Genomic DNA, 57,671 nt, shown 5'->3' with positions numbered 1-57,671 from the left:
TAAACAGCATGGTGAGATTTAACTCATCTTGTAAATCTTTGAGTAGGTTTAGGATCTGCGCTTGTACCGACACATCCAAAGCAGACGTCGGTTCATCACAAATCAACAAGCGTGGTCGCGTCGCTAAAGCGCGAGCAATCGAGATACGTTGACGCTGACCACCAGAAAACTCGTGCGGGTATTTAACGCCTGCCATATGTCCCAAACCCACGTGCTCAAGCAAGTCGTTGACGATTTGGCGCGTTTCCGTCTCGCTATTGGTCAACTTATGAAAACGAATCGGTTCGGCAATAATGTCAAACACCTTCATGCGTGGGTTCATGGATGTATATGGGTTTTGAAACACCATCTGCATTTGACGGCGCATTGGGCGACGTTCTTTCTCTGACTTCAAACCAGTCAGGTCAATACCTTCGAATGTCACGCGACCTTCGTCTGGCGCGTATAAACCGGCAATCACACGCGCAATGGTTGATTTACCTGAGCCAGACTCTCCTACCAAACCAAATGTCTCACCTTCGAACACTTCGAAACTGACATTGTTAGATGCTTGGACATACTCGCGGCGACTTTCAAACAGCGAATCTTTGGTCACGAAGCGTAAGTTAACATTCTCAACATTGAGTAGTGGACCTGTGTATTCACGCTCATCTTGGCTTTGACCTAACCAGTGATTCTTAATGTCTAGCGGCTTCATTTCCGCCGCTTCTTCGATATAACTTACTAAGGGGAAACGATCGAGTTTCATATCCGATCGCGGTACCGCCGAGATAAGGCTGCGTGTGTAGGTGTGGTCAGGGTCGCCAAGTACTTTGGCCGTTGGTCCAAACTCAACGAGGTCGCCGCGGTACATCACCGCCACGCGGTCAGTCACGTTTGAGACCACTCCCATATCGTGAGTCACCAACATACAGCCGACGTTATTCTTAATACACAAATCACGAATCAAAGTTAGGATTTGATCTTGGATCGAAACATCCAATGCGGTTGTTGGTTCATCAGCAATGATCAGGTCGGGTTCGCCCGCAAGCGCAATGGCAATAACCACACGCTGACGCATGCCGCCAGAGAACTGGTGAGGATACTGTTTAAGACGGTTTTCCGGCTGAGGAATCCCTACCTGCTGCATCAGTGATAGAGCGCGCTGATAGGCCTCTTCATCCGACACCTTCATGTTTGCGTGGATCGTCTCTTTTAACTGATGCTCGACCGTAAACAGTGGATTAAGCGATGTCATTGGATCTTGGAAGATAAATCCAATTTTGGATCCGCGCACTTTGCGCATCTGCTCTGGTTTGAGACCGGAAATCAGTTCACCATCGAGATACACATCACCGCTGGCGATACGTCCCGGAGGGCTAAGTAAATCGATAACCGCATTACCCACGGTCGATTTACCTGCTCCCGACTCGCCAACCACACCGACAATTTCGCCACGCTCAATATTAAAAGAGAGCGCTTTGACAGCGGCATGCACCCCATGACGCGAAGGGTATTCAATACGAAGGTTTTTTACTTCTAAGAGTGACATTAACCAGACCTCTACTGCTTTGGCAGCTTTCTGCCCTGTCTGAAAAGTGAATCCATTCATGCCGACATAGTGTTACGGCAATTTATAAGGTCATCAATTTGGCAAATAATTCACAGAAAAGCAACAAACATAGGATAAAAAGTCGAAATCGAACAAAAACCAAGCACTAAAGCAAAATAAATATGCAAAACAGCTAGATGATCAATTGGTCAAACCAGAATCAATCATCAATGCGGCATCCTAAAATAAAAGGCTTCAAGTTATTTGTTACTACTTTTGGTTATAAACAAACGAAACCAAGGATGAATATAAATTCACTCCAATGCGACATTGGGTGTTTAACAAATAAAAAACATAAACCTATTAAAGTATGAATTTTGAGATAATGATCTGAGGTTTATCACAATTTAACCAAACTATATGCTAGATAAAGACCGCATTATTAGCGATATTGACCACTGTAATTTTGTGGAATGTAGATAAGAAAAGTGCGGTTGATGCGTAAAGAGTAAATAAAGACGATATGAGTATGAGAAATGTCACAAGCAAAAAAGCCCCGTAATTTGTGACGCAGACGGCCAGTTGAGGCTTTTTAATAGTGGTCGGTGAAGAGCCATTCCTTGAACGTCAGGCGAACCCCACTCAGGATTCGAATCAGACCCTAAATACCAGAAAGTAAAAAGCCTCATCATTTCTGACGAAGCTTTTTAATAGTGCTGGGTGAAGAGACATACTTTGAACATCAGACGAACCCCGCTTTGAGTTCGAATTAACTATATTACAGATAGTAAAAAGCCCTAGTCTTTCGTCGCGGACGGCTAGTCTAGGGCTTCAATTGTGGTCGGTGAAGAGCCATTCCTTGAACATCAGGCGAACCCCACTCAGGATTCGAATCAGATCCTAAATACCAGAAAGTAAAAAGCCCTAGTCTTTCGACTAGGGCTTCAATAGTGGTCGGTGAAGAGGGATTCGAACCCCCGACCCTCTGGTCCCAAACCAGATGCGCTACCAAGCTGCGCTATTCACCGACTTATGTTTTACTGCGCTTAAATCGCAATAGGAAACCGAAGCTACCTTGATTAATGGGGTGGCTAACGGGATTTGAACCCGCGACAACTGGAATCACAATCCAGGGCTCTACCAACTGAGCTATAGCCACCATCAAATTATAGTGTTCATCGCTATAGCGAAAAACGAAATAGTGGTCGGTGAAGAGGGATTCGAACCCCCGACCCTCTGGTCCCAAACCAGATGCGCTACCAAGCTGCGCTATTCACCGACTTAATGTTTTGCCCTGATTTTAATCAAAGCAGGAAACTTACGTTACCTAAATAAATGGGGTGGCTAACGGGACTTGAACCCGCGACAACTGGAATCACAATCCAGGGCTCTACCAACTGAGCTATAGCCACCACTATATTTTTCACCGATATACCTTTGAGCGAATGGTACGCCCGAAAGGATTCGAACCTTCGACCTTTGGCTCCGGAGGCCAACGCTCTATCCAACTGAGCTACGGGCGCATGCCCTATCGGCGGAGTGGAATAATACGGATATCACACAATGTCGTCTAGTACTTTTTAAACTTTTTTTATCGGTTGGCGCCTTTTTGGGCAATTAAAGTGTGATAAACCCCTATTTCCCATTAGATACTAGTCTACAAGCGGTTAACTTGTTGTTTATTGCAACAAGTTAACAGGATATAATCACCCATTATTTACATTGATTTAACAGCAACTCAGGGTTTTACGCGCTTTTGGTCGCTGTTGATCAAATCCCACTCTAATAACAGGTAAGCACGCACTTACCTTCAGGAATGTAAAGTGAGTTTAATGGATATGTCTCGAAAAATGTTAACCGCTTTGGTCGCTGCAATCACTTTTTCTAGCGCCTCTTTTGCAGCCAGTGTAAGCCAAGAAGAATATGATGCTATTGCTGAACGTATTAAACCTGTTGGTGATGTGTATCTAGCAGGGGCAGAACCGGTTAAAGCAGAACCAACCGGTCCTCGTGATGGTGCAACTGTGTACGGGACTTTCTGTATTGCTTGTCACGCATCAGGCGTGAGTGGCGCACCGAAAACGGGTGATGCTGGCGATTGGGCTCCGCGTATCGCACAAGGCCGTGATGTACTCAACAACCACGCAATCAATGGTTTCAATGCGATGCCTGCCCGAGGCACCTGTATGGACTGTTCGGATGACGAAATTGTTGCCGCTATCGATCATATGATTGAAGGTCTGTAATTCCCTTCTCTAATACATCACTAAAAAGGCTTGGTAATCACCGAGCCTTTTTAGTACTTATATGCCATCACTTCTTATTGAACATCGCTTTCAAGTTGGCAATGTGTGCCTGTCCCTTGGCCATTCGTTCCTCTTGGGTTACCGGCTTTTTCGTCTGCTCCCACTCGACATCATCAAACGGTAGCTCATCAAGAAAACGGCTTTGTGTCGGTTTAATCAACTCGCCAAACTGACGGCGCTCTTTACACATAGTGAAGCTCAATTCACGCTGAGCACGAGTGATGCCCACGTACATCAAACGGCGCTCTTCTTCGACATTCTCTTCATCGATACTGGTTTGGTGCGGCAAAATCCCCTCTTCGGCACCAATCAAGTAAACATATGGAAACTCTAGACCTTTCGACGCATGCAGTGTCATTAATTGTACCGCATCGCTATCTTCGTCTTCTTCACCGCGCTCCATCATGTCACGCAACGTTAGGCGTTGGACCACTTCTTTAAGAGTTTTCTCTTCTTGGTCATAATTATCGCCCTCTAGGTCAGCGACGATCCACGAATAGAGATCCGATACGTTCTTCATGCGCATTTCCGCCGCTTTAGGGCTCGCCGAGGTTTCATACAACCAATCTTCATAGTTGATATCACGCACCAAAGAGCGAACCGCTTCAACCGTATCGCCGCGCTCGGCTTGATCAGCAATTTTCACTAGCCAAGCGGTAAACCGGCGTAAGTTCTCCAACCCGCGACCGCTTAGCGATTGCTCAAGTCCAAGCTCAAAACTCACTTCAAACAGACTTTTGCCGCGCATATTGGCGTAACTACCCAGCTTCTCAAGCGTAACCGGGCCGATTTCACGGCGCGGCGTGTTCACGATACGTAAAAACGCGTTGTCATCGTCTGGGTTCACCAATACTCGCAGGTAAGCCATGATGTCTTTAATCTCTGAGCGAGCGAAAAATGAGGTTCCGCCTGACAATTTATAAGGCACCCGGTTTTGCATCAGAGACTTTTCAATCAAACGCGACTGATGGTTGCCCCGATACAGCACCGCATAATCTTTATACTCGGTTCGGTTGAGGAACTTATGAGCAATCAGCTCACCGGTCACTCGCTCAGCTTCATGCTCTTCGTTTTTTGCCAACAATACTTTGAGCTTCTCGCCATCTGGAATTTCGGAAAATAGCGATTTTTCATACACGTGCGGATTATTAGCAATCAAAATATTGGCGGCTCGAAGAATGCGGCTGGTCGAGCGGTAGTTTTGCTCCAGCTTAATCAAACGTAAGTTGGGGTAATCTTCGCCCAATAGCACTAAATTTTGCGGCTTTGCCCCGCGCCAAGAGTAGATAGACTGGTCGTCATCGCCAACCACGGTCAAGCGCCCGCGCTCTCCCACTATCAGCTTGACCAATTCATACTGACTGGTGTTGGTATCTTGGTACTCATCGACCAACAAGTAACGAATACGATTTTGCCAGCGCTGACGCACCTCTTGATTGGTACGCAGTAGCAGTACTGGCAATAAAATTAGGTCGTCAAAATCCAGTGCGTTGTACGCTTTCATCTGCTTTTGGTACATCTCAAAACAGAACGCAAATAACTGTTGCTGCTCACCTTGCGCTTGCGCCTTGGCTTGATCGGGCGTGAGCATGTCATTTTTCCAGTTGGAGATGGTGCTCAACAGTTGACGTAAGAGATCCTTATCGCCATCTAGTTGCTGCTCAGTCAACTCTTTGAGTAGCGCCATTTGGTCTTGGTCATCAAACAGTGAAAAGCCCGCCTTTAAACCGAGCGCTTTATACTCGCGCTTAATGATGTTCAAACCCAAGGTGTGAAACGTCGACACCATCAATCCTTTAGACTCATTTTTGCCAAGCGTTTGACCAACACGCTCCTTCATCTCGCGCGCCGCTTTATTGGTGAAGGTCACCGCCGCAATATTACGCGCCTTATAACCACACTGCTGAACCAGGTAGGCGATCTTGTTAGTGATCACGCGTGTTTTACCCGAGCCCGCACCGGCGAGAACTAAACAAGGTCCAGATACGTACTTAACTGCTTGATCTTGATTGGGGTTCAGCTTCATAGCTATCTCAGAAGTGGGAAAAGGTGGCGCATATGATAATGGCGCCGCTATGAGATTGCTATGTTTATACCTGATACACGTAGAACTCACCTCAGCCATCTGCGTAATTGAGAATTATTTATCTCTATTACGCGATTTTTTGTTGCATATGTGAGGTGAGTATGGGCTATAATGAATGAACGTTCATTCACTAATGTGCTATTCCATTCTACCAATCGGAAAAATCGGCGTTTAGAGATTTATTCTGGTTGGTGTTAAGTCTGGGTGTCATCCAATGGAAGATAAAAGACAAAAGATTATTGATGCGGCAGAAAAACTGATCGCGGAATCAGGCTTTCATGGCCTATCAATGCATAAGCTAGCCAAAACAGCAGGCGTTGCGGCGGGCACTATTTATCGTTACTTCTCAGATAAAGAAGACCTGTTACAACAAGTTCGTTTAGCCGTTTGTCAACGTAATGCTGAAATCATTCAGTGTGGCGTCGACGAAAATATGCCTTTGAAACAAAGATTTCGAAAAATGTGGTTAAACATTTTTGACCATTCAAGGTCGAACATTGAGTTGCTAAAGAATCGAGCTCAATACGATTCACTACCTTGTGTACGTAGCCACGAGACCAAAGAGGTCGAGCGAAAAATGTATCACAAGGTCGACAAGATGTTTACTCAAGGCCGTGAACAGGGGGTTTTTAAGCCGTTAGATAACCCCGTTTTGGCAGCGTTGAGTTTAGAAGTCAGTGTCACTTTGGCACGTAAGCAATCTCTCGGATATTACCAACTGGATCAAGACGCGATTGAAGCCGCCATTGAAGCCAGTTGGGATGCGATTATAAAACACTAATTTGGAGTTCTCGTCAGAATGAAAAAGTGGACCTTTTTTATGCTACTTATCGCGGTACTGCTGTTTGGCAGCGTGATAGGTTTCAACTTATTTAAGCAGCAGAAAATCGCTGAGTACATGGCTAACCGACCAGAGCCAGAGTTTCCGGTAACGGTCACCACTGTTGATGCAGTAGATTGGGTACCTGTGATTGAGGCGATTGGCTTTATCGAACCGAATCAAGGCGTCACGGTGGCCAATGAAACCAGCGGCGTGATTGATAAGATCGCTTTTGATTCAGGCACTGCGGTGGAAGAGGGCCAACCTTTGGTATTGCTCGACTCTGAAGTTGAGAAAGCCAACCTTAAGAGTGCACAGGCTAAGCTACCGGCGGCTGAAGCTAAATACAAACGCTACCAAGGTTTGTACAAAAAAGGCTCTATCTCTAAAGAGGCATACGACGAAGCAGAAGCAAACTACTTCTCGCTCAAAGCCGATATCGAGAGCTTAAAAGCTGCGATTGACCGCCGCGAGATAAAAGCGCCATTCGCGGGTGTAGTGGGTATTCGTAACGTGTATCTCGGCCAATACCTACAAGCCGGTACGGATATTGTCCGCTTAGAAGATACTAGCGTCATGCGTCTGCGCTTTACGGTGCCACAAACCGACATCTCTCGTATTTCTATGGGTCAAGAGGTGGATATTTTCGTCGATGCTTACCCTGAAAAACCATTTAAAGGCTCTATCTCAGCAATCGAGCCTGCGGTTAATGTTCAAAGTGGCCTGATTCAAGTTCAGGCTGATATTCCAAACAGCGATGGTCAGTTGCGTAGTGGTATGTTTGCGCGTGCCAACATCATTCTGCCTAAGCTTGAAAACCAAGTCACACTGCCACAAACCGCGATCACCTTTACTCTATATGGCGACAATGTCTACATTGTCACAGAGGAGAATGGTGAAAAGCGTGTAACCCAGCAAGTGGTGAAAGTGGGTGAACGCACGCAGGACATTGCGCACATCCTTGAAGGTGTTAATCCCGGTGATGTGGTAGTGACGTCGGGTCAAGTACGTCTAAGTAACCACGCTAAAGTTCGTGTAGTAGAAAGCGATGCAACTACTCCACCAGCTGAAACACCTATGCTGTAACTGGAGGCCTCATGCGCTTTACTGATGTTTTTATTAAACGTCCGGTTTTAGCGGTATCGATCAGCTTTTTGATAGCTCTGCTTGGTTTACAAGCCATCTTCAAGATGCAGGTCCGTGAATACCCTGAAATGACGAATACGGTAGTAACGGTCTCCACCAGTTACTACGGTGCCAGTGCTGATTTGATCCAAGGCTTTATTACCCAGCCTCTGGAGCAGGCCGTCGCACAGGCAGACAATATTGATTACATGACTTCCTCTTCGGTATTGGGTAAATCCACCATTACCGTCAACATGAAGCTCAATACTGATCCCAATGCGGCACTGTCTGATGTGTTGGCAAAAACCAACTCGGTGCGCTCTCAGCTACCTAAAGAAGCGGAAGATCCGACGGTAACCATGTCGACCGGCTCAACCACTGCGGTACTTTACATCGGCTTTACCAGTGATGAACTCTCTTCTAGCCAAATCACTGACTACCTCGAACGTGTGATCAACCCGCAGTTGTTCACTGTGAACGGTGTGTCTAAGGTCGACCTCTATGGTGGTATGAAATACGCCCTGCGTATCTGGCTCGATCCGGCGAAAATGGCGGCGCTCAACTTAACCGCTACCGATGTAATGGGCGTGTTGAACGCCAATAACTATCAATCGGCCACAGGTCAGGCCATTGGTGAGTTCGTACTTTACAATGGTAGTGCGGATACTCAGGTATCCAACGTTGACGAGCTATCAAACCTAGTTGTCAGCACTGACGATGGCGACGTCACTCGCTTGAGCGACATTGCGAAAGTGTCGCTAGAGAAGAGCCACGATGTTTACCGTGCTAGTGCCAACGGCCAAGAAGCTGTTGTAGCCGCCATCAACGCGGCGCCAAGTGCTAACCCGATTAACATTGCGGCAGATGTACTGGAACTGTTACCTCAATTGGAGCGTAACCTGCCAAGCAACATCAAGATGAACGTGATGTACGACTCGACGATCGCAATCAATGAGTCTATCAACGAGGTAATCAAAACCATTGTTGAAGCGGCATTGATCGTACTGGTGGTCATCACGTTATTCCTAGGTTCCTTCCGCGCGGTCATCATCCCTATCGTGACTATCCCACTCTCTTTGATTGGTGTGGCAATGGTGATGCAAGCGATGGGCTTTTCATGGAACTTGATGACGCTACTGGCCATGGTACTTGCCATCGGTCTGGTGGTCGATGATGCGATCGTGGTACTTGAAAACGTTGACCGTCACATCAAGCTCGGTGAATCCCCATTCCGAGCCGCAATTATTGGTACCCGTGAAATCGCGGTTCCGGTTATCGCCATGACCCTGACGTTAGGTGCAGTATATGCGCCGATCGCCCTAATGGGAGGCATTACGGGCTCGCTATTCAAGGAGTTTGCCTTGACCCTAGCAGGTTCAGTGTTTGTATCCGGTATTGTCGCACTGACCCTCTCTCCGATGATGTGTTCGAAAATGCTAAAGGCGAACGAAGCGCCAAGCAAGTTTGAGCAGAAGGTTCACCATATCCTTGATGGCATGACCAATCGCTACGCTAAGATGCTTGAAGCGGTGATGCAGCGTCGTCCTGTGGTTATTGGTTTCGCCATTATTGTATTTGCCAGCCTACCTATGCTGTTTAAGTTCATTCCAAGTGAACTGGCGCCGTCAGAAGATAAAGGCGTTGTGATGCTGATGGGTACGGCTCCGTCTAACGCGAACTTAGACTTTATGCAAAACACCATGAACGACGTCAACCAAATCTTATCTGACCAGCCTGAAGTGGCTTTTGCTCAGGTATTTACTGGGGTGCCTAACTCGAACCAAGCGTTTGGTATCGCGTCTATGGTGCCTTGGAGTGAGCGCGAAGCGAGTCAGTCTGAGGTGGCCAACCGCGTGGGTGGTTTAGTCAGTAATGTTCCGGGTATGGCGGTCACGGCTTTCCAGATGCCAGAACTACCAGGTGCTGGCTCGGGTCTGCCGATTCAGTTCGTGATCACCACGCCAAACGCATTTGAGAGCCTATTCTCAATTGCGACCGATGTGCTAACGGAAGTGAAATCGAGCCCAATGTTCGTCTATTCAGATTTGGATCTGAACTACGACTCGGCAACGATGAAAATCAACATCGACAAAGACAAAGCCGGTGCATATGGCGTGACCATGCAAGACATCGGTATTACGCTCAGCACTATGATGGCGGACGGTTACGTTAACCGTATCGACCTTAACGGCCGCTCTTACGAGGTGATTCCTCAAGTTGAGCGTAAGTGGCGTCTAAACCCAGAATCGATGAATAACTACTATGTACGCAGTGCAAATGGTAAAGCAGTGCCTCTTGGTAGTTTGATTACAATTGATGTCGTAGCAGAGCCTCGCTCTCTTCCTCACTTCAACCAGCTCAACTCAGCGACGGTTGGTGCGGTGCCAGCACCGGGCACGGCTATGGGCGATGCCATCAACTGGTTCGAAGGGATTGCAGCAGAGAAGCTACCAAGCGGTTACAACCACGACTACATGGGCGAAGCGCGCCAGTACGTAACGGAAGGCAGTGCCCTCTATGCGACCTTTGGTTTAGCACTGGCGATCATCTTCCTCGTGTTGGCCATCCAGTTCGAATCAGTGAAAGATCCGCTGGTTATCATGGTCTCAGTACCATTGGCGATTTGTGGTGCTCTGATTGCCCTTGCTTGGGGTGCGGCAACGATGAATATCTACTCTCAAGTTGGTCTGATTACCTTAGTGGGTCTTATCACTAAGCACGGTATCTTGATCTGTGAAGTGGCGAAAGAAGAGCAACTTCACAACAAACTGAGTAAAACGGAAGCCGTCATGGAAGCAGCAAAAGTGCGTCTGCGCCCTATCCTAATGACGACAGCCGCGATGATTGCTGGTCTTATCCCGCTAATGTACGCCACCGGTGCAGGTGCGGCTCAGCGCTTTAGTATCGGTATTGTTATCGTTGCAGGCCTAGCAATCGGTACTATCTTTACCCTGTTTGTATTGCCGGTTATCTACAGCTACTTGGCTGAAAAACACAAACCACTGCCTGTGTTTGTTGAAGACAAAGACTTGGAAAAACTGGCTCGAGCCGATGAGGCGAAAGCCGCCTGCCGAGAAATTGCCGACAATCGCTAAGCGAAACGAATAAAAGGTCACTTCGGTGACCTTTTTTATTTGCTGAGTTTGCTGGTAGTCGCTTCGAATTTTTGTTACCCAACTAGCGACTTTCCCGTATCAATTACATAGAATGAGGGCAAATTGAAAGGAGTTTTAGTCACATGTTTGACCCAAAGAAACTAGAGCAAATCGCTAAACAAATTCATGACTCTATGCCAGCCCCAGTGAAAGAACTCGGTGCCGACGTAGACCAAAAAGTTCGTCAGGTAATTCAAGGCCAGCTTAACAAGCTCGACGTCGTCAGCCGCGAAGAGTTTGATGTACAAACGCAAGTTCTACTGCGTACGCGTCAGAAACTGACCGAAATGGAAGCCAAACTGGCAGAGCTAGAAGAGAAGCTAGCGGACAAGTAAGCTGAAAAGCTAGAGAACCTTGAGGGCCGATGTAATGCATCGGCCCTTTTTGTTTTTGAGGAGATGTAACAGACCAACCAATCTTCATGCTTCAGTCATCCACGAGAGGGAGAGACGATCGAGTTGGGGGCTCTACTATAACCAATGAACAAGCGATTAGAGATTCCTTACTCTCAACTTCGTTGCTCTAAGGAATGACCGTTTGTCTTGAATAACTCAGACCGTTGTCGATGTGAAATGATCTAGCATCTCGCAGGGCGAAGCTCGTTCCAGTCCCTAAATAAAAAAGGCTTGGTCAACGGAGACCAAGCCTTTTAGTTAGATGTTGTGTTTTGTATTTATTGACTCCAGTCTGTCTGGAGTTCTTACTGCCTTGCTGTAGCGCAATGACGCAGAATATTAACCACCAACGGCGATTCTTTTCATGTCACTCATGTACGAGCGCAACTCTTCACCAATGTACTCTACAGGGTGGTTGCGGATTGTTTCGTTCACCGCGATAAGTGTTGCATTATCCACTTGGTTAGACGTTTCGCCTAAACCTTTACCAATCACCTCTGTACCCACTTTCGGCATAAACTTCTCACGTAGCAGCGGCGTTGCCACGTTAGCGAACAAATAGTTACCGTATTCAGCGGTATCTGAGATAACTACGTTCATTTCGTATAGACGTTTACGAGCAACTGTGTTGGCGATAAGCGGAAGCTCGTGCAGTGACTCGTAGTATGCCGACTCATCGATGATGCCTGACGCAGTCATTGCTTCGAATGCTAGCTCAACACCAGCGCGAACCATAGCCACCATTAGAATGCCGTTATCGAAATACTCTTGCTCAGAGATTTCAACATTGCCTTCTGGGTAATTTTCAAACGCCGTTTGACCCGTTTCTTCGCGCCAGCCAAGTAGGTTTGCATCGTCGTTCGCCCAGTCAGCCATCATAGTACTAGAGAACTCACCGGTAATAACATCATCCATATGCTTGTTGTACAGTGGACGCATCAGCTCTTTTAGCTCTTCAGAAAGTTCAAACGCTTTCACTTTGGCTGGGTTTGATAGGCGATCCATCATGTGCGTGATGCCACCGAATTTCAGTGCTTCAGTAATGGTTTCCCAGCCGTACTGTAGAAGTTTACCTGCGTAGCTTGGGTCGATACCTTCCGCCACCATCTTTTCATAACAAACGATAGAACCCGCTTGAAGCATGCCACATAGAATAGTTTGCTCACCCACTAGGTCAGATTTCACTTCTGCTACGAATGAAGACTCTAAACAACCTGCGCGGTGGCCGCCCGTACCTGCTGCCCATGCTTTGGCGATATCCCAGCCCTCTCCTTTTGGATCGTTCTCCGGGTGAACCGCGATAAGCGTTGGTACACCAAAACCGCGCTTGTACTCTTCGCGTACCTCGGTACCTGGACACTTAGGCGCAACCATGACAACCGTTAGGTCTTTACGGATTTGCATGCCTTCTTCAACAATGTTGAAGCCGTGTGAATAACCGAGTGCAGCGCCTTCTTTCATTAGCGGCATAACGGTTTCAACTACGTTAGTGTGCTGCTTGTCAGGTGTTAGGTTGATAACAAGATCAGCTTCAGGAATAAGCTTTTCGTAGCTGTCTACTTCAAAACCGTTCTCTTTAGCGTTTTTGTAAGATTGACGTTGCTCGTCAATCGCGGCCTGACGCAGTGCGTACGCAACGTTCAAACCAGAATCGCGCATATTTAGGCCCTGGTTTAGGCCTTGAGCACCACAACCAACGATAACCACCTTCTTACCTTTTAGGTAATCAGCTTCCGTTGCAAACTCGCTGCGGTCCATAAAACGACAACGACCTAATTGGTCTAGCTGCTCGCGTAGGTTCAAAGTGTTGAAATAGTTAGCCATCGGGGCGCTCCTTTATAGAATTTTTCCATTGAGGTCGGTCGCTTATGGACCGAATGAGTTCATACTAAAACAGGTAATTAGTTGCTTAAAGTGATATATTCACAATTAGTAATTGCAATTAATGCAACAAGGATGTGACCATTTCATGAACGTTAAAAGTCTGCAGTTGTTCATTCATCTGTGTGATAGTAAAAGCTTTGCCAAGACGGCCTCTGCCATGCATATCAGCCCCTCAGCGCTCAGTCGTCAAATACAAAAACTAGAAAGCGATACCAGCCAAGTACTGTTTGTGCGCGACAACCGCAGCGTTGAGCTGACCCCTGCCGCGAAAAAGCTCTTACCTGTCGCACTTAAAATTGTTGGGGAGTGGCAAAACTATCATGCTCAGCTTAAAGGCCACGATCAGGAGCTCAAAGGAGAAATACGTCTATTCTGTTCCGTGACAGCGAGTTACAGTCATTTGCCAGAGCTACTGTCTGAGTTCCGTCTTCAACATCCGTTTATCGAGTTTAAGCTCTCTACCGGCGACCCGGCGCAAGCGATTGAAAAGGTGTTGGCGGATGAAGTGGACATCGCTATCTCCGCACAGCCGGAACAGTTGCCAGCGCGGATCGAGTTCGAGACGATCAGCGAGATCCCTCTGTCTGTTATCGCTCCCGTGGGCGTGAGTAACTTTGCAGAGGAGCTACAGAAAGAGAAACCGGATTGGTCGACGATCCCGTTTATCGTCCCCGAGTCAGGTACTGCGCGAGAGCGCGCCAATGCGTGGTTTAAAGCGATGAAAATCAAACCCACTATTTACGCCCAAGTGTCTGGTCATGAAGCGATTGCCAGTATGGTGGCCCTAGGGTGCGGAGTGGGTATCGCCCCGGATGTGGTCATCAATAACAGCCCGGTGAAAGAGAAGATTCAGCGCCTTAAAGTCGCTTCGATTAAACCCTTTAAACTCGGCGTGTGCTGCAAACGCTCACAGCTAGATAACCCGCTGGTCAAAGCGTTGTGGGACACCGCTCACGATACCTATATCACTCCCTAAGCTCTAGATAGCAAAAAGCCACCGCTTTGCACAAATAAAGGAAAGAGGTGGCTTCAAATACGAAGAATACTTAGATAACGCGAGAAAACTGCTGCTGCCTAGCCTTAGCCCTTAAATACTTATCAAAACACATACAGATATTGCGAATCAGCAGGCGGCCACGCAGTGTGACGCGAATTTCTTGCTCATCGACCTCAACCAGTTGATCGTTAATAAAAGTCTGCAGCAGTTCTAAGTCTTGTTTAAAGTAGTCGTTAAACTGAACGTTAAACTCAGACTCAATCGCCATTTTGTCGAGCTTGAAATTACAGATAAGCTGCTTGATCACTTCTCGTCGTAGTAAGTCATCACTATCTAGCGCAACCCCTTTCCATAATGCATGACGCTGGTCGTTGACTTGAGCATAGTACTTTTTCAGCTCTTTCTGATTCTGAGCGTAAGCATCGCCAATCATAGAAATCGCCGACACACCAAACCCGACTAAGTCTGCTTCGCCTTGAGTAGTATAACCTTGGAAGTTTCGATGCAGCACACCATTGCGCTGCGCGACGGCGAGTTCGTCGTCAGGGAGGGCAAAGTGGTCCATGCCGATAAACTGATACCCTGCCTCTGTCAGAGTGGCGATCGTATCTTGCAGAATCGCCATTTTCTCTTCGGCTGCGGGCAGATCGTCATCTTTGATTTTACGCTGCGCGGCGAACAATTGTGGCATGTGAGCGTAATTAAATACCGACAATCGACCCGGTGTCATTTCCAGCACTTGCTTAAGTGTCTCTGCAAATGACTGCTTGGTTTGCTTTGGCAGACCGTAAATCAGGTCTAAGTTTGTCGAGCGGAATCCCAGCTGCTTGGCTCGTTCAACCATCGCAAAGATAAAGGCTTCATCCTGCTCACGGTTGACCAGCTTCTGTACTTCTTTGTTGAAGTCCTGCACCCCGATACTCAAACGGTTAAAGCCTTCACCACGCAAATGGTCCAGCATATCCAGCTCGATTTCACGTGGGTCAACTTCAATACTGATTTCCGCGTTGGCTTCAAAGTAGAACTCGCCGCGCAAGATCGCCATCAAACGGCTGATCTGTGCCTTAGTCAAGAAAGTGGGCGTCCCACCACCAAAGTGCAACTGCGTGACTTTACGTTGTTGTAGCAACGCCGCGCGAGTACGAATTTCTAACTCGAGTACGTCAAGGTATTCATCAGCCTTGTGCGAGTGACGAGTAATGACCTTGTTGCAGCCACAGTAGTAACAAAGCTTGTGGCAAAACGGGATATGAATATAGAGCGACAACGGCCTATCGGGATACTGAGTGCACGCCATATCAAAGTCTGCGACGGTAAATGCCTCATGAAACTCAAGAGCCGTTGGGTATGAGGTATAACGTGGACCTGAATAGTTGTATTTATCTAGAATGGCTTGATCCCAGACGATTTGCTGGCTTGCGACGACAGGCTGCGACATGTTGGTATTTCCGTTTGAGCTATGGTGCTATTCAGGCGTTAGGTGCCATTGTAATTAGCGGGCTATTTTGCCACACCTGGCTAGCGCTGGCGGTGAGACAAGTAACTTTTTGAGCAGCAAATAGTCAGATTTGCTAGCTCGATCACCCCTGATTAATCTAGGGTGACCGAATGACAGTTAGACCATCTGAATCGTGATCTGATTATTGAGGGGCTGAACTTTTTTCTGCAAACACTTGAGCTCTTCGATGATGGCATCTTGAAGTCGCGACTCCGCTTTATGGCGTTCAAGATTCTGCTTCATCCGTTCTTGCTTGGCGAGTTTCTGACGCTCTTCACCACGAGCCATATCTTTCACGATATGGAATAGCTCAGAAGTGGCGGGAAACTCTTGTTCGAAATCGACCCGCTGCTCACCTTGAACGTAATCCATGATGTTGTAGAGACGAATACTGATTTCCGACAAGTCACACTGCTCTTGGATACCCGCTAAGCACAACACATGGACACTCTCAAAAATGTTGGCGTTGCGTTTTTCAATCGCCAGCTTTTGGTGTTGCTGTTGCAATTCCTTTTGCTTCTTCAGTTGGAGCAGAAGGTAACCTGCATAAGAAGCTAAGCCCAAAATAATGACGCCGCCTGCAATGACTAATAAGGTTACATTCATACTGTCTCATTACCCTTTAAATTGGTTCAGATCCAACGATTCAAACTGAGAAAGAAGCTCGTCGTCAGAGTCCACTTTCTTGGTAGACTTCTTCGGTGAAGCAGGTGCAACCACCTCTTGCTCCTCGTCTTGTTCTGGCTCTTCTTCATAAAGACCAAGTTGTTTCATCAAGACTTCAATGCGCGCTAACTTCTCATCAACATACTTTTGTAGGCCAGAGCCTAAGTGATCACCGTTGTCTAAGCGATCAAGCAGAACATTGAGCTGAGCATCGTTCTCTAGCATCTCTAGTTCTTTCTCTGCATTGATACGACGTTCCGCCTTGGTGGGTTTCTTCGCCGACTCGACAACGAGAGGAATTTTCTTTTTACTGCCTAAACGAGGGTCACGTTGCTGACCCGATGTTTGCTGTTTGGCAGTTTTTGCGTCTGAGTTGCGGTTACCCGTTTTTAACCCTTTGCGCTTTTTGTCTTTTTTACGCAAACGACCTTCAACGTCAGATTGCGTGCGGTTACGTACTACGACAATGTCGCCATTACCGCCTGATCTCGATTTTTTACTACGGCTCATTACTGGGCTTTCCTCAGTAAAATTACATCATTACCAATAAATTCAAGCTCGAGCTGATCCCGCTCTGCCAAGTATTGAAACGTCGCGCGACTAAAAAAGATCACATGGGTCTGATCATTTTTATAGTGCCAGTGCGCGAACGCATCTACATCGATAACCATCTTAGTCATAAGACCAATCCAGCCACCTGGCTTAACTAAATTTAACCATTGTTGCCACACTCGGTTCGGCGCATATAAGTGCTCGATTACTTCGGTAGCAGTGATGAAGTCGTACTGCCTCTCTAACACCTGGGTATCTGGGTGATAGTAAATATCGTACAAGTTCATCGTGTGCCCCTGCTCTTGCAACATTAACGATAATGTCGGCCCAGGACCACAACCAAAATCTAACCCATGAGAATGTGCGGCGATACGCTCCAACAATGGCTTGCTCAACCGAGATAAAAACCGTCGGTAACCCGCATCGCTGGGGTCGTTGTCATGCAAATCGTAGTGGGCTTTCTCTTGCTCAGCGTCGAGACGTTGAGCTGGATTGACGAACACCAACTCACACTGCTGACACTGGAGATACTCGCGACGCTTGTCTGCAAAATAGTGCTCTGTGTCGATGCTTTGACATAGTGGGCAATTGTGCATGTTTACATCCTCAAACAGGGATGCGAAACATACCAGAAAGTCAGCTCAGAGTGGAGCACTATTGTACAAATAATCACCAACTTTGGAAAATTAACTATAAAAAAAGCGATAGAGTGTCTCTATCGCTTTCTAAATGCCATCAGGCAAAACTGTGTTGCACAGATAAATGTGCCCCAATAATCCTTTTGTTTTTTGCGCTTTCCTTGCAAAAGGTGTTGTTTGTCACCGTCCTGGTGAATTTTGGCTTTCCGTTTACTTCCTGTTGTCTGGGCTAGTCCTTAGCCTGATCCTTTGCGCTGTCTTAAACCATTAGACAAGGTGACCATCCGTATCGAATCAGCATCCTGCTCATTCTTTTCCATTTTTCGACCGAGTATCCTTTACTCGCATCCTTGGAGACATCCTAGTCTGAAATCCTTGATCAGCGCCCTGCCGATGTATTCACTTTATCTCGCTGGTGATGGGATGCAATCCATGCCAGATAAAAAGCCGACATTTATTTTACCTCGCTGATCACATCATTATTTTTCAGATAGTTAGAGAGATAAATGTGCCAAATTGCGGGATAAGTATGGGCGATCTCTTACACGTCAATGAGCAAGATGACTAACCCAGCGTTAGGAGCAAGTGTGAGTCAACGCACATGAAAAAGCCCAAACGCAAGTTTGGGCTTTTTCATTACAACTTATGCTCGAACGAATAGGTAGGGCTTAGTGCAGGCCACCAACGTATTTAGATAGAGTATCGATATCTTCATCAGTCAGCTTTTTCGCGACATCACGCATCATCGCATTCATATCGTTTTCACGCGTACTCGAACGGAACTTTTCTAGCTGAGCTTTGATGTAGTCTGCGTGCTGACCCGAGATTTTAGGGAACCCTGAAAGCTCGGTGCCGTTACCACGAGGACCGTGACAAGCGATACACGCCGCTAAACCACGCTCTGCATCACCGGCGGTATAGAGTGCTTTCCCCTGTTCCACCACGTTCTCAGGTGTTGAGTTACCAGAGATAGGTAAAGAGGCATAATAAGCAGCCAGATCTTTCATATCTTGCTCTGACAGCGGCATAGCCATGCCACTCATCACTGGGTCATAACGACCTTGCTTACCATTACTAGCCATCCCTAGTTTAAAGTCGTTAAGCTGCTTTTCGATATACTTAGCATGCTGACCTGCAATTTTAGGGTACATAGCGAGTTGACTGTTGCCATCAGCACCGTGGCAGGCAACACAAGTTTGGGATTTTGCTTTACCAGCTTCAATGCTGCCTTGGGCCCACACAGAGCAGCTGGCTAAAAGACTCAAGATTAGCGCTAATTTCTTCATGACATTCCATTATAATTATCAAGCTTCCGGTACCACTCTGCGTTAACACTCATGGTACAATAGGCGACCTTATGCCGAGCACGGTTATTTTACACAATTTCACAAAAAAGTAATCAATCGACTACACAAAGTCGAGATGGAGTTAACAGTGAGCGTAAAAATTCATTATCAAAACACCCATTTCATCACCAGCGCACCTGACATTCGTCACATGCCTGAAGATGAAGGTATCGAAGTTGCGTTCGCAGGACGTTCCAACGCCGGTAAGTCTAGCTCTCTTAACCGCTTGACGAACCAGAAGAGTTTAGCCAAAACCAGTAAGACCCCCGGACGCACTCAGCTCATCAACTTGTTTAAGGTAACCGATGGTTGTCACATCGTCGATTTGCCGGGTTACGGCTTCGCTCAAGTACCGATGGAAATGAAGAAAAAGTGGCAAAAGTCTCTCGGTGAGTATTTGCAAAAACGTCAGTGTTTAAAAGGTCTGGTGGTATTGATGGATATTCGTCACCCGATGAAAGACCTCGACCAGCAACTGATATTTTGGGCTGTCGACAGTGGTATCCCCGTGCAAGTACTGCTGACTAAAGCTGACAAGCTGAAAAGTGGCGCGCGCAAAGCTCAAGTTCTTAAAATCAAAAAGGATGCCATCGGCTTTGGCGGTGATGTCAGCGTGGCGGCTTTTTCTTCATTGAAAGGAATTGGCGTAGACGTACTGCGCAATAAGCTTGACGAATGGTTTGCCCCTGCTGTTGCCGCGCACATAACCGAAGAGATTGGCGAAGAAGAGCAGCTCGATAACGACGCCGAGTAAACGCATAGACTTTCGAACTAGCCCTGGTCATCCGGGGCTTTTTATTGCCTGCAGAAAATAAGAGCCCCACCATCCTGGCGGGGCAACGGGAGAGAAATAGTCGTTATTAGTTATTATGTTTCAAGGATCATCCATTCTTCTCGCGAAATCAATCACTTCACACTAGCGCAACTAATGCATCGCGTAACGAGTAATGTTCTTTAACTCTCTGATATATATCACTTAATATAACAAACTGTCGATTACAGGCTGATTTTTTGGCGTTTGATTAACCATCCAAAATAACCAAAATGTGATTGGTGTAAAGTTACAAATTTTTGCAAAGTTACAGTTTGCACTGGTGAGTCACCAATAGAGAAGTGAGCGAAACGGACAGCAAAGGAAGGGGAAATTTATTTTGCTTCGCCCAATAAAAAACGCCCCAGTCAAAAGCTGACTGGGGCGGCTGAATCAGCCTAATCCAATAACGTGAAACAAAAGGTCTGAAAGATAGAACATCTTACCTCTGTACCCTACGCCGATTAATGTACAACAATTGGTCAGAAATGAAAACCATTTTTGTAAGTTTTTTTCATTAAAATTTTATTAAACTACATTGAGTGCTTACGGACGCTAACTTTTTTCACATACAAAAAAAGTTAGTGTTTGTGCACTGGCTCATGTTATTGTTCTATTTTAGATGCTTTTTTGACTAGTGAGCCTGATCCCAGTTATCACCATGCCCTGCTTCAGCGACCAAAGGTACATCGAGGTCGGCGGCTGACTCCATCAATTGTTGTACTTTACTTTCAATTTCGGCTAAAGCTGACTCTTGAACTTCGAAGACCAATTCATCGTGTACTTGCATCAGTAACTTAACGCGACCATCACCCTCTTGTTCGATCCAATCATCCACCAGCAACATCGCCTTTTTGATGATATCAGCCGCAGTGCCCTGCATTGGCGCATTGATCGCTGCACGCTCGGCGGCCTTGCGACGCATGCCATTGCGCGACTTGATTTCAGGCAAATGCAAACGACGACCAAAGATAGTTTCGACGTATCCTTGTTCTGCCGCGGCGCTGCGTGTGTCTTCCATGTATTGCATCACGCCCGGGTAACGCTCAAAGTAAGTATCCATATACTGCTGAGCTTCCCCACGAGGAATACCGAGCTGTTTAGCCAAGCCAAAAGCGCTCATCCCGTAGATAAGACCAAAGTTCACCGCTTTCGCTCGGCGGCGTTGTTCACTGGTCACTTGGTCAATATCAACACCGATAATTTCTGCGGCGGTGGCTGCGTGAATGTCTTTACCTTGCTGGAAGGCTTCGAGTAACGCTTTGTCTCCCGACAAGTGCGCCATAATGCGCAACTCAATTTGCGAGTAGTCGACGGCCATGATTTTAAACCCATGGGGCGCGACAAACGCCTGACGAATACGGCGGCCTTCTTCATTTCGAATAGGGATATTCTGCAAGTTTGGATCGGTTGATGATAAACGGCCGGTGGCGGTCACCGCTTGATGATAAGAGGTGTGCACTCGGCCCGTTTCAGGGTTAATCATCTTCGGCAACTTATCGGTGTATGTCGATTTCAACTTGGCCAAGCCGCGATATTCGAGGATCAGTTTCGGTAGTGGATAGTCGAGCGCCAACTCCTGAAGCACTTCCTCGTTGGTAGAAGGAGTACCTGATGGCGTTTTCTTCACCACCGGCAGGCCCATTTTTTCGAACAAGATCGCTTGTAGCTGCTTAGGTGAGTTCATGTTGAACTCTTGCTCGGCCACTTGATAGGCTTTTTGCTCAAGTTCATCAAGACGTTGAGCAATCTCTTGAGACTGGGTTGCTAACTTCATGTCATCAATCAGCACGCCAGTGCGTTCAATACGCGACAGCACAGGCACCAAAGGCATCTCAATGTGCTCGTACACCGCTTTGAGCTTCTCATCTTGCTCAATGTTTTCCATTAATCGGTTATGCAAGCGCAATGTCACATCGGCATCTTCCGCCGCATATGGAGCCGCTTCATCAAGCTCAATTTGATTAAAGGTCAGTTGTTTTTTGCCTTTACCTGCGATCTGCTCGAAGGAGATACAGCTGTGTTGAAGGAAACGCAGCGCCAAGCTATCCATATCGTGCTTACCACCCACGCTGTTATACACATATGAAGCGAGCATGGTGTCATGCTTGATGCCTTTCATCTCGATACCATAACGCGCAAGCACACTGGCATCGTATTTAAGGTTTTGTCCGACTTTCGCTTGGTTGTTATCTTCCAAGATAGGCGTGAGTTGCTCCAGAACCCAGTCACGGTCAAGTTGCTGCGGCGCATCTAGATAATCATGCGCCACTGGCACATAGGCCGCCTCACCTTCTGCAGTGGCAAAAGACACCCCTACTAAGTTGGCCACCATATAGTCGAGGCTATCGGTTTCGGTGTCAAAAGCGAAAACCTCTGCGGATTTAAGCTTATCGAGCCAAAGCGTGAAGGTGTCTCGATCGAGAATGGTTTGATACTGGCTGCGGTCAATATTAACTGCCGAGACATTAAGTTCAGGTGCCTTGGCAGCCGAACTCGTCGAACGAATCGCGCCTGACTTTTCATCTGCCTCAACGACGCCGGTGCCCCCTTCCAGCAGTTCATTGAGCCATGATTTAAACACCAGCTCCCCATACAGCTTGACCAGTTCATCTTTATTCGGTACCGACTTCACTAGCTCATCGAAGCCTTGCTCTAGCTCCACATCCAACTTAATGGTCGCCAGTTCGTAAGACATCATCGCATTGTCTTTATTGTCGACCAATTTCTTCGCCATGGTTTTCGAACCACGGAAACCTAATCCAGCGATATCGTCTAGGTTTTGATAAATCTGTTCTAAGCTACCAATGCCTTGTAGTAACGCGGTTGCGGTTTTGTCACCGACACCGGGTACGCCAGGAATGTTGTCGACTTTATCGCCCATCAACGCCAAATAATCGATGATAAGCTCTGGCGGAATACCAAACTTTTCGATCACACCTTCACGGTCTAGCACCACATTAGTCATGGTGTTGATCAGGGTAATGTTGTCATCGACGAGCTGGGCCATGTCTTTATCACCGGTACTGATCAAAACCGGCACACCATTTTGCGACGCTTGATGGGCTAAGGTGCCAATCACATCATCCGCTTCAACGCCAGGCACACAGATCAAGGGCAAGCCCATCGCTCGAATCACGTTGTGCAGCGGCTCGATTTGACAACGCAAATCATCCGGCATTGGCGGGCGATTGGCTTTGTATTCCGGAAACATTTCATCTCGGAAAGTTTTTCCTTTGGCATCAAACACCACCGCAATTCGATCCGATGCAAACTGACGCATCATGCTGCGTAGCATATTCACCACGCCATACACAGCGTTGGTTGGAATATCACCATTGCTCATTGTGCCTGGATAGGCATGGAAAGCGCGATAAAGGTATGAAGAGCCGTCGATTAGAATTAACGGATTATCAGGTATGTGAGCCATAGTCTTTACGTATCCAAAGAAAATGCAAAAAGATCTGCTTAGGATGCCACGACTGACTCAGTGAATCCATTTTAACTCTTGGTGGGTTACTCACATATTTGCTGATTATCACGCCAATTCGACCATCTCTCTGTGGATAACTCTGTTCATAGTATTTACCCACAGGATATCAATAACCCATAATTTGGGGAGATCTTCAATTTAAGCTTATGTTTATATTGGATTTTATTATTGATCAATCATGCACAGATCGATCCTGGCTTGATCTTGGATTGTGGAAAAGACTATTGGTGTCCTTTTGTTCATGACCAAACTGCAGAAATAAAAAAAGCGACATCTTTCGATGTCGCCTAGCAAAAAAGGGTCAAAGCAAATTCAGAGTGAGCTGCTTTACCATAAAGCTATAAATTACACTGGAAGCAATGTGAGCAATGTCGTGTCAAAAAGAATTCGTGCAAGCTCTCAGTCATGTGCTCGACCAAATTCAATGATGAAACTGGTTGTGCACGTCCTTGTGAACTTCTCTCATTCCCTAAGACGAGACAAATAATAACCATTCTCATTTGGTTGGTCAATAGTTAAATGAGAAAAAGTCTCATTTAATTTTCATCAACTTGGCGAAGTGGCTTAATGAAGTGGATACGACTTTCGTCAAGCGGCTGTTTCGCTTCAAACTTTTCAATCATATAGCCATTTCGCAGCAGTAAACGCAGCATAGATGGAAACTGATTGCGAGATTTCACTTTAAGCTGGTTATAGCCTTGCTCTCGCGCCCATCGCTCTTGAATATCAAGTAGCTGCTGGGCCACTCCTTTATTGCGGGCCAGCGGCGACACCCCACCAAACCAACTGTAAAAGGTTTGGGCGTCTAACTGATAGCCAATTTTGAATCCGAGCAGGTTATCTCCCTCTTGCGCTACCTGCACCAAATAGCGGACTTTCCCATCAAGGCGGGCAGATAAACTCTCAACGGTCTCTTTATGGGCAAATTCTGCGATCTGCTGCACCACTTGCACACACTCTTCCAAGGTACCTGCTCGATAAAGGATGGTCATGGTCACTCTCCCAAATAAAAAAAGGCTGGCAACCGCCAGCCTAGAAAAAGTCGCCCAGTTTACTCTTCGCTGGTTTTTAAGAAGCTCGCTGCGTGTGCATTTTCTTCAGCCAGCCATTCAGCAACATCTTTAGCAAAGTAGGTCAAGATCCCATCAGCACCAGCACGTTTAAAGCACAGCAGTGACTCCATGACGGTATCACGCTCTTTGAGCCAGCCGTTGGCAAAAGCCGCTTTATGCATCGCATACTCACCTGACACCTGGTAAGCAAACGTGGGTACTTCAAGCTCTGATTTCACTCGACGAACGATATCAAGGTACGGCATCCCCGGCTTAACCATCACCATATCTGCACCTTCATTAATGTCCATCGCGACTTCATGGATCGCTTCATCGCTATTGGCCGGGTCCATTTGGTAGTTTTTCTTATTGCCACCTTTTAGGTTAGCCGCGCTGCCAACCGCATCTCGGAAAGGACCGTAGTAGCACGATGCGTATTTTGCCGAGTACGCCATGATCTGAGTATTAATGTGCCCTGCTTGCTCAAGCGCTTTGCGGATTTCGCCAATTCGACCATCCATCATATCCGACGGTGCGACCACATCCGCTCCGGCTTCAGCATGAGACAGCGCTTGCTTGACCAACACCTTGGTCGTTTCGTCGTTAAGCACATAGCCCTCTTCATCGATGATGCCATCTTGACCGTGCGTCGTGAATGGATCCAGTGCCACATCGGTAATGACACCTATTTCGGGGACATGTTCCTTCAGTGCTCGTACCGCGCGCTGAACCAGACCTTCTGGGTTATAAGCTTCTGCTGCACAGATGCTTTTGGCATCTTGATTCACCACAGGAAATAGAGCAATCGCAGGGACACCCAGTTGCGCCAGGTATTGGGCTTCTTCCAGCATTAAGTCAATGGAGAGACGCTCAATCCCAGGCATTGACTCTACGCTTTCGCGACGATCCTTGCCCATCAAAATAAACATAGGGTAGATAAGATCATTCACCGATAATTGGTTTTCAGCCATTAAACGGCGGCTAAAGTCATGTTTACGTAGACGACGCATACGACGGCCAGGAAATTGACCTTGAATCGATACTGACACTCTATTCTCCTTGTCTGGTGAAAGTGCTTGGATTTGCATAATATCACTCCCTATCCCCGACGCTAGCGCCAACGTAGAAAAATGCAAAAAATGACCCAAGGCTCACACTGCCGTATACTGGCGCTTCCTTATCAAGCAAGAGATTGACCATGATTGATACCCACGCTCACATCTACGCCAGTGAGTTCGATAACGACAGAGAACAAGTCGTTCAACGCGCCTTAGCCCAAGGCATCGAACAGATCCTGCTACCTAATATCGACTTGGAATCGATTGAGCCCATGCTGGCGACCGAAGCTCAATTTCCGCAAGTGTGTCGTTCAATGATGGGACTTCACCCGTGCTACGTGGATGGCAACGTCAAACAGACGCTCGATGTCGTCCACTCTTGGTTCGATAAGCATAACTTCATTGCCGTAGGTGAAATCGGTATCGACCTCTATTGGGACAAAACCTATCGCGCCGAGCAAGAGATGGCCTTTGTCACCCAATTAAACTGGGCCAAAGAGATGCAACTCCCGGTGGTGATTCATACTCGTGACTCAATTAAAGAGACACTTGCCCTGCTGAGCAAAGAACAAGATGGCGCGCTGTCAGGCGTGTTTCACTGCTTCGGTGGTAGCGTAGAAGAAGCGAAGGCGATCAATGATTTGGGCTTTCATTTAGGGCTCGGTGGAGTATCCACCTTTAAAAATGGTGGGATGGATAAGGTTATCCCCGAGCTCGACATGAACTATGTGATTCTGGAAACCGATTGTCCGTATCTGGCTCCGGTACCCCATCGAGGAAAACGCAATGAGCCCGCCTACACGTCTTTGGTGGCCGAGCGTATCGCAGAGCTAAGAGGCATTAGCATCGAAAAAGTGGATTCAATCACCACACACAATGCTCAATCACTGTTTCGATTGTAGTTCTTTAACCAATAGAAAAAGGGCTGATGGTCAACATCAGCCCTTTTTTATCTCTGTAGAACTAAGATTATTCTTCTAACTCTTGGTCGCTCTCTTTGCGCACATAAAAGCGAGCAAAGAATAAACCGACTTCAAACAGTAAACACATAGGGATCGCCAACAGTGTTTGTGAAATCATATCTGGCGGTGTCAACATCATACCCACGACAAACGCCCCTACAACGATATACGGCCGCTTCTCACTGAGGCTTTTCGGATCAGTCGCCCCCGTCCAGCACAGTAAAATAATCGCCACCGGGACTTCAAACGCGATACCAAACGCAAGAAACAAGGCCAAAACAAAATCGAGATAGCTCGAGATATCGGTGGCAAACTCGACCCCGCCTAATGAGATCGCGGTAAAGAATCCAAACACTAACGGGAAAACCACGAAGTAAGCGAAGGCTACACCACAATAAAACAGCAGCGAGCTGGAAAACATCAACGGCATGATCAAGCGACGCTCATGCTTGTAGAGACCCGGCGCAACAAACGCCCAGACTTGATACAAAATAAACGGCACCGCGATAAAAATCGACGCAACCAAGGTTAACTTCAACGGCGTAAAGAAAGGTGACGCGACGTCGGTTGCGATCATGGTAGCCCCCTCTGGTAACCGTTCTACCAGTGGTGCGGAGACAAACTCATAGATATCATTGGCGAAATAGATCAGCCCTAGAAAGACCACCAGCACGGCGACAATGGCGCGCAACAAGCGGTTTCTTAACTCAAGTAAGTGACTGATCAAAGGTTGTGTCTGCTCAACAGAAGACATGGAAACCTCTACTGTAAAAGATCGAAAAGGAGCTACGCACGGTAGCTCCTCCTAATGCGAGACTATTCGGCTTTTTTATCTGCCAGAGGCGTCGAATGAGCTTTTGAAGGCTCTGCCTGCTGCTTGGCGTCATCGGCGGCGTCAGCTGATTGCTCAGTGACAGTCTCAACTGCGTTGTCAGCCGAGTCGCTTTTGCTCGCGTATGGGCGTTGAACCTCTTGCGCCGCTTGCTTGAGCTGTTCCACTGAAGACTTCAGTTCAGGAGAGAGATCCTCCATGCCCATTTGCTCAGCTTTGCGCAAGTTATCTTGCAGTTCTTGGACTTTGAGCTCATGTGAAAGCTCGTCTTTCACGCTATTCGCCATGCTCTTCGCGGCACCAATAAACTTGGAGACGCTGCGAATGGCATGAGGTAAGCGCTCTGGCCCCAAAACGACAAGCCCAACGACAGATATTAATACCAGTTCCCAAAAACCGATATCAAACACGGATTATGCCTGCTCTTTGTCTTTCTTAGTGTCAGCGGTCGATTCTGTTTTTTGCTGCTCGACGCTCTTCTGCTGATCAACCGTTTTTTGCTCAAAGTCTGCATCTTTCTTGGCTGCATCATCTTCGCTCATGGCCTTCTTAAACCCTTTCACGGCTCCGCCAAGATCACCACCAATACCGCGTAGTTTTTTGGTCCCAAACAGTAGCACGACAATCACGGCAATAATCAGAAGTTGCCAAATACTAATACCACCCATTCTTTTTACCTCGGGTCTTATTAAACAAATTTATTTCAAGAGTTTAACGTCTATTGACGATAAGCTCGCCAACTAAGCAACCAAAATGTGACTCCGCCTAAAGCGCTTGCCAACGAAAGTTGCTCATAACTGCTGTTGACCAATATTGCCGAGCATACGACTAATGTGGCACCAACACCAAATAAAAATTTCCCCGTCGCCTGCTGTTTTTTGGTCGAGCGATAACCTTGGTAGAGTTGATCAATACGTTGATTCATCATTTTACCTTGGCGCAAGCTGTCATAAAGCAGTTCAGGAAGCTCGGGGAGCTTCTCGGCCCAAAATGGCGCCCGGTCTTTCACCGCATTAAGCACCGCTTTCGGCCCAACTTGATTCATCATCCACTCTTCTAGGAACGGCTTCGCGGTTTCCCATAAATCCAATTGTGGATACAGCTGGCGACCCAGCCCTTCAACATAGAGTAAAGTTTTTTGCAGCAACACCAATTGCGGCTGCACTTCCATATTAAATCGTCGAGCAGTATTAAACAGATTCAAGAGCACGTGGCCAAACGAGATTTCACACAGCGGTTTGGCAAAAATCGGCTCACAAACGATACGGATCGCGAACTCAAATTCATCCACATTGGTTTCACGTGGAACCCAACCTGACTCAACATGCAACTCCGCCACCCGGCGATAATCGCGATTAAAGAAGGCTAAAAAGTTTTCCGCCAAATAGCGCTTATCTTCACTGTTCAGTGTGCCTACAATACCGCAATCTAAACCGATCCAACGTGGATTCTCTGGATGCTGCGGTTCTACAAACACATTGCCAGGGTGCATATCGGCATGGAAAAAGCTGTCGCGAAAAACCTGAGTGAAAAACACACTCACACCGCGCTCGGCCAACAGTTTCATGTTGGTACCGTTGGCGACTAAGCCTTCTATGTCAGAAACCTGGATGCCATATATTCGCTCAGAAACCATGACGGTTTTATTACTAAAATCCGTGATGACTTCAGGAACATACAACTCTTCGCTGCCCTCAAAGTTACGCCTCAGTTGAATCGCATTGGCCGCTTCGCGTCTTAAGTCGAGTTCATCGAGTAGCGTTTTCTCATACTCTCGGACGACTTCGACTGGTTTTAAACGACGCGCTTCAGGCAAGGCTTTAGCGACGATACGCGCCATGCGGTACATCAGTTTCAGATCGGCATCAATGACCGGGCGAATATCAGGACGAATCACCTTTAACACCACTTCTTGCTGAGTGGTCTTAAGTCGCGCGGTGTGCACTTGGGCAATTGATGCAGAGGCTAGCGGCTCGATATCAAAATCGTCAAACCAAGTTTCTAGCGATCCGCCTAACGCTTGCTCTATTTGTTGCTTAGCTAACTGACCGTCAAACGGCGACACTTGATCTTGCAACAGTGCCAATGGGTCCGCGATATGATCGGGAAATAAGTCACGGCGCGTCGACATCATTTGACCAAATTTAATCCAGACCGGACCTAACTCTTGCAGAGCTAAACGCAGACGCTCACCGAGCGGTTTATCGGCGTGTTGGTTCTTGACCCAAAACAGGCTTTTTCGCGCCAACAGCGGCGCTTTCGTCAGTTGGTGACTAGGAAGCAACTCATCCAGGCCGTACTCTAATTGTACTCGGATAATGTGATAGAGGCGGCGTAGCTCTGATAACGTCATGCCCGCTCCAATAACTGATTGAGGCGCGCTTCTATACGCGCGGCTTGGCTTTTCACCTCATCCACCTGGTCACAAAAATAGGCCACTTCGAGTGGGGGTGGTGCAATTCGCCACTCTTCGGTAAGCACTTGAGCTAGATGATTCTGCTGCTTCTGTAACCCGTCTTTTACGCTTTCGACCATGGTTTTTGCGCCTTGCACTATGGTATGCGCGACCACATCACCACTCACACGAGATAACCACTCCTCAATATCCGGCTTACAGTCGGTCATCAATTGTGAAAACTTCTGTGCCAACTGAATATCGCCTTCCAACACCAGTTTATCTTGCTTAATCAGTTTGGTGATGTTGGACTGCTCACGCAACTCAGGCAATATCGACAGATTCAATGACAAGTAACAATCTGGTTGGCCTTCATAGTTAGCTAACACGTCGATTTGCTGACTAAAGATAAAGGTCAAGGTTTTGTTGACCTCTTTGAGATGAACTTGAATCACCTGACCTTTTAAACGGGCCAAACGACGGCCCAACTCAGGGTCGTCATGAATCAAGGTGTTCAGCGTTGTCTCTATGACCGCAGTCACGAGGGGTTCAAACGGCATAGCAACCCACCTTAGAACTTGTAACCACGATGTAGAGCGACAATACCACCGGTCAGGTTGAAGTATTTAGCCTGCTCAAAACCCGCCTCTTCCATCATACTTTTTAGCGTTTCTTGATCGGGATGCATGCGAATCGACTCCGCAAGATAGCGGTAACTTTCTGCATCGTTGGCGACCAACTCGCCCATTTTCGGCAATAGGTGGAATGAGTAGGTATCGTAAATCTTCGACAGTGGCTCAAGAATCGGTTTAGAAAACTCAAGCACAAGCAAGCGGCCGCCCGGTTTAAGCACTCGATACATCGAACGCAGAGCTTTGTCTTTATCGGTCACATTACGCAAGCAGAAACTGATGGTAATCGCATCAAAGTAATCATCCGGAAAAGGCAGCTCCTCTGCATTCGCCTGAACGTAGTGCACGTTGCCAACGATGCCGTTATCGCGCAATTTATCACGCCCGACATTCAACATTGAGTTGTTGATATCGGCCAAAATTACGTGGCCTTTGTCGCCAACAATACGAGAAAACTTAGCGGTCAAATCCCCCGTACCACCACCGAGGTCCAACACGCGTTGACCTGGACGAACACCGCTGCAGTCGATAGTAAAGCGCTTCCAGAGGCGATGAATGCCCCCCGACATTAAGTCATTCATAATGTCGTATTTGGCTGCCACTGAGTGGAACACTTGAGCGACCTTGGTCACTTTCTCTTCTTTCGCGACCGTGGTGAAACCAAAATGCGTGGTTTCATTTGATTCTAATGCTGTATTCGATTGCACGCTTGTATCCGTCATGATGATTCCTCTTCAAACAGTATGAGAATAACTACGCCCAGTACTGCGGGCGATTAGTTTACTTTATCCTCATCCGTATGTCTTTGGGCGAAAGGGGCATTTTTATTGGTGTGAGGGTTTTCTGTGAGTTGCTCCTGCTGGGCCAATTGCACTAGCGAGCTTGAAATAGGCTTTTTCACTTCAACCCCAAGCTGTTTAAAACTTTCTGCCTGGCGAATAACATTCCCGCGTCCTGACGCCAACTTGTTCATCGCCCCTTGATAGTTTTGATTGGCTCGGTCCAGAGCGCCACCAAGACTTTCCATATCGTCGACAAACAAGCGCAGCTTGTCATACAGCTTGCTGGCTCGTTCAGCGATGATTTGCGCGTTTTGATTCTGCCTATCATTGCGCCACAGATTATCAATCGTACGCAGGGCCACCAGTAAGGTGGTCGGGCTAACTAAAATAATATTTTGCTCCATCGCGTCTTTCACAAGACTTGGGTCGGCTTGAATCGCCACCTGAAATGCAGGCTCAACCGGAATAAACATCAACACATAATCAAGGCTCTGAATGCCTTTGAGTTGATGATAGTCTTTCTGTGAAAGCCCTTTAATATGAGCACGAAGCGCAAGTAAGTGGTCACTTAATGCTTTATCTCTTGCACTGTCTGTCTCAGCGTTAAAGTAACGTTCATAGGCGACTAGCGCCATTTTTGAGTCAATCACCACCTGCTTGTCTTGCGGCAAATGGACGATGACGTCGGGTTGGTAGCGCTTTCCTGCTTCGTTTTGCAAACTGACTTGAGTTTGGTATTCATGACCTTCACGCAGCCCCGACTCGGCCAATACCCGTGCCAATACTACTTCTCCCCAGTTACCTTGTTGCTTATTGTCGCCCTTCAGAGCTTGGGTGAGATTGAGCGCTTCTTTGGTCATTTGCTCGTTGAGACGCTGTAAGTTCTTCAACTCATGGACCAAAGTATGACGCTCTTTGGCCTCTTGATTGAAGCTATCGTTGACCTGCTTCTTAAACCCTTCTAGCTGTTCGCGCAGCGGCGATAGCAAGCCATCTAAGCTCTGGCGGTTTTGTTGGTCAACTTTGGCAGTTTTCGCCTCAAACAACTGGTTAGCTAAATGCTCGAATTGCTGTTTGAGGCGCTCTTCAGCTTGCTCTAATAGCTGTAGCTTGTCTTGATTCGCCTTGCTTTCTTCATCGTGGCGCGCCTGCTGCTCACGTAATTCCGCCTCTAGTTGAGCTTTTTGCTCACGAACACGATTCAAATCATCCGCGTACTGCTGCCTTTCTTGTTTAACCGCATCGAAATAGCGCAGTTTCTCGAGTACGGCCATTAACTTGCCGTGTGACTGTTTGAGCTCATAGGCTGCTTTATCACGCTCACTGTCCAATTCATCGAGCTCCTGCTGAGCTTGCGTTAACTGGGTTTGTAGCTGATTGATTTGGTTATCAGTTAGTTGCTGATGGGCGATTAACTGCTGCTCTAACCGTTGTTGGTCAAAACGCATTTTCTGTTTTACCCACCAGCCAACCGCCACACCGCTGATCAAGGCCCCACTCACGCCACTCACCAAGAACGCTTGATACTCAAGAATCCATTGCATAGTAATGATTTAACGACTCTAACAAATAGTGGTTCCATGGTATTTGCCTACTGGATAAATGTCCAGTTTGTCGGCGAGATATCGAGCAGCTAGACTAAGCGTTTTATCGCGGCCTATCGAGCCGAGAACATTCACGGCAACCCCTATAAGGAATATCATGAACGAGCGCCGCGCTTTAGGATTAGGTCTCTGTGCTGTATTACTCTGGTCGACAGTAGCCACCGCTTTTAAGCTGACACTGGCTGAGTTTTCTCCTATCCAGATGTTAACCGTTGCCAGCATGGTGTCAGCGCTCGCCCTTCTCGTTATCTGCGCCGTTACCGGCAAACTGAACCAACTCCCCAGCACCTTCCTAGCGAACCCTTGGTACTACCTGCTACTGGGCTTAATTAATCCACTCGCCTATTACGTCATTTTGTTTAAAGCCTACGACTTACTGCCCGCCTCACAAGCGCAAGCGATTAATTACAGTTGGGCGATTACCTTGACGTTAATGGCAGCGGTGTTTTTAGGGCAAAAAATTCGCAAACAGGATTGGTTGGCGTGTACGTTCAGCTATATCGGTGTCATCGTCATCGCGACCAAAGGTGATGTGCTCGGGCTCAATTTTGATAACCCGATTGGGGTTGGATTGGCGCTGCTCTCTACCTTACTTTGGGCGGGCTATTGGATCTTAAACGCAAAAAACAAAGCCGATCCTGTGGTGGGTATATTGCTGGGCTTTTTGGTCGCCATTCCTTTTGCCATTGGCTTAACCTTGTATGAAGGCATAGGCATGAGTCACATCACTGCTCAAGGTTGGCTTGCGGTGACGTATGTCGGGCTGTTTGAAATGGGCGTGACCTTTGTATTGTGGTTAAGCGCGCTCAAACTGACCGACAACACGGCGCGCATCAGTAACTTGATTTTTGCCTCGCCGTTTATTTCCCTGATGCTGCTATCGACAATTATTGGAGAAGACATTCATCCGACGACTTTAATTGGGTTAGTACTGATTGTCACTGGGCTGGCGATCCAGCAGATCAAATTGGGCAAAAAAGATCTGACTAAACAGTCGGTTTAACCAGCTGGTAACCTAGGCTGTTATTCAAAACAACTGGTAAGCCAGCTCACTGCCTTGACCGCGAACCGAATCGATCTTGTTCGCTAACCCTGAGGAAACGTGGAGCGCTTGCGCAGCACGGCTATTGGTGAGATAACGCAGTTTCTCGCGCTCCTCTAGCATGGTATCCCAGCGGCTGTGGGCATCTCGAGCGAGGTACAACAAACAGGCCAAGCGCTTAGACTCAACCGCTTTTGAAGGGTGATTGACGTTGGCAATCGCGTCAACCAATTCATTAGGAAACTTCCAACTTTCTGCCAGCACAGCACCGAGCTCTTGCGCATCAACGCCCAACACCTCTTTTTGCACTTGCGCGGCGTTTTCGCCCGCAAGCACGCGTTGTTGAATGGCCAACGCTTTCTCTGGCTCCAAAGTATGAATCATTAACTCGCCAATGTTGTGCAAAATGCCGGTAGTGAACGCTTCATTCGGGTCCAATTTAATGTCTTTGGCGATCGCGCTAGCAATAGTGGCAATTTCAAACGTCCCAGCCCAATAATCTTTAATATTGAGCGTTTCAATTTTAGGAAAGCTTGAAGCAAGAATCGAAGAAGAGATCAGATTGCGAATAGCGCCGATACCAATACGGACGATGGCGTCGTTAATGTTAGAAATCCCTTTTACTCCACCAAACTGGGCGGAGTTTGCCATCCTTAATACCCGAGCCAATAGCACTTGATCCATCGCCATCTTGTGAGCTAACTCACTAAAATCTATGGTATCGCGGTTGACCATTTCTAGCAGCTCTTGCAACACGCTCTCGATGCGCGGCAGCTCGTTAATACGCGAGATCAGTGCTTGTTGACTCATAGAGTTCACTCCTTAGATGTCCTTCACCTTTTTATAGAGTTAAGTGTAGTACTAATGAGTGAACTCTTATTAGATTCAACTTGGATTTTTACACCCATTGCCCCGCGGCATAGGCTGAGCTCCAGCACCATTGGAAGTTGTATCCTCCGAGCCATCCTGTCACATCCACGACCTCACCGATAAAGAACAACCCTTTGATCTGTTTACATTCCATGCTTTTCGATGACAAATGCTCAGTATCGACACCACCGAGAGTGACTTCTGCGGTGCGATAGCCTTCGGTGCCGTTTGGCGTAATTTGCCACTGTTCTAACTGAGCGGTCACCGCAGCAAGTTGCTTGCTGTTAAACTGTTTCAGTGGTTTGTCTTCAAGCAATTTCAGCTCGATCAAAACTTCGACTAATCGCTTAGGCAAGACCTTCGCAAGCGTATTTTTCAAACTCTGATTTGGATGCTTTTCTAGCGATCGCTTCAGTAGCTCATCAAGATCAACATCTGGCACTAAGTTGATCGTCACTTTTTGTCCGGCACGCCAAAAAGAGGAGATTTGTAATACAGATGGACCAGATAGGCCGCGGTGGGTAAACAGCAAGGCTTCTTTAAACACGGTACCATCTTGGGCGGTGATTTCCGTCGGCACGGCAATACCCGACAGTTCCGCTAACGCCTGCTTGTCTTCTTTATGCAACGTAAACGGCACCAGCCCTGCAGTGGTTGGGATAACGTTGAGGCCAAACTGCTCTGCCACCTTGTAGCCAAAAGGGGTAGCTCCAAGTTTTGGCATCGACAATCCGCCTGTCGCCACCACCAGCGATTCACACTCAATCACACTGGTATTGGCATGCAACGTAAAACCATGCTCGGTTTTCTCTATGTGGTGAACGTCTTGCTGATAACGCTGACTGACACTGGGTAAATCGCACTCAGCGAGCAACATTTTCACTATGTCTTTCGAGGTGTAGTCACCGACACAGAACAGTTGGCCGTGATCGCGCTCTTCAAACTCAATGCCATGCTGGCTAACCAACGAAATAAAGTCCCAGTTGCTGTATTGAGATAATGCCGATTTAACAAAATGAGGATTTTGGCACAAATAGTGGTTGGCCGAGACATCATAGTTAGTAAAGTTGCAACGTCCGCCACCGGCAATTAATATTTTTCGGCCAGGCTTTTTTGCGTGGTCAAGAATTAACGTCTTACGGCCACGTTTACCCGCTTGTGCGGCGCACATTAACCCTGCCGCGCCCGCGCCAATAATGACAACATCAAACTTTTCTGTCATGAACCACTACTCTTAAAACCAATAAAAAAGGATGTGCATGAGCACATCCTTTGCAAAATCGAAAGGCTATTTTAGCGGCATTTTGCTAGCTTGCCAATTCGTCTGTTATTACAGAATAAAAGCCGCCAACATGGTGACACCGAGCAAAGAGGTCGACAAGATAAACAGTTCTCTTACCCGCTCACATTTGCCAGTAAAGACTTCATCGTGATGGTGATGATACTCTCTACTCTTTAGGTAGTGGAACAGCCGCACTTGCTTGGTCACATTACCGTGAGTGGTAAAGAAGCCATTGCCATCCACTTGTTGATAAAGCAAAGGGTGGGCTTCTCGCATGATGTAAATCAGAGAACGCAGCGCAGTCAGGTAGCGCGCCATGTTTACCAAGGTCACCATCATCAGTGTGAATAGAACGGTATCAGCATTGATCATCTTTTCCTCCCTACATCTTCATTCATGCCCGGAGAAAAAGACGACCTATGTTAGAGCGTCTCGCGCTGAAAATTACTCAGCAGGGGCATCCATAATTGAAGATGAACCTTCTTTTGCCAAAGCTGCTAAATCTTTGTCGATAAAGAACAGTGCTTTACCATCTTCGCCAACAAGATCTAACTTATCTAAGATCCCTTTAAATAACTTCTCTTCTTCATGCTGCTCTGCAACGTACCACTGTAAGAAGTTGAATGTTGAATAGTCTTGCGAAGTAAACGCTAAGTGAGCCAGCTTGTTGATTTTGTCTGTAATCATCTGCTCATGCTCAAACGTCTCGCGAAATACATCACCAAGGCTATTAAACTCGTGCTTAGGGGCGTCAATCGCACCTAGGATTGGCATCGCGCCCGTCTCACTTACATAAGTGAAAAGACGCTGCATGTGCTCCATTTCTTCTACGGCATGTTTGCGTAAAAATTCAGCTGCACCTTCGAATCCTTTGTCTTCACACCAAGCACTCATTTGTAAGTATAGATTGGATGAGAAAAATTCGAGATTAATTTGCTCATTCAATTGATCAACCATTGCTTGAGAAAGCATCTACCACTCCTACTAAGTCTATGAAGTTAAATTGACTATATCATGTTCATCACCATAACACTTTGTATGGCAAATGTGGATCTGAGATCACTTTGGCAAAATTAATCAATTCAAGGTGCTAATCTGTAATCAGACCCTTACAAGGAGCTAGCATTATGAGTTATCAACACATTCTGGTTGCGATCGACCTATCTGAAGACAGTAAATTGCTGGTTGATAAGGCGGTGGCGCTCGCGAAGCCGCTCGATGCGGTCGTCTCTTTTGTCCATATTGATGTCAATTACGCCGAGCTGTATACCGGGCTTATCGATATCAATCTCGCCGAGACTCAACACCAGGCTATTGAAGCCTCACAAAAGCAATTGCAAGACCTCGCAGACCATGCCAATTTCCCCATTAAGCATACGCTGGTCGGCAGTGGGGACTTGAGTAACGAGCTGTGTGATACCATCAATGAGTTCAATATCGACTTGGTGGTATGTGGGCACCATCAAGATTTCTGGAGCAAGCTGCTCTCTTCAACTCGCCAACTTATCAACTGCTCACCGGTTGATCTGCTGGTGGTACCACTCAAAGACTGATTGATCGCTTAACTTGGTATACACTGCCCCAATCGTTTTTGATAATGAGTCGTAATTATGGGGTATTTATCTGCGGTCACCTTGTTGTGGGCGTTTTCATTTAGCCTGATCGGCGTCTATCTTGCCGGTCAGGTTGATTCTTGGTTTTCAGTGTGGATACGTGTCGCGCTGGCCAGTTTAGTGTTCTTGCCATTCTTGAAGTTCAGAGGGGTCGACAAAGGCCTCATCGGCAAACTGATGCTGGTTGGCGGTTGTCAGCTCGGCCTAATGTACTGCTTCTATTACCAATCTTTCTTACTCCTTTCGGTACCAGAAGTCTTGCTGTTTACCGTGTTCACACCTATCTACGTCACCTTAATCTATGATCTGCTCAAGCGTCGGTTCTCGCCTTGGTATTTGGTCACGGCAGCGATCGCTGTAGTCGGCGCTGGGTTGATCAAATTTGCAGGCATAAACGAAAACTTCGTGCTCGGGTTTTTGGTGGTTCAAGGCGCTAATATCTGCTTTGCTATCGGCCAAGTCGGCTACAAATACCTCATGGAGCGTTACCAGGTTGAACTGCCACAGCACACTATATTTGGCTACTTCTACCTAGGTGCGCTTTGCGTCGCCACTGTCGCGTTTGCGCTGATGGGTAATCTCGAAAAAATGCCCACCACCACTACTCAATGGGGCGTATTAATCTACCTTGGGTTGATTGCCTCTGGATTGGGATACTTCGCTTGGAATAAGGGCGCGACCATGGTTAACGCCGGTGCGCTAGCAGTAATGAACAACGCTCTCGTCCCTGCGGGTCTGCTGGTCAATATTCTCATTTGGAATCGAGATGTTGATTTGGTCCAACTCACAATTGGCGCAGCGATCATTCTCCTCTCTCTATGGGTCAACGAAACCTGGGTCAAACGAAAAGTCGAACAAAGCTATCAAACATAAAAAAACGCCCTCCAGCTGGAGGGCGATTTTTTTATGTTTAGCGTCGGTTAATGCAGGCCTGCGCTATTCTGGTTTGGCCTGCTCTCTGAGAATAACGCGACTTGCTGCTTTGAACCTTCGAGGCGCGCTGCAAGCTTGCGTTGCTTCTTCAATAATTTGTTGTGCTTTTTCGCCAGCTTAATCAGTTTCTTCTGTTGTTTAAACTGTTTCTTAGCGGCCTTCTTCGCTTTCTTGATGGCTTTTTTATCGATGAGTTCAGCTGTCGCCTGTTCAATCACTATCGATTTGGGCTGCTGAGCTTTATGCTTCACTCGCTCTACAATGCGACGCACTGCTTGCGCTTTTTGTAGTGACGGTCTAGGGCTGGGCTGGGCTTCGGCCAATAAACCACATTTTTGCTGCTCACTGATGGGTTTGTTTTGGCAGGCTTGCGGGGGAATCGCAGCGGGCTTACAGAGGCTTGAATTGTCCGATGAAGAACGGGCACAAGAGCGACAAACGTACTTAGGCTCAACCACAAGGCGGTGAATATCCCCCAAGTTTTCTACTATTTGTTTGCGATTCATCTTACATAGACGTTTAGCCACATCAACAACCTTAGCTAAGAATACGAATAATTCTTACTAAGGTATACTCTATTACCCGTCGGTTAGGCAAGTGACAAATCACCGAATTGACAGATTAATCACTCGCTCATCGCCGCGTTAACATAAACATCGAATCGATTCTTCTTGGTTTCGATAGCCATACTCGGCTTACGTTGATCAAGCCAGTCCGCATAGTCTGGTCTTTTGACAACCACCCTTTTACTCGCAAGGGCTAAAGCGGGTTCTAATAGGCCATCTGCATCAAGATCGGCACCGACTAGGGCTTGAAAAACACGCATCTCTTTTTTGACCAATGCGCTCTTTTTCTTGTTCTCCGGATGAGGATACATGGGATCGAGGTAAACAACATCAGGACGCGAAAAGTCCTTGTCTGCGGCTAGCTTGGCCAACGCGTCATGGCTTGAAGCATGAATAAGGCTCATTCGCTCACTCACCCAAGCACCGATTTCACTGTCCTGTTTGGCTCTGGTTAAACCATCATCTAGTAACGCGGCAACCACAGGGTGACGTTCGACCATTTGTACCTTGCAACCCAGTGAGGCTAGAACAAAAGCATCTCGACCCAGCCCGGCCGTCCCATCCAGGATCGTCGGAGTGCCACCTTTATTCAGTCCTGCCGCCTTGGCTATCGCCTGGCCCTTTCCGCCACCAAACTTGCGTCTGTGTGCCACCGCCCCGCCCGCTAAATCAACGTAAATGGCGCCCAGTTTAGGTTCGTCGAGCTTGCGTAGCTCTAACCTCTGCTCGGTTAACACCAATGCAAATGGGCTATCTTCACTATGGCTCAGCCCCCAGCGCTGAGTGAGCTGGACAAAACGGTCGTGTTGAGTTGAGTCTTCACACTGAAGCTGTAATTGCACAGAGCGCTCCTAAACGTTACTTGGAATGACGCGGCGAAGTGTACTGGATTTTTCGCTACGGTACTAAGCTTTATCAATCACACTCAATTGTGCCACCAGGTCCGCAAGCGGCTTAGGTTTACCGATAAAGTAACCTTGAGCGTAGTCCACTTCTAGATCCATCAGTTGTTCTATAATTTGGCTGTTTTCGACAAACTCCGCCACCGTCTTCTTGCCCATTTGGTGCGCCAAGTCGTTGATCGAGCGCACCATTAAGTGGTCCACCTCGTTGGTGTCCATTTCACGGACAAAAATACCATCAATTTTGACGATATCGACTGGCAGCTTCTTCAAGTAACCAAACGAGGAAAGACCTGAACCAAAATCATCCAACGCGATCTTACAACCAAGCGCTTTTAATTGGCTAAAGAAATCGATCGCTTGATTCATATTGCTCATCGCCGCGGTTTCGGTGATTTCCAAACAAAGTTTGTCACACGGGATGGGGCTGTTTTGCAGTGTCTCGAGTAGATAGCTAATGAACTCGCTATTGCCCATCGAGTGCCCAGATAAATTGATCGAGCATAAGGATAGTCTGTCTAACGTTTGTGGGTGTTGTTCAAACCAAGCCAGTGTCTGAGTAACAACTTGCTTATCAAGCAGGTGAGCAATGTTATAGCGTTCAGAAGCAGGCATAAAAATACCAGGTGATATGTACTCCCCTTGGGTATTTTTAATGCGAATCAATATTTCAAAGTGCATACCGCGCTCTTCACCACTCAAGTCCAGGATGCGTTGGGCGAACAGTTCAATGCGCTGGTTGGCGAGCGCATGATGGACCAGGTTGACGCTTTCCATCTCCTGCTCACGACGACGAAGCTCTTTGTCATCCAAGCAGTATAGGTTGAAGCGATTGCGCCCTTCTTCCTTTGCGGCGTGACAGGCGGTGTCGGCTTGCGCGTGAACCATTTGCGGCGATGACGCCGTGTGGTCAATCAGGCGAATGCCTATTGAACAGGTTAAACTAAGACGAATATCTTCCCATACAAACGCATGTTCACTGAGGGTATTAATAATGGTTTTGGCTAGCTTCTTGGCATCGAGCTCTGTGCAGTCTTTCAGTAAGATGGCAAACTCATCGCCGCCCATTCGCGCCAAGACAGTATTGTAAGGCAACACCTCTTCCAGCATGCTAGCGCAAAACTGGATCGCCGCATCCCCCGCTTCATGGCCAGCGGTGTCATTCAGTACTTTCAGTTGGTCTAGGTCGATATACAGCATGGCGTGAGTTCGAGTCTCGTCTTCAACGTCTTGTAACGCAAGGTTGAGCGAGGTTTCGAAGTAGTTGCGACTGTACGTTCCTGTGAGGAGATCGTGCTCAGCTTGATACTTGAGCTGCTCAGCTAAGGCGCGTGTTTCTGTCACATCTTCACCCACAATCAACAGGTGACCACTCTCTACCAATGGACGGATGTTTTCACGAATCCAAACGGTTTGCCCGTCCGCATGTCGATACTCAATATCGCGCCGCCATACACCTTTGATGGCCTGTTTGGGTTGAAGTAACACTTGACGCGGGATCAGCGCGTCTTTACGTAGATAGAACTCTCTAAGTCGGTGACCGAGTATCTGGTCTTCTGTGTAGCCCAGCAATTGTTCAGCGAACTGATTCACTTGCTGAACTCGATTGTGCTCATCAAGCGTCACCATCATCACTGGTTGTTGGTCATAATAGTGACCTAGGTTCGCTTCGCGTTGAAATAGGCGCTCTTCGGTGATTTTGCGCGAGGTGATGTCTCGAGCTTCAAACAGAAACTGCGCCTCACTGTTTGGCGATGGAATCGGCTTAAGCGACAACTCTAGTACCATGGCACCATATTCTTCGTGCCAGATCTCCACTTCAAATTGCGCATTTTTCGCCTGTTGAGTATGGCTAAAGTAACTTTGTATTTGCTCAGCAGAGCTATTTTCCCAATGTGGGTGCTGCCAAATTGGTCTCTCGATACTAAAGCTTTGATCATGCAGCAAATCATGCAGCTTAAGGTTGCTAGAAATCCGTACCCCTCGACTATCCAGCACGCCAATAAAATGATAACTCTGGTCAAAGACCATTTCGATTAAGGTTTGACTCTCTTTGGCTAACTGTTCACTGCGTTTCAGTCGCCCTAAATAATAGACTAAGCCGACAATAACCAGGATCAGAGCACCGATAACAGATGCAATAAACTCCAATTGATGTCGATATTTTTCAGTGAAGGTTTGAGGTCGGTTAAACAGTACCGCGCTGGGCTCAGCCTCAACCCCGAGGCCCCAACGCTGAACCGCGTGATAATCGAGCTTGATTTCCGCAATCCCCATTTCCACAGGTGGCAGAGGGCTATTGGGATTAGCAAGCACTTTAAGCAGTAACGCCCCCGTTTGCTGCCCATGTTGCACACCGCCCTGAATCACCCCCCCGACGGCGCCAAAACCTAAGCCGTAGTCATGCGCCATATAAACCGGCGCTTCAGCCGCTTCATTCAGTTGTTGCCATAAAATGCCATCAGAGTTCACTTCTCCGGTTCTAGAGCGATAGTACAGCCAATAGATAATTGCAGAACGTTGATCAAGTTTGGCGACAAAATCGAGAAGTTGAGCAAAGTTGTCAGGGATGTAGGAAACAATGCGGCCATGATACTGTGGATGCTCAGTCATAAACTTGCCGATTTCACTGCGTGCTGCCGCACCAGTCACAGAATGATCGGTAATCACATAAATCGACTCTAGCTGCGGCTGAATGCGCTCGATTAGGCCAATGTTCGCCGCTAGATCGATGTTTTCCTTAACGCCTGTAGCCCGCAGGTTGCGGTGTAGATACGGTTGGTAATTATTGATGCCGCCAAAGATAACAGGAGTGTCTCCGATCACATCTCCCAGTTTATTGACCAAGTCTAGCGCGTTATTGTCCGATACCACTATGGCGCGAAACGACTCTTGTTCAAACTTAGTTTTATATAGCGAATAGAGCTGCTGCAGGTACTGATCGTTTTGCGCTCGCTTAGTGTCGAGATACAGCACTCTTGTTGAAAGGTGATAAGGCTCAATTTGCTGCTCTAACCCATATTGAAACGAGTCGGTCCAAAAGAAACCTTGGTGGTACGAGTGAATGACTAAGATGTCATTCTCATCCGCACAAGCCAAGGCAGAGCCAAAAGCGGTAATAATGAGAAGGCAGAAACGCAGCAAAATAAGTCACTAAATCAGGTAAGTATAGATATAATTGTATCATCACTGGTGATAATTTGTACTTATCCAAATCTGTATCTATTAACTGACAAGGACTTGCATGCAAGCTCACGGCGCAAAACTGGATGATCTCGACAAAGCCATCCTAAAAACACTGATGGAAGATGCGCGTACCCCTTACGCTGAAATGGCCAAACTGTTTGAGGTTAGCCCTGCCACTATCCATGTGCGGATTGAAAAGATGAAGTCTGCTGACATCATCCAAGGGACCGAAGTGATCGTTGACACGAAAAAGCTGGGTTATGATGTGTGCTGTTTTATTGGAATTAACCTAAATGCCGCACGCGATTATCATTCCGCGTTAGAAAAGCTCAATGCCTTGGAAGAGGTGGTGGAAGCCTACTACACCACCGGAGCTTATAACATCTTCGTCAAATTGATGTGTCGCTCCATAGAAGAGTTACAATACGTGTTAATAGATAAGCTGCAAGCGATCGACGAAGTGCAATCAACCGAAACCCTTATCTCGCTGCAAAACCCTATCAACCGCAATGTTAACCCATAAAAAAAGCTCGCAATTAAGCGAGCTTTTTTAATGTCTATTACGTTACTTCTTGCTGGCGAGGTAGTTTTTCAAATCTTCGACTGAAATACCTTGATCGGCGATCTCTTTAGCCAAGCTATCAAGCTGTTCATCCTTACGCGCTTCTATGACTTGTTGGAATTGATACACCATGTCGCGGAGCACTGGCAAAGGCACGTGTTTCGCAGCGCTACGAATACGTTCACCACTTTGGCTACCTAACTCGTTTAAGATCCGACCAAACATTACTTTCTCTGGTGCTTGCTCTAACTGCTCAAGCACGCGTGCCATCTCGTAGGTTGTCATTGACATTCTTGTGTTTTTTCCACAAAACTCGATTTTAAAAGCTCAAATATACAGCGTTTTATCGGTTAATCAAGCGCTCTATAAAGCGCGTTATGCGGTGGCACAGTGCCAGTTTTTGCCTTGTTTTGACCACAGAATAATCAGCGCGGGTGTGACCACCAGCATTAAAGTAGCGATCATCACTTGAGGCTCCATCGACAAGCGTTGCACGGTGCCAACCACTAACCCCGAGCCACTCATCTGAAACAGACCTAACAGTGCGGCGGCGGTACCTGCTTTATCACCAAAAGGGGCTAACGCTTTCCCTGCAGCCGCACCTAAAATCCAGGCAAAACCGACGGAAGATAAAAAGATAGGCAACATAAAGGCAAGCGCTGATGCGTTATCCATCAAGGTTAACATCATCGCACCAGCGAGCATCAAGGTTGTAATACCGACAGTAAGCGCCCAATGCGTACCAAAGCGGTCCATAAATTTAGGCGCTGACAAACAGGCGATGATATTGATCACCGCGTTAACGCCAAACCAGAAAGTAAACTGATTCATGCTCAAGCCTAAGTTCTCCATCAACACCACTGGCGCAGATGTGACGTAGCCCAAAATGACCGCCATCGCTAGCATACACAAGCTCGCATGGAATAAGAATGAAGGCGTTTTCACCACATCTAGATAACGATTGAGTCTAAATACCGGTTGGGTACTCATTTCTGGATTGGTTTCTTTCATGCCCAGCCACAACATTGTCAGCACAACAACTGCATACCCGGCCATAAAGCTGAAATTTGCTCGCCAACCGAATTGCTGGGTTAGCCAACTGCCCAGAATGGGCGCCAAAGCGGGAATGAAGCAGATAGCACCATTTAGGTAGCTGATCATTCTGCCGCTTTTTTGTGGACCAAAGATATCGCGAACTGTTGCAAAGGCCGCTACCGATGTCGCGCACGCACCTAAGCCTTGTAGCAGTCGAGCCACTAGCATCCACTCAATATTTTGAGCGCTCCACGCCAATAAAGCGCTCATCGCGTAGATACTAACGCCACCCAATGCAACAGTTCGACGTCCGAGTTTGTCTGCCAGCGGGCCTGCAAATAACTGTCCTACCCCCATGGCAAACAGAAACCAAGTAATTGTATCTTGTGCCAAGGCGTGTTCCACGTGAAACGCCTCGGAGATCATTGGCAAAGCGGGAAGATAGATATCAATCGCTAGCGGGCTGAATAGCACTAAAAGGGTCAACAAAATAAGTTGTTGCTTTTTCGGCATCGGATACTGAGTCGATTGCACTTCTATCTCCATTTATAACTGTCAGACTAATGAATCAGGAGCAATCTTAGTCTAAACTAGATATGCCCACTAATGATGTTTGGTCATCATTGTTATTCCCAAAGAGAATTTCTTATGAATATTGAAAAGTTGGCGAGAATGGATCTCAATCAGCTGGTCTGTCTACGTGTATTACTGGAAGAACTCAATGTAACGCGCGCCGCCCATCGGCTGTGTTTGAGTCAATCAGCTGTGAGCAAAAACCTCGCCAAGTTGCGTAATCAGTTTGATGACGCGCTTTTCGTTCGTCACGCACATGGACTCAAACCCACACCTAAGGCGTTGTTTCTAAGACCAAAAATCGACACATTGATAAACCAGCTTGAACAACTGACTCAACCAGAACAGTTCTCGCCTGCCAGCAGCGACTATCGCTACCAAATTGCTGCGGTAGAAAGCGTTTATCCACTCATTCTTCCCCACTTTTTACCGGAAATTTTTAATCAAGCACCAGGTGTCACTATCAGCACTCATGCGTGGAGTGATGATACTTTTCGCCGTATTCAACGGGGTGAAATAGACTTAGGAATTACCGGTAAAGATATCGACATCAATGATGCCAAACTGACGATGTTGCCTCCAAACGACATTTGTGAGCAAGAGATCTATCGCGATAGACAAATGTGTTTGGTGCGTAAGCACCATCCCGCTCTCAATCGACCTTGGACGTTAGAGAACTACCTCGCTCAGCGACACGTACAAGTGCGATGCGACGGCAATGAGCGTTGGTTACTCGACTATAGGTTGGCAGACATAGGTAAAGAGCGTGATATCGCGATTACCGTTCCCGACTTTAATAGTGCCGCTAGTCTCTGCTCCTATACCGACTTTATCTTTACCGCGCCAAGTCATTTTGTCGAGCTGGTGTCGAAACAACTCAACCTCGCAGTGTTGCCTTTGCCTATGGAATTTCCGCCTATGGCATATACGCTATTTTGGCATCGAGATAGAGAGAATGATCCTGCTTTATCTTGGATACGACAGATTATCAGTGACAAAACTAGCGACCTGAGATTATTTGCAGCTAAGGCTCAAAAAGAGTAGCTTAGTCGCATTGTCCAAACGATGAGTCATCATTGCTAAGGACGCAATAAAATGAAGGATTTATTTTGATGCTTACCAATACTGAACAACGTGTCTCGGCTATCCGTCAATGGTTGGCAGAGCAGAATATCGATGCCCTACTAGTCCCCCACGAAGACGAATACCTGGGCGAATACGTACCCGCGCACAATGAGCGTTTACACTGGCTAACTGGTTTTACCGGATCTGCCGGAGCAGCGGTAATCACCAAAGACAAAGCCGCTATCTTTGTTGATGGTCGCTACACGGTGCAAGTCACTAAGCAGGTTCCTGCTGAGCTATTCGAATACCGTCATCTGATTGAAGAGCCTGCACTAGATTGGATTAAGGACCATCTTGCAAATGGCGCGTCTGTGGCGATCGACCCTCGCATGCACAACTCTGCTTGGCTAGACATGGCACTGGCAAAACTTGCTGGTGCACTTGAGCTCAAGATTCTCGACAACAACCCAATTGATGAACTGTGGCACGATCGCCCTGCTCCCGTGGTTTCTGATGTTCGCCTAATGGCAACAGAAGCCGTTGGTCAATCGAGTGAAAGCAAACGCCAAGAAATTGCTGAACTCGTGAAAAAAGCTGGTGCAGACAGCGCAGTGATCACAGCTCTGGATTCTATCTGTTGGTTGCTCAACGTTCGTGGTCTTGACGTATCACGTCTACCCGTTCTGCTTTCTCACGCGATTCTGCATTCCGATTCAAGCGTGGAATATTTCCTCGATCCAGCTCGCCTACCTGCCGACTTCGCTGCTCATGTCGGTTCTGGCGTGACGGTTCATCACCCTGAAGCATTGCAAGCACGACTAGAAACCCTAACTGGCAAGGATGTACTGGTTGACCCTGCGACAAGTAACGCATGGTTTAAGCTGGTTCTGCAAAATGCTGGCGCTTCAGTGGTGAGTAAAGCTGACCCATGCCTAATGCCAAAAGCGGCGAAGAACGCGGTTGAAATCGCAGGCATGAAAGCATGTCATATCCGCGATGGCGTGGCGATGTGCAAGTTCCTATCTTGGCTAGATGCAGAAGTCGTTGCAGGTAACCTACATGATGAAGCGACACTGGCTGACAGACTGGAAGCCTTTCGTAGCGAAGACCCGACACTGATGGATCTTAGCTTCGATACCATTTCAGCTGCGGGCAGCAACGCGGCGATGTGTCACTACAACCACGAGAACCAACCTGAACCCGGCAAGCTAGAACTGAACACGCTTTACCTCGTCGATTCAGGCGGTCAGTACCTAGATGGCACGACAGACATCACGCGTACAATTGCGATCGGTCAGCCTTCACAAGAGATGATTAAACAATTCACTCTTGCGCTAAAGGGTCACATCGGTGTTGCTCGTGCACGTTTCCCGAAAGGCACACGTGGTTACCAAATCGATACGCTAGCTCGTCAGCACCTATGGGCGGAAGGCTACGATTACGATCACGGTACCGGTCACGGTGTTGGTCACTTCCTAAGTGTTCATGAAGGTCCGGCGAGCATTTCTAAGAAGCAAATCGACGTGCCTCTAACAGAAGGTATGGTGCTATCCAACGAGCCAGGGTACTACCGCGCTGATGCATTTGGTATTCGTATCGAGAACCTAGAGCTTGTTGTTGAAACGCCTACTAACGGAGACTTCTCTGTGCTGTCATTTGAGTCGCTAACTCGATGCCCAATCGACAAGCGCAACATCAACGTTGATATGCTAACTCGTCCAGAACTTGCTTGGCTGAACGACTATCATCAGAAAGTATGGGATGAGATCAGCCCGCTAGTCGAAGGTGATGTGAAAGAGTGGCTTCGTCAAGCAACGCTACCTTTAGCACACAGCTAGAAGCTAGAAAAATAGAGGGTTGATGTTTTACATCAACCCTCTTTCTTTGCCTATGTTTCACGTGAAACATAATGATGACCCGTAGCTTTGTTTATTGCCTAACCAGAATACGCCGAATGCCAATCTCGCCACACAGGGTCAAAGCCTTTGGCTCGAATCATATCTTCCACTGAGCCAGCGCTGCGCTCATCACTGATCTCAAACTGCTCGAGTTCAACTTCTTCCAACGCATAACCCCCCGGCTGAGTTTTCGATGCTGCAGACATACTGGTAATACCTAACGGCAATGCATTGTCTCTAAACTTCGGTGATTCACGAGTCGATAATGACAACTCAACTTCTGGATTCAACAAACGATAAGCGCAAATCAACTGAACAAGCTGCTTATCCGTCATGACTGATTTTGGTTGGAGCGCGCCCTCACAAGGACGTAAACGTGGGAAAGAAATCGAGTAACGAGTCTGCCAATATGTACGCTCAAGATACTCCAAGTGCGCTGCCACATAAAAACAATCTGTTCGCCACTCTTCCAACCCTATCAATGCGCCGATACCGATCTTATCAATACCCGCTTTTGCAAGACGGTCGGGTGTATCCAATCGGTATTCGAAATCCATCTTATTACCACGCAAATGGTGCTCAGCGTAAGTCGAAGGATGATACGTTTCTTGATAGACCATCACTGCATCCAAACCCAATGTTTTGAGCTCAGCGTATTCGTCTTGATCTAACGGCTGTACTTCCATCGCCAAATAGTTAAAGCGCTTCTTAATCATCGGCACCATTTCGCAGAAGTATTTCATGCCCACTTTGGATTCGTGTTCCCCAGTCACCAGCAATACACTATCAAACTTCATGCGTTTAATGGCTTCTACTTCTGCAGCCACTTCGTCCCGATTCAAGGTACGACGCTTGATTCTGTTCTCCATCGAGAAGCCACAATAAGTACAAGCATTGGCGCACAAGTTAGAAAGGTACAACGGAATATAAAGCGACATGGTATTACCAAAACGCTTACGAGTTGCCGAGTATGACAGCTGCGCCATTTGCTCTAAGTACGCTTCAGCTGCGGGTGAAATTAGCGCTTTAAAGTCTTCCAAATTACGCTTGGGTTTATTCAATGCTCGCTCAACATCTTGCGCCGTTTTCGCGTAGATCGACATTGAAATGTCATCCCAATTGAGCTGCTTAAATTGTTCAACGAAGCTCATGTTTTCCTCGCTTAATAGCTAAATCAATCTAAGACTAAAGCTCATCTAAGAATGACGTCAGTGGACTCGATGCAACCGCATGAGAAACCTTACCAGCAAGACCAGCTTCATAAGCCATACGCCCCGACTCTACCGCCAACTTAAATGCCCTCGCCATCGTAGCGGGATCGCTCGAAGCTGCAATCGCAGTATTGACGAGCACGGCATCCGCGCCCATTTCCATCGCACGCGCAGCATGTGAAGGAGCACCAATACCCGCATCCACAACGACAGGAACATTAGCTTGGTCGATAATTATCTCTAGGAAATCGTGAGAAACTATCCCTTTGTTAGAACCGATCGGCGCACCTAATGGCATTACCGCAGCACAGCCTACCTCTTCCAATCGTTTACACAGAACCGGGTCAGCATGACAGTAAGGAAGGACAATAAAGCCTTCACGAACCAGTTGTTCAGCAGCCGCAAGTGTCTCAATTGGATCAGGCATCAAGTACTTCGGGTCTGGGTGAATTTCCAATTTTAACCAGTTAGTACCTAACGCTTCTCGCGCGAGTTGTGCTGCAAATACGGCATCTTTAGCATTCTTTGCACCCGAGGTGTTCGGCAATAAGTTCACACCCGCTTGTACTAACGGCAGCAAAATATCGTCTTGTTGGTCGTTCACGTCCACACGCTTCAACGCCATAGTCGCAAGTTGAGAACCCGACACTTGAATCGCTTCTGCCATTAATCGGCTGTTGGCAAACTTCCCTGTTCCCGTGAACAGTCTTGATTCGAATTGTTTATCACCAATTTTAAGCATCGACTTTAACCCCCTGCGATCGCTTGAAACAAAGAGATGCTATCTCCCTGTGAAAGAACTGTGCTAGCCCACTCACTGCGCGGCACAACATTGTTGTTAATTGCAAAAACACAGCCCATTTCGGGCAGCGCAAATTGACTAATGATTTGCTGTAGATTCGACTCACTGGCGACTTGATGTGACTGGTCATTAATGACAATAGTGATCACATCTAAGTCAGCAGCGATCATTTGTGTTGTTTGTTGTTCTGATAACGTCATTGCTTCCAACTCTCTTAATTCTGCCCATTACTCGTAAGCTAAATCTGAGCACACACTTGGCACTGTTTGTCTTTGCTTATTGCCATGGTTTGCCATTGCAGTTTCAATCCATCAAACAGGTGTAGCTTGGCAGTCTCGACATGAAACTTTCCCGTCGCCAGTTTTTGAATTGCCGCTATCGCTTGGTAGTTGCCAAGTGTACCCACCACCGGACCGACGACACCGCTCTCACTGCACTTTTCCGTTTGCGGTAATTCGTCAAACGGATACAAACAGCGGTAACAGGCTTTACTCTGCGCTTCTTGTTCACTTGGTGTTTGGTGTTCAAAGACAGCGAATTGCCCTTGCCAACCAATTGCTGCCGCTGAGATGAGCGGCGTATTTTGCTCGAAACAGACTTGGTTAATTAGCTGGCGTGTTGGCATGTTGTCGGTGCAATCCAACACCACATCCGCCAACATCACCTCAAGCTGCAGCTGTGCTTTGTCTAATCGCTTATTGAGGGCACGAACTTGGACCATAGAGTTAAGTTCAGTAAGTTGTTTTACAGTTGCTTTTGTTTTCGCAACTTGGAGGTCTTGTTCACGATAAATGATCTGACGTTGTAGGTTACTGCTATCAACTTCATCGTCATCAACCACAACCAATTTACCAACGCCCGCTGACGCCAAGTACAAACTCGCTGCGCTCCCCAATCCGCCACAACCGATGATCAGCACATGCGATTTGCTCAAACGCTCTTGCCCAACTTCGGCAATTTCTGGCAGAGCGACTTGACGTTGATAGCGAAGGAACTGCTTATCCGTGAGCATGTTCGCCTCTCTTGGTATGCGTCAATTCACTATTCTGATCTGCAAACGTTAGCTGCTGTTCCTTCATAAGTTGTGCGAAGAACTCGATAACAGACTGAGGTGATTCTGCCAAGGTAATAGCGCGCACAACGGCCAAACTAGACACGCCTGTTTGCCAAACTTGGTCAGCGTTAGATTGGTCAATACCACCAATTGCGACCGTCGGAAAACCAAGCACATAGTCACTAACTGTTTTGTCTTTTGCAGGACGGAAAGCCGACGCTGTGTTTTCATAAGGAATGCTATCTATCAGCTTTTGATACAGCGCCAAGCGCACCAAACCTTGTGGTTTCGATGGCATCTGTTTAGTGGTGGTTGGGAAAATATGCCCTAGCGCGATGTAACTAGGATGAATTTGTACGATGCGCAGTAGTTCGTAATAACCATGAGTAGAAAGACCAAGACGAATACCGGCTTTAGTTAGCTGAGCCAAATTTGATTCTTGTATGTCTTCTTGCCCTAGGTGAACGCCATAAGCGCCATGCTTGATTGCCAGCTGCCAATAGTCATTGATGAACACTTGCGCTTGATACTGACGACCTAGCTCAATTGCTCGAATGATCTGCTGTTCCAAATCGGCTTGTTGTGGGTTCTTGATTCGCAGCTGAATAGTGTTGATGCCTAGTGACAGTAGACGCTCAACCCAAGCAACATCATCAACAACTGGATAGAGCCCTAGACTTTGCTTAGTTAGAGTTGGAAAGCTAACGCTCTCACCTTGTGCAGACCAACCAACTTGAATACCTAGTCGGTTATCCTCCAGTACAGGTGTGGGGAAATCATCAAATTGGTCAGCCCACTGAGTAGTTTGCTCTACATCGAAGTTGTCATTCAACAGTGTTTCACGTGAAACATTCGCTTGTTGAGTGAGCATTCCTCGAGCAAGTGTTAACGCATCTTCGATAGGAAAACCGAGGACTGTCAGCGTTACTATCCAAGCAAGGTGATTTTCGGGATAGAACATTGCGTTGAATTTGGACTTAACGGAAAGCGCCCTCACTTCATCGTTAATTGGATGACGCCAGATATCAAGCTGAAACACTTTCTCCGTTTCATCGGATACCTGCGTATCAGCAATGCCAATATAAATCGCTTTCGACGGTTGCTTAGCACACGCTTCTACCGATAAAGCAGAGCGGTAATAGAGCGCAAATGAACACTCGCGATAAGAGTCATCACCATCAATAAGATCAGTCGTTATGTGTGTGGTCTGTTGGTCGCGAACAAGCTGAATAGATTGAGTTGGGCTCACGCCCAACTCAATGTCTTCAATGCTAAAACCCTGTTCTTTCGCCAACAACAGACATTGTTGAACTAGACCTGTTAGTTCAATCAGTGATGACGGAATAAGGATTTTGCTCATTAGTCACTTACCTCGGCATGTGCTGAGGGGTGGTATAATTCAGAACCTGACTCTCTAAACTCTTGCGATTTCTGACGCATCCCCTCAAGAGGATCATCAAGCATTTTGATCGAGATAGCTTGGTCCGCAGCCACTTGCTCTGTGTCTTTCGCATATTCTCGGACTTCTTGCGAAATCTTCATCGAGCAGAACTTTGGTCCGCACATCGAACAGAAGTGAGCAACTTTTCCAGACTCTTGAGGCAAAGTTTCATCATGGAAAGCGCGCGCGGTATCTGGGTCGAGCGACAAGTTAAATTGGTCTTCCCAGCGAAACTCGAAGCGAGCTTTAGAAAGCGCATTATCACGGACTTGAGCACCAGGGTGCCCTTTCGCTAAATCAGCGGCGTGCGCAGCAAGCTTATAAGTGATCATGCCTACTTTCACATCTTCTTTGTTTGGTAAGCCGAGATGTTCTTTAGGCGTTACGTAGCAAAGCATTGCACAGCCATACCAACCAATCATGGCAGCGCCAATACCTGAAGTAATATGGTCGTAACCAGGAGCAACATCTGTCGTCAGTGGACCAAGCGTGTAAAAAGGAGCTTCATGGCAGTGCTCTAACTGCTCTTCCATGTTCTCCTTGATCATATGCATTGGAACATGGCCAGGGCCTTCAATAATCACCTGTACGTCGTATTCCCACGCCACCTTGGTCAACTCACCAAGGGTACGCAGCTCAGCAAATTGCGCTTCATCGTTAGCATCGGCAACCGAGCCAGGACGCAAACCATCACCAAGAGAAAGGGCCACATCGTACTTAGCACAGATTTCACAGATTTCTCGGAAGTGGGTATATAAGAAGCTTTCCTGATGATGTGCTAAACACCATTTCGCGATGATAGAACCACCACGAGAGACGATACCAGTCACCCGTTTGGCAGTCATTGGCACATAGCGAAGTAGTAAACCGGCATGGATAGTGAAGTAGTCAACGCCCTGCTCTGCTTGCTCTATCAGAGTATCGCGCATCACTTCCCAGTTAAGGTTTTCTGCAACACCATTCACTTTCTCAAGCGCTTGGTACATTGGTACAGTACCGATCGGAACTGGACTGTTACGTAGAATCCACTCGCGAGTTTCGTGAATATTACGTCCAGTAGAGAGATCCATTACGGTATCGCCACCCCAGCGCGTTGCCCATACTAACTTCTCTACTTCTTCCTCAATCGAAGAAGTGACCGATGAATTACCGATGTTGGCGTTCACTTTAACCAAAAAGTTACGCCCAATGATCATTGGCTCTGATTCTGGGTGGTTAATATTGGCAGGAATAATCGCACGACCTTCAGCAACTTCTCTGCGCACAAACTCGGCGGTAATGTCTTTTGGCAGATTCGCACCGAAGCTTTGACCTGGATGCTGTTGATTCAGCACTTCATCACGGTATTGAGCACGGCCCATATTTTCACGTAGGGCGATGTATTCCATTTCTGGAGTGATAATACCTTTGCGAGCATAGTGTAGCTGAGTCACGCACTGGTCACCTTTAGCACGTCGAATGCGTGGTAGATTACCGTAACGAAGATCGTCTAGCGTTTCATCTTCTAGGCGCTGTTTGGTGTATACCGAGCTGACTTCATCAAGTAGCTCAGTATCGCCACGCTCCTCAATCCACTCTTCTCTCAGCTTAGGTAAGCCATTGTAAAGGTCTATGGTGTGATTTGGGTCTGTGTATACACCTGAGGTGTCGTAAACGCGCACGGGCTCATTAGGCTCGAAAATAGGTGCTTCTTTTGTGCCTCCAATCAGGCTATCTGCTAGCGCTATTTCACGCATTGGCACGCGAATATCGGGACGTGAACCTTCTACATATACTTTTGTGGAATTTGGGTACGGTTGTACCGAGAGTGTATCAATGAACTGTTTTGCTTCCAGTCTCGCTTGTTTGCGACTCGACATAGCATTTTTCCTTGCTTTGTAATTAGTTTGGATAAAAATGCTTGGCGGAAAGATGCGACAAGAGGTTTCAAGACACCACGAAATGTGTTGCTTGAATATAGATAGATCACTGACGGGGAAATATAGTGATCTCTTCTCCTGTTCCCTTCGCAGATTCTAATCTGATCAGGTTCAACGGATCCCGAATTAACGGTCTCAGCCTTAAGGCACTCCGACAAGTGATCGCAGTATATAAAATCGGCTTGGTTAAACCAAGCCGACCTGTTCATAAAATGTTAAAAAGATGAGTTTCAAGCTCAACTCTTAATCAAAAGTTGAAAGCCAATCCAGGCCGCAGATATGCTCAAAGCAACGTTAAGTAACACGTTGAGAGCCATCTTGAAAAAAGCCCCCTGCTGCATCAAAAGTACGTTATCCATAGAGAAAGTTGAGAAGGTGGTCAATGCACCAAGAAAACCCAATCCGATAATTTGGCGCCAAGGTTCACTAGCGAGTAGCTCGTTCTCAAATGCAGCAATCAATAGACCCATGATAAATGAACCAACCACATTAACGGTCAGCGTGCCGTATGGAAAACCTCGACCTAATACCACGACACATAATTCTGATATTAAATATCGAGAGCAGGCACCAAAAGCACCACCGATTGCGATAAAGCCAAGAATAGACAGCTGTCCCATAACTCCCCCTAGATAACCACTGACTGGTATTGTAACGTTCGGTGACAAATTAGCGACAAAAATTCGTGTTACTCATATCAGAATAAGTTTGAAATTTAAAAAGTTACAGGAGTCACTTTACTTCAATGTAACCCATCAAACCAGTTTTCATATGTTCAATAACGTGGCAATGGTACATCCAACGACCGGGGTTGTCGGCAACAAAGGCAGCTTTCGCGCTACCATTCTTTCCAAGTAAAACCGTGTCGGTGTGGAACGGTTGGTCAACACGTTTACCATCAAGCTCTAAAACAGTAAAAGTATGGCCGTGTATATGAATTGGGTGATGGTACTGGGTGACGTTCTTGAGATTAAAGATATACGTTTTACCAAGCTCTAATGTCGCAAGAGGTTCAGGAATATTATCTTTACTCATTCCCTCCCAAGCGCGCTTATTGGTTAACCAAAATTTAGGGACAGATTTACCATCACTTGCAACAGGAGTGACTGCACCTTCCCATTCGAAGAGAAAATCAATTTGTTGGGCATTCTCGAGATCGAGCTTTGTTATAGGGTTAAGTGGAAGGGTCGGGATCACAACCTGATCGGGTAGATCAGAGTGGATCACATCAAAGGTACATAGCGGAAAAGGAAAGCGCCCTTTCATCTGACGCACGTAAACACGCTCTCCTTGCTTTGGAGCAAGAAAAGCAACATCAACCCTCATTCCAGGGCCTATCTTATGTTGAAAGAGCTTATAGGGAGTTTTTATCGGGTTTCCGTCAATCGCAATAACCCAGGCGTCTACCCCTTCAACAACGATAGGGTAAGTTATCGTATTATCAACATTAGCAATCCGAAGTCGTGTAGTGGCATTAGCTTTAAGCGTATAGACTGGCTCATGAACACCATTAACACTACTCCACTCTCCCGGCGTACCCATACGGGCACTAAGACGTGGAACCATTAAATCTTTCCACTGACCTTGCTTATTCAGGTGCCAGTGCTTCAAAATCAGGTCGTGCTCTTCATCGAACTCAACAGGTTCTCTCTCTTCAACAATTATCAAGCCAACCAGCCCCATCCCTAGTTGCTTTACACTATTCATATGTGGGTGGTACCAGAATGTGCCCGCATCAGGAGGAGTAAATCGATAGACGAATGTTTCACCAGGCATGATTGGTGACTGACTTAAGAAAGGAACGCCATCCATTTCGATAGGGATACGTAGTCCGTGCCAATGAATCGTTGTTGGCTCGGCGAGTTTATTGGTAAAACGTATCACCACCTCTTCTCCTTGACGACAACGAATCGTAGGAGCAGGAGTTCGGCCATTAAACCCCAGAACTTTGGTTTGATAACCAGGAACTAGCTCGGCTGTAGCAGGCTCAGCCGTCAAATCATAAACATATCGACCTTGAGCATCTTTAGACTGAGTGACTGTACAAGCGGGAAGAACAGCAAGAGCCGAAATAGCCAGAGAAGATTGAAGAAACTGACGACGAGAAATTTCCATAATAACTGCCTTATGAATTGAATTCGCCATAAAATAACAAAATAATAAGAACTATTCTCAATAGACTAATCACTTTGAGATATAAAAAACAAAAAGGCGCTAGTCTTTCGACTAGCGCCTTCTCTATATGGCAACTGTAGATTGGTATGCTCGCGGCACGCACATTTTTTGGTATCAGCAGAATCCGCTACAGACAACGACAAAAAAGCCCCAGTCTTTCGACTGAGGCTTTAAATATGGCAGGGGTGGAGAGATTCGAACTCCCAACACGCGGATTTGGAATCCGCTGCTCTGCCAATTGGAGCTACACCCCTGCAGAATCTTTTCATGTTTTAGATTCGAAAAAACCTCGCTATAAGCGAGGCTTCGAAATAAGTGGCGGAGCGGACGGGACTCGAACCCGCGACCCCCGGCGTGACAGGCCGGTATTCTAACCAACTGAACTACCGCTCCGCACTGGTTAGACCTAAGTCTAAGCTTTTGCCTTTAGATTTTTCTAAAATCTAAAAACGAAATGTAAGCCTGGCGATGTCCTACTCTCACATGGGGAAGCCCCACACTACCATCGGCGCTAATTCGTTTCACTTCTGAGTTCGGCATGGAATCAGGTGGGTCCAAATCGCTATGGTCGCCAAGCAAATTCTTTAATTCGGAAAGCTGTTATTGTGTTCTCTACACATTCAAATCTGTTCTTGCTTTGAGTCCATCAAAACCCTTTGGGTGTTGTATGGTTAAGCCTCACGGGCAATTAGTACAGGTTAGCTCAACGCCTCACAACGCTTACACACCCTGCCTATCAACGTTCTAGTCTCGAACAACCCTTTAGGACTCTCAAGGAGTCAGGGAAGACTCATCTCAGGGCTCGCTTCGCGCTTAGATGCTTTCAGCGCTTATCGATTCCGAACTTAGCTACCGGGCAATGCGTCTGGCGACACAACCCGAACACCAGAGGTTCGTCCACTCCGGTCCTCTCGTACTAGGA

At 47.1% G+C, this 57,671-nt stretch carries 50 protein-coding genes, 7 tRNA genes, 2 rRNA genes and 1 riboswitch (1 of these 60 running past the window's edge); of the genes, 14 read left to right on the top strand and 45 right to left on the bottom strand.

Annotated features, from left to right (window positions below; translation table 11 throughout):
* From FCU94_RS14585 to FCU94_RS14560, 6 genes are all read right to left on the bottom strand, one after another.
* Window positions 1–1,531 carry the 5' portion of a dipeptide ABC transporter ATP-binding protein gene (locus FCU94_RS14585; protein WP_176289248.1) on the bottom strand. 185 nt of this gene lie to the left of the window's left edge, so the window shows 1,531 of its 1,716 coding nt (coding positions 1–1,531); the start codon lies at window positions 1,529–1,531; its stop codon lies beyond the left edge, outside the window.
* Between the two features lie 951 nt (window positions 1,532–2,482).
* Window positions 2,483–2,559: transfer RNA gene (locus FCU94_RS14580), tRNA-Pro, on the bottom strand.
* 55 nt (window positions 2,560–2,614) lie between these two features.
* Window positions 2,615–2,690, bottom strand: a tRNA-His gene (locus FCU94_RS14575).
* A gap of 43 nt (window positions 2,691–2,733) precedes the next feature.
* Window positions 2,734–2,810: transfer RNA gene (locus FCU94_RS14570), tRNA-Pro, on the bottom strand.
* A gap of 57 nt (window positions 2,811–2,867) precedes the next feature.
* A tRNA-His gene (locus FCU94_RS14565) sits at window positions 2,868–2,943 on the bottom strand.
* Between the two features lie 34 nt (window positions 2,944–2,977).
* A tRNA-Arg gene (locus FCU94_RS14560) sits at window positions 2,978–3,054 on the bottom strand.
* 309 nt (window positions 3,055–3,363) lie between these two features.
* Here FCU94_RS14560 and FCU94_RS14555 point away from each other — a divergent pair.
* On the top strand, window positions 3,364–3,777 hold the full coding sequence (locus tag FCU94_RS14555) for a c-type cytochrome (RefSeq protein WP_176289247.1): 414 nt from the start codon (window positions 3,364–3,366) through the stop codon (window positions 3,775–3,777).
* A gap of 67 nt (window positions 3,778–3,844) precedes the next feature.
* Here FCU94_RS14555 and rep read toward each other — a convergent pair whose 3' ends face one another.
* A complete protein-coding gene (gene rep, locus FCU94_RS14550) occupies window positions 3,845–5,863 on the bottom strand; it encodes a DNA helicase Rep (RefSeq protein WP_176289246.1) in 2,019 nt (672 codons plus the stop codon).
* A gap of 274 nt (window positions 5,864–6,137) precedes the next feature.
* On the opposite strand from rep, the gene FCU94_RS14545 reads away from it, so the two are divergent.
* The 4 genes from FCU94_RS14545 (at window position 6,138) to ubiK (ending at window position 11,358) form a co-directional block, all read left to right on the top strand.
* Window positions 6,138–6,704: a TetR/AcrR family transcriptional regulator gene (locus FCU94_RS14545; protein WP_176289245.1), complete on the top strand. Its 567-nt coding sequence runs from the start codon at window positions 6,138–6,140 to the stop codon at window positions 6,702–6,704.
* An 18-nt stretch (window positions 6,705–6,722) separates the two neighbouring features.
* Entirely contained in the window at window positions 6,723–7,829 is a 1,107-nt protein-coding gene (locus tag FCU94_RS14540; RefSeq protein ID WP_176289244.1) for an efflux RND transporter periplasmic adaptor subunit, read from the top strand.
* Window positions 7,830–7,840: 11 nt separating this feature from the next.
* Window positions 7,841–10,963 (top strand): multidrug efflux RND transporter permease subunit, encoded by a 3,123-nt coding sequence (locus FCU94_RS14535; protein WP_176289243.1) that lies wholly within the window; start codon window positions 7,841–7,843, stop codon window positions 10,961–10,963.
* A 143-nt stretch (window positions 10,964–11,106) separates the two neighbouring features.
* Window positions 11,107–11,358, top strand: a complete 252-nt coding sequence (ubiK, locus tag FCU94_RS14530; RefSeq protein ID WP_176289242.1) for a ubiquinone biosynthesis accessory factor UbiK — start codon at window positions 11,107–11,109, stop codon at window positions 11,356–11,358.
* A gap of 399 nt (window positions 11,359–11,757) precedes the next feature.
* On the opposite strand, the gene ilvC is transcribed toward ubiK, so the two are convergent.
* The gene (ilvC, locus tag FCU94_RS14525) at window positions 11,758–13,242 is read right to left on the bottom strand and encodes a ketol-acid reductoisomerase (protein WP_176289241.1); all 1,485 of its coding nucleotides are present in this window, start codon (window positions 13,240–13,242) and stop codon (window positions 11,758–11,760) included.
* A gap of 145 nt (window positions 13,243–13,387) precedes the next feature.
* Here ilvC and ilvY point away from each other — a divergent pair, with 145 nt between their 5' ends.
* Window positions 13,388–14,278, top strand: a complete 891-nt coding sequence (gene ilvY / locus FCU94_RS14520) for an HTH-type transcriptional activator IlvY (RefSeq protein ID WP_176289240.1) — start codon at window positions 13,388–13,390, stop codon at window positions 14,276–14,278.
* Between the two features lie 70 nt (window positions 14,279–14,348).
* On the opposite strand, the gene hemN is transcribed toward ilvY, so the two are convergent.
* From hemN to FCU94_RS14495, 5 genes are all read right to left on the bottom strand, one after another.
* Entirely contained in the window at window positions 14,349–15,737 is a 1,389-nt protein-coding gene (gene hemN, locus FCU94_RS14515) for an oxygen-independent coproporphyrinogen III oxidase (RefSeq protein WP_176289239.1), read from the bottom strand.
* Window positions 15,738–15,914: 177 nt separating this feature from the next.
* Window positions 15,915–16,403 carry a DUF2489 domain-containing protein gene (locus tag FCU94_RS14510; protein ID WP_176289238.1) on the bottom strand — a complete coding sequence of 163 codons (489 nt, stop codon included), beginning with the start codon at window positions 16,401–16,403 and terminating at the stop codon, window positions 15,915–15,917.
* Window positions 16,404–16,412: 9 nt separating this feature from the next.
* Entirely contained in the window at window positions 16,413–16,973 is a 561-nt protein-coding gene (yihI, locus tag FCU94_RS14505) for a Der GTPase-activating protein YihI (RefSeq protein ID WP_176289237.1), read from the bottom strand.
* Complete coding sequence (locus FCU94_RS14500; RefSeq protein WP_176289236.1) at window positions 16,973–17,611, bottom strand: class I SAM-dependent methyltransferase; 639 nt, start codon at window positions 17,609–17,611, stop codon at window positions 16,973–16,975. The genes yihI and FCU94_RS14500 overlap by 1 nt, the downstream gene beginning before the upstream one ends.
* Before the next feature lie 710 nt (window positions 17,612–18,321).
* Complete coding sequence (locus FCU94_RS14495) at window positions 18,322–18,939, bottom strand: c-type cytochrome (protein ID WP_176289235.1); 618 nt, start codon at window positions 18,937–18,939, stop codon at window positions 18,322–18,324.
* Window positions 18,940–19,087: 148 nt separating this feature from the next.
* On the opposite strand from FCU94_RS14495, the gene yihA reads away from it, so the two are divergent.
* Window positions 19,088–19,753 carry a ribosome biogenesis GTP-binding protein YihA/YsxC gene (gene yihA, locus FCU94_RS14490; protein WP_176289234.1) on the top strand — a complete coding sequence of 222 codons (666 nt, stop codon included), beginning with the start codon at window positions 19,088–19,090 and terminating at the stop codon, window positions 19,751–19,753.
* Window positions 19,754–20,203: 450 nt separating this feature from the next.
* Here yihA and FCU94_RS19460 read toward each other — a convergent pair whose 3' ends face one another.
* The 4 genes from FCU94_RS19460 to hemB all read right to left on the bottom strand — a co-directional run bounded on the left by FCU94_RS19460 (window position 20,204) and on the right by hemB (window position 25,404).
* Window positions 20,204–20,251 carry a hypothetical protein gene (locus FCU94_RS19460; RefSeq protein WP_438356636.1) on the bottom strand — a complete coding sequence of 16 codons (48 nt, stop codon included), beginning with the start codon at window positions 20,249–20,251 and terminating at the stop codon, window positions 20,204–20,206.
* Window positions 20,252–20,444: 193 nt separating this feature from the next.
* Window positions 20,445–23,240: a DNA polymerase I gene (polA, locus tag FCU94_RS14485; RefSeq protein ID WP_176289233.1), complete on the bottom strand. Its 2,796-nt coding sequence runs from the start codon at window positions 23,238–23,240 to the stop codon at window positions 20,445–20,447.
* A gap of 599 nt (window positions 23,241–23,839) precedes the next feature.
* Window positions 23,840–24,295: a GNAT family N-acetyltransferase gene (locus FCU94_RS14480; RefSeq protein WP_176289232.1), complete on the bottom strand. Its 456-nt coding sequence runs from the start codon at window positions 24,293–24,295 to the stop codon at window positions 23,840–23,842.
* A 59-nt stretch (window positions 24,296–24,354) separates the two neighbouring features.
* On the bottom strand, window positions 24,355–25,404 hold the full coding sequence (gene hemB / locus FCU94_RS14475; RefSeq protein WP_176289277.1) for a porphobilinogen synthase: 1,050 nt from the start codon (window positions 25,402–25,404) through the stop codon (window positions 24,355–24,357).
* A gap of 149 nt (window positions 25,405–25,553) precedes the next feature.
* Here hemB and FCU94_RS14470 point away from each other — a divergent pair, with 149 nt between their 5' ends.
* Window positions 25,554–26,315 carry a TatD family hydrolase gene (locus tag FCU94_RS14470; protein ID WP_176289231.1) on the top strand — a complete coding sequence of 254 codons (762 nt, stop codon included), beginning with the start codon at window positions 25,554–25,556 and terminating at the stop codon, window positions 26,313–26,315.
* A gap of 67 nt (window positions 26,316–26,382) precedes the next feature.
* Here FCU94_RS14470 and tatC read toward each other — a convergent pair whose 3' ends face one another.
* The 7 genes from tatC to rmuC all read right to left on the bottom strand — a co-directional run bounded on the left by tatC (window position 26,383) and on the right by rmuC (window position 32,560).
* Window positions 26,383–27,129 (bottom strand): twin-arginine translocase subunit TatC, encoded by a 747-nt coding sequence (tatC, locus tag FCU94_RS14465; RefSeq protein WP_176289230.1) that lies wholly within the window; start codon window positions 27,127–27,129, stop codon window positions 26,383–26,385.
* Between the two features lie 62 nt (window positions 27,130–27,191).
* Entirely contained in the window at window positions 27,192–27,617 is a 426-nt protein-coding gene (gene tatB, locus FCU94_RS14460; protein WP_176289229.1) for a Sec-independent protein translocase protein TatB, read from the bottom strand.
* 3 nt (window positions 27,618–27,620) lie between these two features.
* A complete protein-coding gene (gene tatA / locus FCU94_RS14455; protein WP_176289228.1) occupies window positions 27,621–27,875 on the bottom strand; it encodes a Sec-independent protein translocase subunit TatA in 255 nt (84 codons plus the stop codon).
* Between the two features lie 50 nt (window positions 27,876–27,925).
* A complete protein-coding gene (gene ubiB / locus FCU94_RS14450; RefSeq protein ID WP_176289227.1) occupies window positions 27,926–29,560 on the bottom strand; it encodes a ubiquinone biosynthesis regulatory protein kinase UbiB in 1,635 nt (544 codons plus the stop codon).
* The gene (locus tag FCU94_RS14445) at window positions 29,557–30,162 is read right to left on the bottom strand and encodes a ubiquinone biosynthesis accessory factor UbiJ (RefSeq protein ID WP_176289226.1); all 606 of its coding nucleotides are present in this window, start codon (window positions 30,160–30,162) and stop codon (window positions 29,557–29,559) included. The genes ubiB and FCU94_RS14445 overlap by 4 nt, the downstream gene beginning before the upstream one ends.
* Window positions 30,163–30,173: 11 nt before the next feature.
* Window positions 30,174–30,956 carry a bifunctional demethylmenaquinone methyltransferase/2-methoxy-6-polyprenyl-1,4-benzoquinol methylase UbiE gene (gene ubiE / locus FCU94_RS14440; protein WP_176289225.1) on the bottom strand — a complete coding sequence of 261 codons (783 nt, stop codon included), beginning with the start codon at window positions 30,954–30,956 and terminating at the stop codon, window positions 30,174–30,176.
* Between the two features lie 53 nt (window positions 30,957–31,009).
* Entirely contained in the window at window positions 31,010–32,560 is a 1,551-nt protein-coding gene (gene rmuC / locus FCU94_RS14435) for a DNA recombination protein RmuC (protein WP_176289224.1), read from the bottom strand.
* Window positions 32,561–32,717: 157 nt separating this feature from the next.
* On the opposite strand from rmuC, the gene FCU94_RS14430 reads away from it, so the two are divergent.
* Window positions 32,718–33,623 (top strand): DMT family transporter, encoded by a 906-nt coding sequence (locus FCU94_RS14430; RefSeq protein WP_176289223.1) that lies wholly within the window; start codon window positions 32,718–32,720, stop codon window positions 33,621–33,623.
* Window positions 33,624–33,647: 24 nt separating this feature from the next.
* Here FCU94_RS14430 and FCU94_RS14425 read toward each other — a convergent pair whose 3' ends face one another.
* The 4 genes from FCU94_RS14425 to ftnA all read right to left on the bottom strand — a co-directional run bounded on the left by FCU94_RS14425 (window position 33,648) and on the right by ftnA (window position 36,786).
* Window positions 33,648–34,472 (bottom strand): HDOD domain-containing protein, encoded by an 825-nt coding sequence (locus tag FCU94_RS14425; RefSeq protein ID WP_176289222.1) that lies wholly within the window; start codon window positions 34,470–34,472, stop codon window positions 33,648–33,650.
* An 88-nt stretch (window positions 34,473–34,560) separates the two neighbouring features.
* On the bottom strand, window positions 34,561–35,754 hold the full coding sequence (locus FCU94_RS14420) for an NAD(P)/FAD-dependent oxidoreductase (RefSeq protein ID WP_176289221.1): 1,194 nt from the start codon (window positions 35,752–35,754) through the stop codon (window positions 34,561–34,563).
* A 108-nt stretch (window positions 35,755–35,862) separates the two neighbouring features.
* Window positions 35,863–36,186, bottom strand: coding sequence for a universal stress protein UspB (gene uspB / locus FCU94_RS14415; RefSeq protein WP_176289220.1), 324 nt, complete (start codon window positions 36,184–36,186; stop codon window positions 35,863–35,865).
* 72 nt (window positions 36,187–36,258) lie between these two features.
* On the bottom strand, window positions 36,259–36,786 hold the full coding sequence (ftnA, locus tag FCU94_RS14410; protein WP_176289219.1) for a non-heme ferritin: 528 nt from the start codon (window positions 36,784–36,786) through the stop codon (window positions 36,259–36,261).
* A 155-nt stretch (window positions 36,787–36,941) separates the two neighbouring features.
* On the opposite strand from ftnA, the gene FCU94_RS14405 reads away from it, so the two are divergent.
* Both FCU94_RS14405 and FCU94_RS14400 read left to right on the top strand, forming a co-directional pair.
* Window positions 36,942–37,367: a universal stress protein gene (locus FCU94_RS14405; protein WP_176289218.1), complete on the top strand. Its 426-nt coding sequence runs from the start codon at window positions 36,942–36,944 to the stop codon at window positions 37,365–37,367.
* Window positions 37,368–37,424: 57 nt separating this feature from the next.
* Window positions 37,425–38,300 carry a carboxylate/amino acid/amine transporter gene (locus FCU94_RS14400; RefSeq protein WP_176289217.1) on the top strand — a complete coding sequence of 292 codons (876 nt, stop codon included), beginning with the start codon at window positions 37,425–37,427 and terminating at the stop codon, window positions 38,298–38,300.
* Window positions 38,301–38,347: 47 nt separating this feature from the next.
* On the opposite strand, the gene FCU94_RS14395 is transcribed toward FCU94_RS14400, so the two are convergent.
* From FCU94_RS14395 to FCU94_RS14385, 3 genes are all read right to left on the bottom strand, one after another.
* A complete protein-coding gene (locus FCU94_RS14395; RefSeq protein WP_176289216.1) occupies window positions 38,348–38,887 on the bottom strand; it encodes a hypothetical protein in 540 nt (179 codons plus the stop codon).
* 98 nt (window positions 38,888–38,985) lie between these two features.
* The gene (locus FCU94_RS14390; protein WP_176289215.1) at window positions 38,986–39,768 is read right to left on the bottom strand and encodes a class I SAM-dependent methyltransferase; all 783 of its coding nucleotides are present in this window, start codon (window positions 39,766–39,768) and stop codon (window positions 38,986–38,988) included.
* A gap of 63 nt (window positions 39,769–39,831) precedes the next feature.
* Entirely contained in the window at window positions 39,832–42,969 is a 3,138-nt protein-coding gene (locus tag FCU94_RS14385; RefSeq protein ID WP_176289276.1) for an EAL domain-containing protein, read from the bottom strand.
* Window positions 42,970–43,072: 103 nt separating this feature from the next.
* On the opposite strand from FCU94_RS14385, the gene asnC reads away from it, so the two are divergent.
* Window positions 43,073–43,537, top strand: coding sequence for a transcriptional regulator AsnC (gene asnC / locus FCU94_RS14380; protein WP_176289214.1), 465 nt, complete (start codon window positions 43,073–43,075; stop codon window positions 43,535–43,537).
* Window positions 43,538–43,579: 42 nt separating this feature from the next.
* Here the strand turns inward: asnC and tsrA are convergent, their stop codons facing one another.
* Window positions 43,580–43,867: an H-NS-like global regulator TsrA gene (gene tsrA, locus FCU94_RS14375; protein ID WP_176289213.1), complete on the bottom strand. Its 288-nt coding sequence runs from the start codon at window positions 43,865–43,867 to the stop codon at window positions 43,580–43,582.
* 84 nt (window positions 43,868–43,951) lie between these two features.
* Entirely contained in the window at window positions 43,952–45,124 is a 1,173-nt protein-coding gene (locus FCU94_RS14370; protein ID WP_441351745.1) for a multidrug effflux MFS transporter, read from the bottom strand.
* A 135-nt stretch (window positions 45,125–45,259) separates the two neighbouring features.
* Here FCU94_RS14370 and FCU94_RS14365 point away from each other — a divergent pair, with 135 nt between their 5' ends.
* Both FCU94_RS14365 and FCU94_RS14360 read left to right on the top strand, forming a co-directional pair.
* A complete protein-coding gene (locus tag FCU94_RS14365) occupies window positions 45,260–46,228 on the top strand; it encodes a LysR family transcriptional regulator (protein WP_176289211.1) in 969 nt (322 codons plus the stop codon).
* A gap of 68 nt (window positions 46,229–46,296) precedes the next feature.
* Window positions 46,297–48,087, top strand: a complete 1,791-nt coding sequence (locus tag FCU94_RS14360) for an aminopeptidase P family protein (protein ID WP_176289210.1) — start codon at window positions 46,297–46,299, stop codon at window positions 48,085–48,087.
* A 98-nt stretch (window positions 48,088–48,185) separates the two neighbouring features.
* On the opposite strand, the gene thiH is transcribed toward FCU94_RS14360, so the two are convergent.
* From thiH to FCU94_RS14300, 12 genes are all read right to left on the bottom strand, one after another.
* Entirely contained in the window at window positions 48,186–49,298 is a 1,113-nt protein-coding gene (gene thiH / locus FCU94_RS14355; RefSeq protein WP_176289209.1) for a 2-iminoacetate synthase ThiH, read from the bottom strand.
* Between the two features lie 34 nt (window positions 49,299–49,332).
* The gene (locus tag FCU94_RS14350; RefSeq protein WP_176289208.1) at window positions 49,333–50,100 is read right to left on the bottom strand and encodes a thiazole synthase; all 768 of its coding nucleotides are present in this window, start codon (window positions 50,098–50,100) and stop codon (window positions 49,333–49,335) included.
* Window positions 50,101–50,105: 5 nt separating this feature from the next.
* Window positions 50,106–50,360: a sulfur carrier protein ThiS gene (thiS, locus tag FCU94_RS14345; protein WP_045403475.1), complete on the bottom strand. Its 255-nt coding sequence runs from the start codon at window positions 50,358–50,360 to the stop codon at window positions 50,106–50,108.
* 38 nt (window positions 50,361–50,398) lie between these two features.
* Window positions 50,399–51,172: a HesA/MoeB/ThiF family protein gene (locus tag FCU94_RS14340; RefSeq protein WP_176289207.1), complete on the bottom strand. Its 774-nt coding sequence runs from the start codon at window positions 51,170–51,172 to the stop codon at window positions 50,399–50,401.
* Entirely contained in the window at window positions 51,159–52,574 is a 1,416-nt protein-coding gene (locus FCU94_RS14335) for a thiamine phosphate synthase (protein WP_176289206.1), read from the bottom strand. Before FCU94_RS14335 ends, FCU94_RS14340 begins: the two co-directional genes overlap by 14 nt.
* Window positions 52,574–54,514 (bottom strand): phosphomethylpyrimidine synthase ThiC, encoded by a 1,941-nt coding sequence (gene thiC / locus FCU94_RS14330; RefSeq protein WP_176289205.1) that lies wholly within the window; start codon window positions 54,512–54,514, stop codon window positions 52,574–52,576. Before thiC ends, FCU94_RS14335 begins: the two co-directional genes overlap by 1 nt.
* 125 nt (window positions 54,515–54,639) lie before the next feature.
* Window positions 54,640–54,738: riboswitch (TPP riboswitch) on the bottom strand.
* A gap of 72 nt (window positions 54,739–54,810) precedes the next feature.
* Entirely contained in the window at window positions 54,811–55,194 is a 384-nt protein-coding gene (gene crcB / locus FCU94_RS14325) for a fluoride efflux transporter CrcB (protein ID WP_176289204.1), read from the bottom strand.
* 112 nt (window positions 55,195–55,306) lie between these two features.
* Window positions 55,307–56,689 (bottom strand): multicopper oxidase family protein, encoded by a 1,383-nt coding sequence (locus tag FCU94_RS14320; RefSeq protein WP_176289203.1) that lies wholly within the window; start codon window positions 56,687–56,689, stop codon window positions 55,307–55,309.
* A gap of 237 nt (window positions 56,690–56,926) precedes the next feature.
* A tRNA-Trp gene (locus FCU94_RS14315) sits at window positions 56,927–57,003 on the bottom strand.
* A 62-nt stretch (window positions 57,004–57,065) separates the two neighbouring features.
* A tRNA-Asp gene (locus FCU94_RS14310) sits at window positions 57,066–57,142 on the bottom strand.
* Between the two features lie 67 nt (window positions 57,143–57,209).
* A 5S ribosomal RNA gene (gene rrf, locus FCU94_RS14305) occupies window positions 57,210–57,325 on the bottom strand.
* A 91-nt stretch (window positions 57,326–57,416) separates the two neighbouring features.
* A 23S ribosomal RNA gene (locus FCU94_RS14300) occupies window positions 57,417–57,671 on the bottom strand; the annotation flags it as partial.

It is taken from the genome of Vibrio sp. JPW-9-11-11, assembly GCF_013369335.1.
Taxonomy (GTDB): domain Bacteria; phylum Pseudomonadota; class Gammaproteobacteria; order Enterobacterales; family Vibrionaceae; genus Vibrio.
Note: the sequence above shows the minus strand (reverse complement) of the source record. Positions and strands in the feature narration are given on the sequence as shown.

Excerpts from the sequence above, each read along its gene's own strand:
- FCU94_RS14445 (WP_176289226.1), bottom strand. The coding sequence starts at position 30,162 with ATGCCGTTTGAACCCCTCGTGACTGCGGTCATAGAGACAACGCTGAAC.
- FCU94_RS14535 (WP_176289243.1), top strand. The coding sequence starts at position 7,841 with ATGCGCTTTACTGATGTTTTTATTAAACGTCCGGTTTTAGCGGTATCG.
- rmuC (WP_176289224.1), bottom strand. The coding sequence starts at position 32,560 with ATGCAATGGATTCTTGAGTATCAAGCGTTCTTGGTGAGTGGCGTGAGT.
- tatC (WP_176289230.1), bottom strand. The coding sequence starts at position 27,129 with ATGTCTTCTGTTGAGCAGACACAACCTTTGATCAGTCACTTACTTGAG.
- FCU94_RS14495 (WP_176289235.1), bottom strand. The coding sequence starts at position 18,939 with ATGAAGAAATTAGCGCTAATCTTGAGTCTTTTAGCCAGCTGCTCTGTG.
- ubiE (WP_176289225.1), bottom strand. The coding sequence starts at position 30,956 with ATGACGGATACAAGCGTGCAATCGAATACAGCATTAGAATCAAATGAA.
- FCU94_RS14365 (WP_176289211.1), top strand. The coding sequence starts at position 45,260 with ATGAATATTGAAAAGTTGGCGAGAATGGATCTCAATCAGCTGGTCTGT.
- FCU94_RS14360 (WP_176289210.1), top strand. The coding sequence starts at position 46,297 with ATGCTTACCAATACTGAACAACGTGTCTCGGCTATCCGTCAATGGTTG.
- FCU94_RS14400 (WP_176289217.1), top strand. The coding sequence starts at position 37,425 with ATGGGGTATTTATCTGCGGTCACCTTGTTGTGGGCGTTTTCATTTAGC.
- ilvY (WP_176289240.1), top strand. The coding sequence starts at position 13,388 with ATGAACGTTAAAAGTCTGCAGTTGTTCATTCATCTGTGTGATAGTAAA.
- FCU94_RS14405 (WP_176289218.1), top strand. The coding sequence starts at position 36,942 with ATGAGTTATCAACACATTCTGGTTGCGATCGACCTATCTGAAGACAGT.
- thiH (WP_176289209.1), bottom strand. The coding sequence starts at position 49,298 with ATGAGCTTCGTTGAACAATTTAAGCAGCTCAATTGGGATGACATTTCA.
- FCU94_RS14425 (WP_176289222.1), bottom strand. The coding sequence starts at position 34,472 with ATGAGTCAACAAGCACTGATCTCGCGTATTAACGAGCTGCCGCGCATC.
- yihI (WP_176289237.1), bottom strand. The coding sequence starts at position 16,973 with ATGAGCCGTAGTAAAAAATCGAGATCAGGCGGTAATGGCGACATTGTC.
- FCU94_RS14510 (WP_176289238.1), bottom strand. The coding sequence starts at position 16,403 with ATGAATGTAACCTTATTAGTCATTGCAGGCGGCGTCATTATTTTGGGC.
- FCU94_RS14480 (WP_176289232.1), bottom strand. The coding sequence starts at position 24,295 with ATGACCATCCTTTATCGAGCAGGTACCTTGGAAGAGTGTGTGCAAGTG.
- crcB (WP_176289204.1), bottom strand. The coding sequence starts at position 55,194 with ATGGGACAGCTGTCTATTCTTGGCTTTATCGCAATCGGTGGTGCTTTT.
- FCU94_RS14470 (WP_176289231.1), top strand. The coding sequence starts at position 25,554 with ATGATTGATACCCACGCTCACATCTACGCCAGTGAGTTCGATAACGAC.
- tsrA (WP_176289213.1), bottom strand. The coding sequence starts at position 43,867 with ATGTCAATGACAACCTACGAGATGGCACGCGTGCTTGAGCAGTTAGAG.
- hemN (WP_176289239.1), bottom strand. The coding sequence starts at position 15,737 with ATGTCGCAGCCTGTCGTCGCAAGCCAGCAAATCGTCTGGGATCAAGCC.
- thiS (WP_045403475.1), bottom strand. The coding sequence starts at position 50,360 with ATGACGTTATCAGAACAACAAACAACACAAATGATCGCTGCTGACTTA.
- FCU94_RS14555 (WP_176289247.1), top strand. The coding sequence starts at position 3,364 with ATGGATATGTCTCGAAAAATGTTAACCGCTTTGGTCGCTGCAATCACT.
- asnC (WP_176289214.1), top strand. The coding sequence starts at position 43,073 with ATGCAAGCTCACGGCGCAAAACTGGATGATCTCGACAAAGCCATCCTA.
- FCU94_RS14420 (WP_176289221.1), bottom strand. The coding sequence starts at position 35,754 with ATGACAGAAAAGTTTGATGTTGTCATTATTGGCGCGGGCGCGGCAGGG.
- rep (WP_176289246.1), bottom strand. The coding sequence starts at position 5,863 with ATGAAGCTGAACCCCAATCAAGATCAAGCAGTTAAGTACGTATCTGGA.
- FCU94_RS14340 (WP_176289207.1), bottom strand. The coding sequence starts at position 51,172 with ATGCTCACGGATAAGCAGTTCCTTCGCTATCAACGTCAAGTCGCTCTG.
- polA (WP_176289233.1), bottom strand. The coding sequence starts at position 23,240 with ATGGCTCACATACCTGATAATCCGTTAATTCTAATCGACGGCTCTTCA.
- ilvC (WP_176289241.1), bottom strand. The coding sequence starts at position 13,242 with ATGGCTAACTATTTCAACACTTTGAACCTACGCGAGCAGCTAGACCAA.
- uspB (WP_176289220.1), bottom strand. The coding sequence starts at position 36,186 with ATGATCAATGCTGATACCGTTCTATTCACACTGATGATGGTGACCTTG.
- ftnA (WP_176289219.1), bottom strand. The coding sequence starts at position 36,786 with ATGCTTTCTCAAGCAATGGTTGATCAATTGAATGAGCAAATTAATCTC.
- FCU94_RS14430 (WP_176289223.1), top strand. The coding sequence starts at position 32,718 with ATGAACGAGCGCCGCGCTTTAGGATTAGGTCTCTGTGCTGTATTACTC.
- tatA (WP_176289228.1), bottom strand. The coding sequence starts at position 27,875 with ATGGGTGGTATTAGTATTTGGCAACTTCTGATTATTGCCGTGATTGTC.
- thiC (WP_176289205.1), bottom strand. The coding sequence starts at position 54,514 with ATGTCGAGTCGCAAACAAGCGAGACTGGAAGCAAAACAGTTCATTGAT.
- FCU94_RS14350 (WP_176289208.1), bottom strand. The coding sequence starts at position 50,100 with ATGCTTAAAATTGGTGATAAACAATTCGAATCAAGACTGTTCACGGGA.
- ubiB (WP_176289227.1), bottom strand. The coding sequence starts at position 29,560 with ATGACGTTATCAGAGCTACGCCGCCTCTATCACATTATCCGAGTACAA.
- FCU94_RS14545 (WP_176289245.1), top strand. The coding sequence starts at position 6,138 with ATGGAAGATAAAAGACAAAAGATTATTGATGCGGCAGAAAAACTGATC.
- FCU94_RS14320 (WP_176289203.1), bottom strand. The coding sequence starts at position 56,689 with ATGGAAATTTCTCGTCGTCAGTTTCTTCAATCTTCTCTGGCTATTTCG.
- FCU94_RS14335 (WP_176289206.1), bottom strand. The coding sequence starts at position 52,574 with ATGAGCAAAATCCTTATTCCGTCATCACTGATTGAACTAACAGGTCTA.
- FCU94_RS14500 (WP_176289236.1), bottom strand. The coding sequence starts at position 17,611 with ATGCACAATTGCCCACTATGTCAAAGCATCGACACAGAGCACTATTTT.
- FCU94_RS14370 (WP_441351745.1), bottom strand. The coding sequence starts at position 45,124 with ATGCCGAAAAAGCAACAACTTATTTTGTTGACCCTTTTAGTGCTATTC.
- ubiK (WP_176289242.1), top strand. The coding sequence starts at position 11,107 with ATGTTTGACCCAAAGAAACTAGAGCAAATCGCTAAACAAATTCATGAC.
- FCU94_RS14540 (WP_176289244.1), top strand. The coding sequence starts at position 6,723 with ATGAAAAAGTGGACCTTTTTTATGCTACTTATCGCGGTACTGCTGTTT.